We start from the raw sequence: 56508 nt of genomic DNA on the forward strand, positions 1-56508 counted from the left end.
CTCCCCGTCCCCGTCCGCGAGCCCGTCCCCGTCCGCCGCCGCCGCCGAGGCCGTGCTGCGGGCCGCCCCCGCCGCCGGACCCACCCTGCAGGCCCCGCCCAGCGCCCCGCCCGACGTCGCGCTCGGCGTCACCGCCACCGCGCCCGACAACGCCGAATCCCGCCGGGTCGGCGCCCTGTTCTCGGGCCCGGCCGGCCCCGGCAACCACTTCTGCACCGCCAGCGTCATCGACAGCCCCGGCCGCAACCTGATCCTCACCGCCGCGCACTGCCTCTCCGGCGCGAACGGCACCACCTTCGTCCCCGGCTACCGCGACGGCCGCGCCCCGTACGGCAGTTGGCAGGTCACCAAGGTCTACACCGCCGACGGCTGGCGCAACGGCGGCGACCCCGACGAGGACTTCGCGATCCTCGCCGTCGCCCCCAGAGACGGCCGCCAGATCGAGGACGCCGTCGGCGGCAACCCCCTCGGCACCGACGCCGCCTGGACGGTCCGGGTCCGGCTCTACGGCTACCCCGCCAGGGCCGAACTCCCCGTCCTCTGCACCAACACCACCACCCGCCAGGACACCTACCAGCGCCGCATCGACTGCCCCGACTTCCCCGGCGGCACCAGCGGCGGCCCCTTCATCGACGCCGCCACCGGCGAGGTCGTCGGCGTCATCGGCGGCTACCAGCAGGGCGGCGCCACCGACGACACCTCCTACAGCGCGGCCTTCGACCACACCGTCGCCGAACTCCTCGCCGAGGCGAGCTGACCGGTCGGCGGCCCGGGGAACGGCAGGGACGCGCAGGGACGCGCAGGGACGCGCAGGGGCGCCGGAGCCCGCTCAGTCCGCCGCCGGCGCGAACCCCCCGCGCGAGCCGCCGTCGAGCAGGGCCGGCCAGTCCAACTGCCCGGTGAGGTCCGAGGGGTCGGGCAGCGAGACCACCAGCGCGCCGCCGGCCCGTCCGACCTCCTCGCACCAGCGGGCGACGCCGTCGGTGTCGAAGGAGCCGCCCAGGGTGGGGACGAGGCAGCCGGCGTCGCCGGGGCCGTCCAGGACGCACATGGTCAGGCGGGCGAACACCGACCAGCCGTCCAGCGCGGGCACCGCGCCGTCGACGACCCGCAGCACCGGCAGCGCGCCGTGCGCGGGGGCGCCGCCCAGCAGCAGGATCGGGGCGGACGCCCCGGAGACCAGTCGGACCTGTTCGGGAGAGATCATCACCCGGTCACCCTGCCACACCCCGGCGGCCCGCCCCGCGGTCGTTCCGCCCGCCGGAACCCTTGGGCGGCAGGGGAGTTCAGCGCTTCGCGCGCCGCTCGGCGACCCGCCGCCCGACCTCGGCCAGGAACCCGTCAGGGGCTTCGCCGGTGGCGCGCAGGTGCGCGCGCTCCTCGGCGGTGAGCGCCTCGGCGGCGCCGTCCACGGCGAAGGCGTACTCGTGCAGCCGGCCCGACCTCCGGTCGCGCCGCAGGTCGCCGGCCGGCCCGGCGGCCCGCCGCCCGGGCCCGCCGCGCGTGCGCGGCGCGGTCGTCCCCGGGAACGGCGAAGGCCCAGAGCAGTGGACGAACTCCACTGGTCTGAGCCTCTGTTGCACTTCGGTGCGAAGTGCCCCCGGTAGGATTCGAACCTACGCACCCGCCTCCGGAGGGCGGTGCTCTATCCCCTGAGCTACGGGGGCCTGGGGCGCTTTTCGGGGCGACCCGGCCTGACACGGAAAACACTACCAAAGAAAGTGCACGCGTTTGCACAGGGTTCTTCCGGCCCCGCCCGACGGCCTGTCAGCGGGTCGCCGGATGTGGCCGAAGGCCGGACGCGGGGGGCGGGGCGCGGCTACCCTCGGTGAGGTGGCGGCGACGTCGGGGCGGGTCCTCGTGGTGGACGACAGCGAGGTGATCCGCCAACTGATCAGGGTCAACCTGGAGCTGGAGGGCTTCGAGGTGGTGACCGCCGCCGACGGTGCCGAGTGCCTGGAGGTGGTCCGCCGGGTCGCGCCGGACGTGGTCACCCTGGACGTGGTGATGCCCCGGCTGGACGGCCTGCGGACGGCGGCCCGGCTGCGCGCCGCGCGGGACACCGCGCACCTGCCGATCGCGATCGTGAGCGCCTGCACGCCGGCCGACCTGGAGCGCGGCGAGTCGGTGGGGGTGGACGGCTACCTGGCGAAGCCCTTCGACCCGGCGGAGCTGGTCGCACTGGTGCGGCGGCTGCGGGCGGCGGCGGCCGGGCGGCGGTTCGCCTACGACTTCGGGAGCCCGGCGCAGACGGCCGGGTGGTCCCCCCGCGATTCAGCTCAGGGCGAACAGGGGCAGGAACTCGTCCGGCCGGACGAGCCGCGCCCGTGAGATGTGCCGGTCGGCACCGCCGTTCGGCCACACGAAGCACGCCCCGAGCGGCGACGCGCGCCGCGGCGGGCAAACCGAGTGGCGGCCGGGTACCCCGTCTCGCCTAGGCTGGGCACCGTGACACCCGCAGAACTCTCCCAGGCAGTCCAGGCCGCCGTCAGCGCCGCCGTCCAGGCCGGCGAGCTGACCGTCGACGTGCCCGAGCACGTCACGGTCGAGCGGCCCAAGAACAGGGACCACGGCGACTACGCCACCAACGTGGCCCTCCAGCTCGCGAAGCCGGCCGGCCGGCCGCCGCGAGCCGTCGCGGAGGTCCTGGCCGCCCGTCTGCGAGGGATCACCGGCGTCGCGAAGGTCGACATCGCCGGTCCGGGCTTCCTGAACATCACGCTGGACGCCGCCACCCAGGGCGAGCTGGCGCGCACCATCGTCGAGGCGGGCGAGGCGTACGGCCGCAACGAGGCGCTCAAGGGCCTGAAGATCAACCTGGAGTTCGTCTCGGCGAACCCGACCGGCCCGATCCACATCGGCGGCGTCCGCTGGGCGGCCGTCGGCGACTCGCTGGCCCGCGTCCTCAAGGCCACCGGCGCCGAGGTGTCGACCGAGTACTACCTCAACGACGCCGGCGTGCAGATCACCAAGTTCGCCAAGTCGCTCAAGGCCGCCGCCAACGGACAGCCCGTCCCCGAGGACGGCTACGTCGGCGAGTACATCACCGACATCGCCAAGGCCGTCACCGACGGCCTGCCCGGCGTGCTCGACCTGCCCGAGGACGAGCAGCTCCAGGCGTTCCGCACCGAGGGCCTCAAGCTGATGGTCGCCGAGATCCAGCGCTCGATGGCCGAGTTCGGGGTGCACTTCGACACCTGGTTCTCCGAGCGGACGCTGCACGACTCCGGCGCCGTCGAGAAGGCCATCGAGCGGCTGCGCGAGCAGGGCCACGTCTTCGACCGGGACGGCGCGATCTGGCTGCGCACCACCGACTTCGGCGACGACAAGGACCGCGTCCTGATCAAGGCCGACGGCGAGACCACCTACTTCGCCGCCGACGCCGCCTACTACCTGAGCAAGCGGGACCGCGGCGCGGAGGTCTCGGTCTACATGCTCGGCGCGGACCACCACGGCTACGTCAACCGCCTCAAGGCCATCGCGGCCTGCGCGGGCGACGACATGGACCGCAACATCGAGGTGATGATCGGCCAGTTCGTGAAGATGCTGCGCGACGGCAAGGAGGTCCGGCTCTCCAAGCGCGCGGGCAACATCATCACGATCGACGACGTGATCGACTGGATCGGCGTGGACGCCGCCCGCTACATGCTGGTGCGGCAGTCCACCGACTCCACCATCACCATCGACATCGACCTGGTGACCAGCACCTCCCGGGAGAACCCGGTCTACTACGTGCAGTACGCGCACGCCCGGATGTGCTCCGTGCAGCGCAACGCAGTGGAGAAGGGCGTCATCCGCAGCGCGGACTTCAAACCGGAGCTGCTGGACACCGAGTGGGAGAACGACCTGCTCGGCCAGCTCGGCGAGTTCCCGCGGGTGCTGGCCAAGGCCGGCGAACTGCGCGAGCCGCACCACGTGGCCACGTACCTGGAGGAACTGGCCCGCGCCTACCACCGGTTCTACGACAACTGCCAGATCCTGCCGAAGGGCGACGAGGAGGTCACCGACCTCACGCACGCCCGGCTCTGGCTGGCCGACGCCACGCGCACGACGCTGGCCAACGGCCTCGGACTGCTCGGCGTCTCGGCGCCCGAGCGGATGTAAGCACCAAGCCCCCAGCGCGCAGCACGCAGCGAAGGGGCGGCGGACCGGTCCACGGCGGACCGGTCGCCGCCCCTCGCCATAGGTCGAGGAAGTGTTGAAGATGAGCCGATCCGCCCACCCGGCGGGGCCCCGCCACGGCGACGTCCTGCCCGAGGGGCACTACCAGGCCCCGCCGGCCGACCTCAACGCCCTCGACCCCAAGGTCTGGGCGCGCACCGTCGCCCGGAACGCCGAGGGCGCGGTCACCGTCGGCGGCCTCGACGTGCGCACCCTGGCCGCCGAGTTCGGCACCCCCGCGTACGTGCTGGACGAGGCCGACTTCCGGGCCCGGGCCCGGGCCTGGCGGGGGGCCTTCGGCGAGGGCGCCGACGTCTACTACGCGGGCAAGGCGTTCCTGTCCAAGGCGGTGGTGCGCTGGCTGCGCGAGGAGGGCCTGAACGTCGACGTGTGCTCGGCCGGCGAGCTGCGGGTGGCGCTGGCGGCCGGGATGCCGGGCGAGCGGATCGCGCTGCACGGCAACAACAAGTCGGTGCGGGAGCTGGAGCTGGCCGTGAAGGCCGGCGTCGGCCACGTCGTGGTGGACTCCTTCGAGGAGGTCGACCGGCTGGCGGAGATCGCCGGGGCGCAGGGCGTCCGGCAGCCGGTGCTGGTCCGGATCACCGTCGGCGTCGAGGCGCACACCCACGAGTTCATCGCCACCGCGCACGAGGACCAGAAGTTCGGCCTGTCGATCTCCGGGGGGCTCGCCGCCGAGGCGGTCCGCCGGGTGCTGGCCCGGCCGTCCCTGGAACTGCGCGGCCTGCACTCGCACATCGGCTCGCAGATCTTCGACTTCGCCGGCTTCGAGGTGGCCGCCCGCCGGGTGGTCGGCCTGCTCGCCGAGGTCCGCGACGAGCACGGCGTCGAGCTGCCGGAGGTCGACCTGGGCGGCGGGCTCGGCATCGCCTACACCCCCGAGGACGACCCGCGCGAGCCCGCCGAGATCGCCGCCGCGCTCGACGCGATCGTCCGGCGCGAGTGCGCCGCCGCCGGTCTGGCCGTCCCCCGGATCAGCGTCGAGCCCGGCCGGGCGATCGTCGGCCCCACCGCCTTCACGCTGTACGAGGTCGGCACCGTCAAGCCGCTGGAGGGCCTGCGCACCTACGTCAGCGTGGACGGCGGCATGTCCGACAACATCCGCACCGCGCTGTACGACGCCGAGTACTCGGTGGCCCTGGCCTCCCGCACCAGCGAGGCCGCGCCGATGCTGGTCCGGGTGGTCGGCAAGCACTGCGAGTCCGGCGACATCGTGGTCAAGGACGCCTTCCTGCCCGCCGACCTGGCCCCCGGCGACCTGATCGCGGTGCCCGCGACCGGCGCCTACTGCCGCTCGATGGCGAGCAACTACAACCACGCCCCCAGGCCCCCCGTGCTGGCCGTCGCCGACGGCGCGGCCCGGGTGATCGTCCGCCGCGAGACGGAGGAGGATCTCCTGCGTCTCGATATCGGCTGACGAAATTTTCGTCTCAGAACGTGGACCAGCCGTAGATCCGTGCGGAAAGTCCCGGAGACTGGTGGGGACAGACAAGCCCCCGGGGGCGACGGAGCACCCGGCGGGGACCGGAGAATGCAGAGCGGAGTCGGATGATGCGTACGCGCCCGCTGAAGGTGGCGTTGCTGGGCTGTGGTGTGGTGGGCTCCGAGGTGGCGCGCATCATGACGACGACGGCCGACGACCTCGCCGCGCGCATCGGCGCCCCGGTCGAGCTCGCGGGCATCGCGGTCCGCCGGGCCGGGCGCCCCCGCCCCGGCGTCCCCGAGCACCTGCTCACCACCGACGCCGAGGCCCTGGTCGGCCGCGGCGACATCGACGTGGTGATCGAGGTCGTGGGCGGCATCGAACCGTCCAAGTCGCTGACCCTGAAAGCCTTCGCGGCCGGCGCCTCGGTCGTCTCCGCCAACAAGGCGCTGCTCGCCAAGGACGGCGCCGAACTGCACGAGGCGGCCGCCGCGGCCGGCGTCGACCTCTACTACGAGGCCGCCGTCGCCGGGGCGATCCCGCTGCTGCGCCCGCTGCGCGAGTCGATGGCCGGCGACAAGGTGAACCGGGTGCTCGGCATCGTCAACGGCACCACCAACTTCATCCTCGACAAGATGGACTCCACCGGCGCCGGGTACTCCGAGGCGCTGGAGGAGGCCACCGCGCTGGGCTACGCCGAGGCCGACCCGACCGCCGACGTGGAGGGCTTCGACGCCGCCGCCAAGGCCGCCATCCTGGCCGGGATCGCCTTCCACACCAAGGTCACCGCCGCCGACGTCTACCGCGAGGGCATCACCGAGGTCACCGCCGCCGACATCGCCTCCGCCAAGCAGATGGGCTGCGTGGTCAAGCTGCTGGCGATCTGCGAGCGCGCCGCCGACGGCGCCTCGGTCACCGCCCGGGTCCACCCGGCGATGATCCCGCTCAGCCACCCGCTGGCCTCCGTCCGCGAGGCGTACAACGCGGTCTTCGTGGAGTCCGAGGCGGCCGGCCGGCTGATGTTCTACGGCCCCGGCGCGGGCGGCTCGCCCACCGCCTCCGCGGTCCTCGGCGACCTGGTCGCGGTCTGCCGCAACAAGCTGAACGGCTCCACCGGCCCCGGCGACTCGGTGTACGCCGCGCTGCCCGCCAAGCCGATGGACGAGGTGGTCACCCGCTACCACGTCAGCCTGGACGTGGACGACCGCGCGGGCGTGCTCGCCCAGGTCGCCTCGGTCTTCGCCGAGCACGGCGTCTCCATCGACACCGTGCGCCAGCAGGGCCGGGACGGCGACGCCGCGCTCGTCGTGGTCACCCACCGCGCCACCGACGCCGCCCTGTCGGCGACGGTCGACAAGCTCCGCGCACTGGACAGCGTGCGCGACGTGGCCAGCATCATGCGGGTCGAAGGGGAATAGGAAAACCGGGTATGAACGCTATTGCCGAAAGCACCGCCCGAGGCAGCCACACCCACCAGTGGCGCGGCCTCATCGAGGAGTACCGCGACCGCCTCCCGGTCTCCGACTCCACCCCCGTGGTGACCCTGCTGGAGGGCGGCACGCCGCTCGTTCCCGCCCAGGTGCTCTCCGAGCGCACCGGCTGCGACGTCTACCTCAAGGTCGAGGGCGCCAACCCGACCGGCTCCTTCAAGGACCGCGGGATGACCATGGCCATCTCCAAGGCCAAGGAGGACGGCGCCCAGGCCGTCATCTGCGCGTCCACCGGCAACACCTCGGCCTCCGCCGCCGCCTACGCGGTGCGGGCCGGGATGGTCTCCGCCGTGCTCGTCCCGCAGGGCAAGATCGCCCTCGGCAAGATGGGCCAGGCGCTGGTGCACGGCGCCAAGATCCTGCAGGTCGACGGCAACTTCGACGACTGCCTGACGCTGGCCCGCGAGCTCTCCGAGAAGTACCCGGTGGCCCTGGTCAACTCGGTCAACCCGGTGCGCATCGAGGGCCAGAAGACCGCCGCCTTCGAGATCGTCGACATGCTCGGCGACGCCCCGGACCTCCACGTCCTCCCGGTCGGCAACGCGGGCAACATCACCGCCTACTGGAAGGGCTACCGCGAGTACGCGGCGGACGGCCTGGCCACCCGCACCCCCCGGATGTGGGGCTTCCAGGCCTCCGGCTCGGCCCCCATCGTGGACGGCGCCCCGGTGCTCAAGCCGCAGACCATCGCCACCGCGATCCGGATCGGCAACCCGGCCTCCTGGGACTACGCGCTGGCCGCCCGGGACGACTCCGGCGGCCTCATCGACAAGGTGACGGACCGCCAGATCCTCGCCGCCTACCGCCTGTTGGCCTCGCAGGAGGGCGTCTTCGTCGAGCCCGCCTCCGCCGCCTCGGTGGCCGGCCTGCTGGCCAAGGCCGAGGCCGGACTGGTCGACCCCGGCCAGCGGATCGTCTGCACCGTCACCGGCAACGGCCTCAAGGACCCGGACTGGGCGGTGGCCGGCGCCCCGCAGCCGCAGGTCGTCCCGATCGACCCCGAGACGGCCGCCCGCCGCCTCGGCCTGCTCGACTGACGGCGCCGACCGCGCTGACCGCACGTCAATCCGGCGAGCGGCCGGTCCCTTCCGGACCGGCCGCTCGCCGCCGTTTTCCGGTCATCCCACCGGCGCTTTCGCGCTGCTTGCGGCAACACGGAAGATCGGAGCCGAGCGGGGTGTACCGCTCCGGAACCTCTCTTCGATACGCTTGACCCCGGCGGGCCGCGCCACGCTGCGCGCCCCTTTCGAGACCCCGCCGCCAGTACCGCCGCAGGCCCCGTCGCCGGGCCTGGCTCCCCCCACCTTCTCAGGAGTGTGTCCACCGCATGGCCGGTCCCGCGTTCCGCGCCGCCGCCGTCCGGGTCCGCGTCCCCGCGACCAGCGCCAACCTCGGCCCCGGCTTCGACGCCTTCGGCCTCGCCCTGGGCCTCTACGACGACGTGGTGGTCCGGGTCGCCGACTCCGGTCTGGCCGTGGACATCGCCGGCGAGGGCGCCGGGAACCTGGCCCGCGACGAGCGCCACCTGGTGGTCCGTTCGATGCGCGCCGCCTTCGACCGGCTCGGCGGCCAGCCCCGCGGCCTCGAAGTGGTCTGCGCCAACCGGATACCGCACGGTCGCGGCCTGGGCTCCTCGTCCGCCGCGATCTGCGCCGGCATCGTCGCCGCCCGCGCCGTCACCATCGGCGGCGCCTCCACGCTCGACGACGACGCGCTGCTCGCCCTCGCCTCCGAGCTGGAGGGCCACCCCGACAACGTCGCGGCCTGCCTGCGCGGCAACTTCACCGTCGCCTGGACCGAGGACGGCGTTGCCCGCACCATCACGCTGGACCCCTCCGACCGGGTCGTGCCGGTCGTGTTCGTCCCCTCCACCGAGGTGCTCACCGAGACCGCCCGCGGCCTGCTCCCCAAGACCGTGCCGCTGTCCGACGCCGCGCTCAACGCGGGCCGCGCGGCCCTGCTGGTCGAGGCGCTCACCCGCCGCCCGGAGCTGCTGCTCACCGCCACCGAGGACCGCCTGCACCAGGACTACCGGGCCTCCGCGATGCCGGACAGCGCCGCCCTGGTGGCCGCCCTGCGCGCCGAGGGCGTCCCCGCCGTCATCTCGGGTGCCGGACCGACCGTGCTCGCCCTCACCGGCGAGGCGGACGTCGGCAAGGTCGTCAACAGCGCGGGGGCGCAGTTCGCGGCGCACCGGCTGGAGCTGGACCGCACCGGCGCCACCGTCCTGCCGCTCGACATGTGAGACGGACACGATTGACAAGCAAAGGGCTGGGGAATGTGTCAGGGGGTAGGTAGTGTTAACCTCATTGCTGCACCAGATGCCCTCCGGGCGCCGGTGCGACGCATCCCGATCCCGTTCCCCCGTCCGCACGGGGGCCGGAAGCTCGGGAGCACGATTCTCCGGGAGTTCGCCACACCGCGTACGCAGCCTGCCTGCGCGAATGGGGCCCATCCCGAAGCCGTGACGGCACCGGACACCCACCTCCAGCCTCAGCCCTGAGGCCCGGCCGGGCGGGGCCCGCAGCGCCGCCGCGCGACGGGGGCCCGGGCATCGACAGGCGCAGCGAGGTCGGCATCAGAACCGGCCGTCCGCGCCGCTTCGCACCACAGTGCACCGCACTTCGCAGCTCCCCGGAAGGACCAGCCTTCCGCGGGAATCCAGCCCCTGACCAGCGCGAAGAGACGCTGGACAGGACAGCACAACCGGTCGCCGTGCCAGACAGGCCGACGTCCGCTCCAGGGAAGGACCCTTAGTGAGCGACACCACCGATCTGATGGGCGCGCGCCCGGACGCCGAGGCGTCGGACGCGGCCGCCCCGGCGGCTCCGGCGCGACGCCGTCGTACCGCCGCCGCCGGCCTGGACGGCCTGGTGCTGGCCGAGCTCCAGAAGCTCGCCTCGTCCCTCGGGATCAGCGGCACCGGCCGGCTGCGCAAGAGCCAGCTGATCGAGGCCATCAAGGAGAAGAGCGGCGGGGACCCGCTGCTCGCGGGCGCCTCCGGCGCCACCGCTCCGGCCGCGAAGAAGGCCGCCAAGGCCGCCGCGCCCGCCGTCGAGACCGCGGCCGCCCCGGCCGAGGAGCAGGGCGAACCGGCGGCTCCGCCGCGGGCGGCCCGCCGCACCCGCGCCGCCGCCGCCGCCACCGAGCCGCAGGCGCAGATCGAGATCCCGGTGCAGGCCGCCGCGGAGACCGCGGCCGCCACCGCCCGGGCCGAGCGCCCGCGCCGCCGGGCCACCGCCGCGGCCGGCGCCCCGACCGCCGAGCCCGGCGCCGCCACCGCCACCGCCACCGAGCAGGCCCCCGCCGAGGCCAAGGCCGAGGCGCAGCGCCCGGCCGCCGCCGAGGGCGAGGCCCGTGCCGAGCGCCGCGAGCGCCAGGGCCGCCGCGAGCGCGGCGACCGTCCCGAGCGCACCGAGCGCACCGAGCGCGGCGACCGTCCCGAGCGCACCGAGCGTTCCGAGCGTTCCGAGGCCTCCACGGCCGAGAGCGACAACGAGATCCGCGAGTCCCGCCGGGACCGCCGCAACCGCCGCGAGCGCGACCGCGCCGACCGCCAGCAGGGCGGTGGCCAGCAGCAGGACGGCGGCCAGGGCCGCCAGCAGGGCCAGCAGCAGGGCGGCGCCCAGCAGCAGGGCGGCAACGCCCACCAGCAGCAGGGCGGTTACGACGACGACGAGTTCGGCGACGGCCGGCGCGGCCGCCGCGGCCGCTACCGCGACCGCCGGGGCCGTCGCCGCGACGGTTTCGAGGGCACGAGCGGCCCCGAGGTCCCGCTGAGCGACGACGACGTCCTGATCCCGGTCGCGGGCATCCTGGACATCCTCGACAACTACGCCTTCGTCCGGACCTCGGGCTACCTGCCCGGCCAGAACGACGTCTACGTCTCGCTGGCCCAGGTCCGCAAGCACGGCCTGCGCAAGGGCGACGCCATCACCGGCGCCGTCCGCCAGCCGAAGGACGGCGAGCGCCGCGAGAAGTTCAACGCCATGGTGCGCCTGGACTCCGTCAACGGCATGGACCCGGACAGCGGCCGCGGCCGCCCCGAGTTCGGCAAGCTGACCCCGCTGTACCCGCAGGAGCGGCTGCGCCTGGAGACCGACCCGGGCGTGCTGACCACCCGGATCATCGACCTGGTGTCGCCGATCGGCAAGGGCCAGCGCGGTCTGATCGTGGCCCCGCCGAAGACCGGCAAGACCATGATCATGCAGGCGATCGCCAACGCGATCACCCACAACAACCCCGAGTGCCACCTGATGGTCGTCCTGGTGGACGAGCGTCCGGAAGAGGTCACCGACATGCAGCGGTCGGTGAAGGGCGAGGTCATCTCCTCGACCTTCGACCGCCCGGCCGAGGACCACACCACCGTCGCCGAGCTCGCCATCGAGCGCGCCAAGCGCCTGGTGGAGCTGGGCCACGACGTGGTGATCCTGCTGGACTCCATCACCCGCCTGGGCCGCGCCTACAACCTGGCCGCGCCCGCCTCCGGCCGCATCCTGTCCGGCGGTGTCGACTCGACCGCGCTGTACCCGCCGAAGAAGTTCTTCGGCGCCGCGCGCAACATCGAGAACGGCGGCTCGCTGACCATCCTCGCCACCGCGCTGGTCGACACCGGCTCCCGGATGGACGAGGTGATCTTCGAGGAGTTCAAGGGCACCGGCAACATGGAGCTCAAGCTCGACCGGAAGCTCTCGGACAAGCGCATCTTCCCCTCCGTCGACGTGGACGCCTCCGGCACCCGCAAGGAGGAGATCCTGCTCGGCCACGAGGAACTGGCCATCACCTGGAAGCTCCGCCGGGTCCTGCACGCGCTGGACTCGCAGCAGGCGATCGAGCTGCTGCTGGACAAGATGAAGCAGACCAAGTCGAACGCCGAGTTCCTGATGCAGATCGCCAAGAACACCCCGGGTTCGGGCGACTGACCCCGGTAGCACCACCGCGTGGACCCCGCACCGCCGTCGAGGCGGTGCGGGGTCCACCGCGTTTTCCGGGCCGCAGCGGGAAGCAGACCACCGCAGCAGGCTGTCACTTATGCTCGAAAGGTCCCATCGAGGGCGAAAAGAGGCGACATGGCCGAGAACACCAGGAAACGCACCCCGCGCCGCCGCGGGGTGCGGATCGCGCTGTTCGGCCTGGCCGGCCTCGTCCTGGTCGGTGCCGGGCTGGGCGGCGTCGCCTACTGGAAGCTGAACGGGAACATCCACGGCGTCGACATCTCCGGGCAGCTGGGCACCGCCCGGCCGCCCGCCTCCACCGGCGGGGCGTTCAACCTGCTGCTGCTCGGCTCCGACTCGCGCTCCGGCTCCAACGGGGAGCTGGCCGGCGGCGACACCGGCGACAGCGCCCGCTCGGACACCGCGATGGTGGTGCACGTCAACCAGGCCCACACCGCCGCCTCGGTGGTCTCGATACCGCGCGACACCCTCGTCGCCCGCCCGGCCTGCACCGGGAGCGACGGCAAGCAGACCGCCGCGGCCCGCAGCGCGATGTTCAACTCCGCGTACGAGGTCGGCGGCCCGGCCTGCGCGGTGAAGACCGCCGAGCAGCTCACCGGGATGCGGATGGACCACTTCGTCGAGGTGGACTTCGCCGGCTTCGCCGCCATGATCGACGCGATCGGCGGGGTGGACGTCACCACCACGGTGCCGATCGACGACGAGGACAGCGGGCTGCGCCTGGACCCGGGCAGCCACCACCTGGGCGGCCGGCAGGCGCTCGCCTTCGTCCGGACCAGGCACGGCATCGGCGACGGCAGCGACCTGGGCCGGATCGAGCTGCAGAAGGAGATGGTCAGGGCGATGCTCGGGCGGATCGGCTCGCTCGGCCTGGCCTCGAACCCGGTGGCGATGTGGAAGCTCGGCGACAAGCTGACCGGCGCGCTGACCACCGACTCCGACCTGGCCTCGGTGAACGCCCTGGTCGGCCTGGCCCAGACGCTCAAGAAGATCGGCCCCGACCAGCTCACCATGGTCACCCTCCCGGTGGCGTACGCGGTCAGCGACCCCAACCGGGTCGTCCCGAAGACCCCGGACGCCCAGCAGCTGTGGGCGGCGCTGCGCACCGACGGGGCGGTGCCGGAGTCGGTGCTCCAGGACCAGCCGACCAACCCGGTGCAGACCTCCCCGTCCGACGCCGCGACCGGGGACTGGTCCGGCATCCCGACCGGGGCCCCGTCCGCGTCGGCGAGCGCCACCGCGCGGGCGACCGCGGTGGACGGGGGAGCGGAATAACGGGATCCGCCTCCCGGTTTGGGAAGAAGCGGGCAGTGCTGGCACACTGGTCCGTCGGTCCCGGTTCACGAGCGGCTGCCCAGCCCGCCGACCCGGTGCCCTCCCGATCAGCTAGGAGAATCCCTTGAAGTCCAACGTTCACCCGGAGTACGTGCTCACCAAGGTGACCTGCACCTGTGGCAACGAGTTCACCACCCGCTCCACCGAGACCAGCGGCGAGATCCGCGCCGAGGTCTGCTCGAACTGCCACCCGTTCTACACCGGCAAGCAGAAGATCCTCGACACCGGTGGCCGCGTGGCCCGCTTCGAGGCCCGCTTCGGCAAGAAGCTCTCCGGCGGCAAGGCCTAGCGCTTCCACGGCGCCGGTCTCGGACGTCCCCGTGCTCGTCACGGGGGTGTCCGGGCCGGCGCCGTTCGCGTCCCCCGCCCTCCCCTCCAGCACCCCGCGGCACACTCACGGAAGTAGGACAGACCGATGTTCGAGGCAGTCGAAGAGCTCCTCGTCGAGCACGCCGACCTCGAGAAGAGGCTGGCCGACCCGTCGGTGCACGCCGACCAGGCCAACGCCCGCAAACTGGCCAAGCGCTACGCCGAGCTGACCCCGATCACCCGGACGTACCTGGCCTGGAAGCAGGCCGGCGAGGACATCGCCGCCGCGCGCGAATTCGCCGCCGAGGACCCGGACTTCATCGCGGAGGCGAAGGCTTCGGAGGCCCGGCAGGAGGAGCTGACCGAGGAGCTGCGGCTGCTGCTGGTGCCGCGCGACCCCAACGACGACAAGGACGTCATCCTGGAGGTCAAGGCGGGCGAGGGCGGCGAGGAGTCGGCGCTGTTCGCCGGCGACCTGCTGCGGATGTACCTGCGCTACGCGGAGCGGCTGGGCTGGAAGACCGAGATCATCGACGCCAACGAGTCCGACCTCGGCGGCTACAAGGACGTCTCGGTGGCGGTCAAGACCAAGGGCAACCCGGAGCCGGGCCACGGCGTCTGGGCGCAGCTGAAGTACGAGGGCGGCGTGCACCGGGTGCAGCGGGTGCCCGCGACCGAGTCGCAGGGCCGGATCCACACCTCCGCCGCGGGCGTGCTGGTCACCCCGGAGGCCGAGGAGGTCGAGGTGGAGATCCACGCCAACGACCTGCGGATCGACGTCTACCGCTCCTCGGGCCCCGGCGGGCAGTCGGTGAACACCACCGACTCCGCGGTCCGGATCACCCACCTGCCGACCGGTATCGTGGCGTCCTGCCAGAACGAGAAGAGCCAGCTGCAGAACAAGGAGCAGGCGATGCGCATCCTGCGTTCGCGGCTGCTGGCCGCCGCGCAGGAGGAGGCCGAGCGGGAGGCGTCCGACGCCCGCCGCAGCCAGGTGCGCACCGTGGACCGCTCCGAGCGGATCCGGACGTACAACTTCCCGGAGAACCGCATCTCCGACCACCGCACCGGCTTCAAGTCGTACAACCTGGACCAGGTGCTGGACGGCGACCTGAACGCGGTGATCCAGTCCTGTGTGGACGCCGACGCCGCGGCCAAGCTGGCCGCCGCGCAGGAGAACTGATCATAAAAGGGGCCGAGGGATGAACCTGCTGCTCGCCGAGGTGGCCCAGGCCACCCAGCGCCTGGCCGCGGCCGGCGTGCCCTCGCCGCGCTTCGACGCGGAGGAGCTGGCGGCGCACATCCACGGCGTGAAGCGCAGCCAGCTGCACACCGTGCCGGACGGCGACTTCGACGCCCGGTACTGGGAGGCGGTCTCCCGCCGCGAGCAGCGCGAGCCGCTCCAGCACATCACCGGGCGGGCGTTCTTCCGCTACCTCGAACTGGAGGTCGGCCCCGGGGTGTTCGTCCCCCGGCCGGAGACCGAGACGGTCGTCGAGTGGGCGATAGACGCGGTCCGCGCGATGGACGTGGCCGAGCCGCTGGTGGTCGACCTGTGCACCGGCTCCGGGGCGATCGCGCTGGCCCTGGCCCAGGAACTGCCCCGCTCGACCGTGCACGCCTTCGAACTCGACGAGGGCGCCCTCGCCTACACCCGGCGCAACGTCGAGGCCAGCCCCGACCGGGCCCGGGTCCACCTGCACCAGGGCGACGCCACCCTGGCCTTCGCGGACGACCGCGGCTGGGACGGCCGGTTCGACCTGGTGATCAGCAATCCGCCGTACATCCCGCTCACCGAGTGGGAGTACGTCGCCCCCGAGGCCCGCGACCACGACCCGCAGATGTCGCTGTTCTCCGGAGAGGACGGGCTTGACACCATCCGCGGCATCGAGCGGGTCGCCGCCCGACTGCTGCGGCCCGGCGGCGCGGTGGTGATCGAGCACGCGGACACCCAGGGCGGGCAGGTCCCGTGGATCTTCCGCGAGGAGGGCGGCTGGACGGACGCGGCCGACCACCGGGACCTCAACAACCGGCCGCGCTTCACGACGGCCCGAAGGGTCTCGTTGTGAACACCGGGCGCAGTACGACGGCCCGTAGGGTCTCGTTGTGAACACCGGGCGCAGTACGACGGCCCGCCGTGTTTCGCTTCGAGCACTGCTTCGCGTTAAGTACCACTGACACCACCGGAAGGGGATTGCTCCGATGAGCCGCCGATACGACTGCTCCGACGCCCAGGACCGCGCGAGCGGGCTGCGTGAGGCCGCCACGGCGATCCGCCGCGGGGAACTGGTGGTGGTGCCGACCGACACCGTCTACGGGATCGCCGCGGACGCCTTCTCCCCGGAGGCGGTCGGCGCGCTGCTGGCCGCCAAGGGCCGGGGCCGGAACATGCCCTCGCCGGTGCTGGTCGGCTCGCCGACCACGCTGCACGGGCTGGTCACCGACTTCTCCGAGCAGGCCTGGGAGCTGGTGGACGCGTTCTGGCCGGGCGGCCTGACCCTGGTGGCCCGCCACCAGCCGTCGCTGCGCTGGGACCTGGGCGAGACCCGGGGCACCGTCGCGGTCCGGATGCCGCTGCACCCGGTCGTCCTGGAGCTGCTGAACGCCACCGGCCCGCTCGCGGTCTCCTCCGGCAACAAGACCGGCGGCCCGTCCCCGTCCACCTGTGACGAGGCCCAGTCGCAGCTCGGCGACGCGGTGTCGATCTACCTGGACGGCGGGACGGCCGACTACGGCACGCCCTCCACCATCGTCGACGTCACCGGCAAGGTGCCGGTGGTGCTGCGGGCGGGCGCGATCGGCGTCGAGCAGCTGAGGGAGGTCGTTCCGGACGTGGAGGCCGGCAGTTGACCGCCGCCGCCACGTCGTACGGAGCGGGGAGCGCCCTGGACTCCTTCACGGAGCCGGGGCCGCTCCCGCTGGACACCTTCCGCATCCTGTTCGTCTGCACCGGCAACGTCTGCCGCTCCCCGATCGCCGAGCGCCTGGCCCGGCTGGAGCTGGACGCCCGGCTGGGCGTGCGGACCGGCCGCCGGATCGTGGTGGAGAGCGCCGGCACCTGGGGCCACGAGGGCGCCCCGATGGAGGCGCACGCGGCGACGGTGCTCGGCGAGTACGGCGCGGACAGCGCCGGTTTCGCGGGCCGGGAGCTGCTGGACGAGCACGTGATCGACGCGGACCTGGTGCTGACCGCGACCCTGGACCACCGGGCGCAGGTCATCTCGATGGGGCACTCGGCGGGTCTGCGCACCTTCACCATCAAGGAGTTCACCCGTCTGGTGCAAAGGGTCGACCCGGGCACCCTGCCGGACCCCAGGAACGGCGCGCGGCTGACCGAACGCGCCCGCGCGCTGGTCCGTTCGGCCGCCGCCCTGCGGGGCTGGCTGCTGGCCTCCGCGCCCGAGTTCGACGAGCTGAGGGACCCTTACGGGGCCCCGATCGGGATGTTCCGCAACTGCGGCGAGGAGATATTCGACGCGCTCGACCCGGTGGTGACCGCACTGACGGGCGTGGCCCGCTGAGTTGAGCGCCCTCCACTAAAGTTTCCGTGGGGGATTTGTGAAGACTGCGTGCTCGGGGCGTGACGGCAACCGGAAAGGCGCAAGCCCGCGTGTGCGGGCGGGCCGGGCGGCGGGGGCCGACCTACGCTGGAAAAACCTGCCCGCACCGCAGCCTGGAGCCGCACCATGACGGTCGCCGACGCCCCATCCGTCCCCCGGGAGGCCGCCGAGGCCCTGCGCGCGGCCGACCCGCTGATCGCCGACCTGCTCACCGCCGAGGCCGAGCGCCGGGCGGTGAGCCTGCAACTGCTCGCCGGGGAGAGCCTGGCCACCCCCGCCGTGCTGGCCGCGCTGGCCGGCCCGCTGGCCGACAAGTACGCCGACGGGTACCCGGGCCACCGGTACCACACCGGCTGCGCGCCCGCCGACACCGTCGAACTGCTGGCGATCGACCGGGCCCGCGAACTGTTCGCCGCCCCGCACGCCAACGTCCAACCCAGGTCCGGGACTTCGGCGATGCTGGCGGCCTACGCGGCCCTGCTGCGGCCGGACGACGCGGTGCTCGCGATGTCGCTGGAGCACGGCGGCCACCTGAGCGCCGGCTCGCGCGCCAACTTCTCCGGCCGCTGGTTCCGCTTCCACGGCTACGGGGTGCGCGCCGACGACGGCCGGATCGACCTCGACCAAGTCCGCGAACTGGCCCGCGCGCACCGCCCGAAGGCGATCGTGGCGGGCGGCATCTCCTACCCGCGGCACGTCGACTGGGCCGCCTTCCGGGAGATCGCCGACGAGGTGGACGCCTACCTGATCGCCGCCGCCGGGCAGACCGCGGGCCTGGTCGCGGCCGGCGCCGCGCCCTCCCCGGTGCCGTACGCGGACGTCACCGTGGCCACCACCCACAAGCTGCTGCGCGGCCCGCGCGGCGGCCTGCTGCTGTGCACCGCGGAACTGGCCGACCGGATCGACCGGGCGGTGTTCCCGTTCAGCCAGGGCGGCGCGGCGATGAACGAGGTGGCCGCCAAGGCGGTGGCCCTCGCCCAGGCCGCCACCCCCGCCTACACCGGCTACGTCCGCCGGGCGGTCTCCGGGGCGCGGGCGCTGGCCGAGGCGCTGGCCGGGGCCGGGGCAGCGCCGCTCACCGGCGGCACCGACACCCACCTGGTGACCGCCTCGGTCGCGGAGCTCGGGCTGAGCGGCGCGGAGGCCGAACGCCGGTGCGCCGCCGCCGGGCTGGTGCTCGGCCGGTGCGCCCTCCCGTACGACCCGGCGCCGCCGGCCGAGACCTCCGGGATCCGGCTGGGCACCGGGACGTGCGCGGCCCAGGGGATGGGGGAGGCGGAGCTCGGCGAGGTCGGCGCGCTGCTGGGCCGGGTGCTCGGCGGGGCGGCGCTCGACCCGGTCCGGGCGCGGGTGCGGGAGCTGGCCCGGGCCTTCGCCGGGCGCCCCTGAGCGGCCGCCCGGCCGTCCGCCCGGGTGCCCGTCCGACCGCCTGGGTGCCCGCTCGGGAGAACCGCGATGCGGGGGCTCGGCGTCGGAGTCAATAAGGTGTGCTCCGTGGCGACGCACCTCGAACCCCGAAGCAGCACGGGAGTACCCTGCGTACTCGTCCGTCCGAGCGTGACCATGGAGGCCGGTGGTGCGTGAGTATCTGCTGGTCATGTTCGTCTCGGCGGCGGTGACCTACCTGCTGGTCAGTCCGGTGCGGAAGTTCGCGATCGCGGCCGGGGCGATGCCCGCCGTCCGGGCGCGCGACGTGCACCGCGAGCCGACCCCGCGGCTCGGCGGCATCGCGATGTTCGGCGGCCTGCTGGCCGGCCTGCTGGCGGCCTCCCAACTCTCCGGCCTGGGGCGGATGTTCGTGCAGAGCGCGGACATCAAGGCGCTGCTCTGCGGGGCCGGGATCATGTTCGTGCTGGGCGTCCTGGACGACAAGTGGGGCGTGGACGCGCTGGTGAAGCTCGGCGGGCAGATGATCGCCGCCGGCGTGATGGTCTGGCAGGGCATCACGGTGATCGCCATCCCGGTGCCCGGCTACGGCTCCGTCCCGGTCACCCCGACCCAGGGCATGCTGATCTCGGTCGCGCTGGTCGTCGTCATGGTCAACGCGGTCAACTTCATCGACGGCCTGGACGGCCTGGCGGCCGGCATGGTCTGCATCGCCGCGATGGCCTTCTTCCTGTACTCGTACCGGCTCTGGCTCGGCTACGGGATCAACGACGCCGCGCCCGCCGCGCTGTTCACCGCCGTGCTGATCGGCATGTGCCTGGGCTTCCTGCCGCACAACCTGCACCCGGCGCGGATCTTCATGGGCGACTCCGGCTCGATGATGCTCGGCCTGATGCTGGCCGTCGCGGCGATCTCCATCACCGGCCGGGTCGACCCCGACCTGATCACCGAGCAGGTCGGCTCGCAGACCACCGCCGTGCACGCCCTGGTGCCGATCTACATCCCGCTGATCCTGCCGCTGACGGTGATCGCGCTGCCGCTGGCCGACCTGCTGCTGGCCGTGGTGCGCCGCACCTGGGCGGGCAAGTCGCCGTTCGCCGCGGACAAGCAGCACCTGCACCACCGGCTGCTGGAGGTCGGGCACTCGCACAGCCGGGCCGTGCTGATCATGTACTTCTGGGCCGCGCTGATCGCCTTCGGCACCGTCGCGGTGTCGGTCACCAACACCGGCCGCGCGGTGATCCTGGCGATGGCCGGGCTGTGCCTGGTCGGCCTCGCGGTGCTGCTGATGCCGCGCTTCAAGCCGCGCGCGCCCAAGGCCGTCCAGTCCTTCGTGCCGCCCCGCTACCGGGACGGCGGGCCGGACGCCGGGAGCGCGCCGGCGGCGGACTCGGCGACGGCGGCGGCCGACGAGGGGACCGGCGGAGCGGTCGGCGAGACGGCGCGCGAGACGGCGGGTGCGGCGGACGGCGGGCTGCCGGAGGCGGACGGCGAGGTGCCCGCGATGGCCGAGCTGTCGGCCGAGGACAAGGCGCTGCTGGGGCGGATGGGCACCGGCGCGTCGGCGGCCGGGCCGCGCGGCGAGCAGCGTTCCTGACGGGTGGTCACCTCCGGTTGGGCCGTTCGGCCGCACCCGTTCGGCGGCACTCTTCGGCCCACCGTGTGACAGGTACCACACGTTCATGGTAAAGCTCTCATCAAATAGTTTGTGATACCGTTCACGAGTACCGAGAACGCGCCGAAAGACCTGACAGGTGGAGGACTTCCGTCCCCGGTCGGTCTCCCTCGACGGGCTCGCCGTCCAACGGCTGTCCGCGGCGAGGTCCTCGCACCCCCGTGTGTCACTGCCCCCCGTTTCCGACATGCCGCCGGAGTTGCCGACATGCCGTCCCACGACGCCCGGATCCTCCGTGGCGCCGCAATCCCCACTGCGGTCGCCGGAGTCGTCGCCATGGCGATCTCCTTCGCCACCGCCGGAGGGAAGGGTCTGCTCGGCGCCTTGCTCGCGACCGTCGTCGTGATCGCCTTCTTCGGTGCCGGCCAGCTCGCGCTCGCGCGGTTCGGCCGGAACAACCCGCAGATGCTCATGGCGAGCGCGATGCTGGTCTACACCACTCAGATCCTGGTGATCGGCGTCCTGCTCGCGGTGGCCAAGCACCTCACCTTCTTCGACCACAAGGTCTTCGGCATCTCGCTGCTCGCCCTCGTGGTGATCTGGATGGGCTTCCAGGTCCGGGGCTGGCTGAAGGCCAAGACCTTCTACGTGGAACCCGACGGCAAGCCGAAATCAGGGCGTCAACCGTGAGCGGGGCATACCGTCCCCCTCGCGAGGGGGGCGGTGTTTATGCCCTCCTGACGGACTGCTATCGTCCGTCCCAACGGCGGAGTACGGGAAGCGGCCAGGTCCCTCCGATGATCGGACGGATCGCCCCCCGACTCCACGAAGCTTTCGAAGATCCCGCGGTGGGGATATGCGCCGCGCCGGGTCAGCGAGAAATCCGACAAGTTCCAGTGCCGCACCGTGGCTCCCGGCCACGCCGACACACCGAGGTTGCCGTAACCATGCGTCAGAACGAAGGAGTCTGTGGTGGGTGCTGACGTCCAGCTCGCCTCCGAGGCCAGTTGCCACCTTTTCTCCGGCTGCGGCTTCCCGGCCCCCGGTCTCGGTGAGTTCGAGTTCAAGCCGATCTTCTCGGTCGGCGGGGTCGACTTCACCAAGCCGATGCTGCTGTCGATCATCTGCGCGCTGCTGGTGGTCGGCTTCTTCTGGGCCGCCTTCGCCAAGCCGAAGCTGCTCCCGGGCAAGCTCCAGCTGGTCGGCGAGATCGGGTACGACTTCGTCAAGCGGAGCATCGTGCTGGAGACCATCGGCAAAAAGGGCGAGAAGTACGTCCCGATGCTGGTCTCGATGTTCTTCTTCGTGTGGATCATGAACATCATGTCCATCATCCCGTTCGCCCAGTTCCCGGTGATGTCGCGCATCGCGTTCCCGGTCGGGCTGGCGGCGATCGTGTGGGTCACCTACATGGGGCTGACCTTCAAGAAGCACGGCTTCGTCGGCGGCATGAAGAACCTCTGCTGGCCGTCGGGCATCCCGGGCTGGGTCATGGTCATCCTGGTGCCCATCGAGTTCTTCTCGAACATCTTCGTGCGCCCCTTCACCCTCGCGGTCCGAGCCTTCGCGAACATGTTCGCCGGTCACCTGCTGATCGTCGTCTTCTCGGTGGCCTCGTGGTACCTGCTCAGCCCCAGCATCGGCGCCCTGTACGGCTCGGTGTCCTTCGTGGTGGCCGTCGGTCTGACCGCCTTCGAGCTGCTGGTGCAGTTCCTGCAGGCGTACATCTTCGTGATGCTCGCCAGCAGCTACATCGCCGGTGCCCTGGAAGAGGCGCACTGAGCCCCGCGGCTCCGGCCGCGCCCTGAACTCCCGGTGGCCAACACCCACCGGTATCCCATCCCCGCAAAGGATTAGCTGAGATGTCCGCTCTCGCTGAAGGTGTGTCCGGTTCCGTCGCTTCCATCGGCTACGGCCTCGCCGCGATCGGCCCCGGCATCGGTGTCGGTCTGATCTTCGGTAACGGCGTGCAGGCGATGGCCCGTCAGCCCGAGGCTGCCGGCCTGATCCGCTCGAACATGTTCATCGGCTTCGCGCTGACCGAGGCCCTCGCCCTGATCGGCATCGTCATGCCGTTCGTCTACGGCCAGTGAGCCAGGCGCACCGGTAGTCACTTCCGACGAAAGGTTCTGATATGGCCCCCGAGGTTCTCCTCGCGGCAGAAGAGAAGATGAACCCTCTTCTCCCCGCGTGGCCCGAGGTCATCATCGGCCTGCTCTGCTTCTTCATCGTCTTCGGCATCCTCGGCAAGAAGCTCCTCCCCAGCATCGAGAAGGTGCTGGGGGAGCGCCGTGACGCCATCGAAGGCGGCATGAAGCGCGCGGAGACCGCTCAGGCCGAGGCCCAGGCCCTGCTGGAGCAGTACCGCGCCGAGCTCGCCGAGGCGCGCCACGAGGCCGCTCGGATCACCGAGCACGCCCGTGAGCAGGGCGCTGTCCTGATCAACGAGATGCGCGAGGAGGGCCAGCGCCAGCGCGAGGCCATCGTCGCGGCCGGCCACGCCCAGATCGAGGCCGACAAGAAGCAGGCGACCGCGGTCCTGCGCCAGGACGTCGGCTCGCTGGCCTCCCAGCTGGCCTCCCGCATCGTCGGCGAGTCGCTGGAGGACCACGCCCGTCAGAGCGGTGTCATCGACCGCTTCCTGGACGAGCTGGAGTCCAAGGCCACCGCTGCCCAGGGTGCGTCCAAGTGATCGGCGCGAGCCGTGAGGCACTCGCCGCCGGCCGCGAGAACCTCGAGAGCCTGACCGACAACACCTCGGTGGACGCGGCCAAGCTCGCCGAGGAACTCGCTGCCGTCACCGCGCTGCTGGACCGCGAGGTCTCGCTGCGCCGCGTCCTGACCGACCCCGCGCGGTCCGGCCAGGACAAGGCCCAGCTGGCCGCCTCGCTGCTGAACGGCCAGGTCTCCGGCGAGAGCGTCGACCTGGTCTCCGGCCTGGTCCGCTCGCGCTGGTCGGGCTCGCGCGACCTGGTCGACGCGGTCGAGCAGCTGGCCGCGTACGCCGAGGTCATCGCGGCGGACCGGACCGGCTCGCTGGACGACATCGAGGACGAGCTGTTCCGCTTCGGCCGGGTGGTGGCGGGCTCGCACGAGCTGCGCGCCGCGCTGACCGAGCCGAAGGCCGACGCCGCCGCCAAGGCCGCGCTGGTCCGCAAGCTCCTCGGCGGCCGTGCCGAGACCGGCACCGTCCGCCTGGTCACCAGCCTGGTCACCAACCCGCGTGGTCGTAGCCTGGAGGGTGGCCTGGAGTCCTACTCCAAGCTCGCCGCCTCCCGGCGGGGCCGCGTGGTGGCGCAGGTCACCAGCGCGATTCCGCTGTCGGACGTCCAGAAGCAGCGCCTCGCCGCCGCCCTGGCCGGCCTGCGCGGCCGCCCGGTGCACCTGAACATCGACGTGGACCCCTCGGTCCAGGGCGGTGTCCGGGTTCAGATCGGCGACGAGATCATCGACGGCACCGTCGCGAGCCGCCTCGAAGGCGCTCGTCAGGGCCTCGAAGGCTGAGCACCAGCACTATCCGACCCTCGGTCGGGCGTCGGTCCACACCAGGTGGGCCGGCAAAACGTACGGCCGGTTCACCCGACCCGGCCGAGAGTCGAGCACTTGCGGCCCTCAATGGCGGGCCGAGGATCGCAAACTAGGAGAGCAGGGAAGCCTGATGGCGGAGCTTACGATCCGTCCGGAGGAGATCCGGGACGCGCTGGCCGACTTTGTCCAGTCGTACCAGCCGGACGCCGCTTCTGTGGAAGAGGTCGGCACGGTCACTGACGCGGCGGACGGCATCGCCCATGTCGAGGGCCTGCCCTCGGTCATGGCGAACGAGCTGCTGAAGTTCGAGGACGGCACGCTCGGCCTCGCGCTGAACCTCGACACCCGCGAGATCGGTGTCGTCATCCTCGGTGAGTTCGGCGGCATCGAAGAGGGCCAGACCGTGCGCCGCACCGGCGAGGTCCTCTCGGTCCCGGTCGGCGACGGCTACCTCGGCCGCGTCGTGGACCCGCTGGGCAACCCGATCGACGGCCTGGGCGAGATCGCCGCCACCGGTCGCCGCGCCCTGGAACTGCAGGCCCCCGGCGTCATGGCCCGCAAGTCGGTCAAGCAGCCGCTGCAGACCGGCATCAAGGCGATCGACGCGATGACCCCGATCGGCCGCGGCCAGCGCCAGCTGATCATCGGTGACCGCCAGACCGGCAAGACCGCCGTCGCCGTCGACACGATCATCAACCAGCGCGACAACTGGCGCTCGGGCGACCCGGAGAAGCAGGTCCGCTGCATCTACGTCGCCGTGGGCCAGAAGGGCTCCACCATCGCGTCCGTCCGCGGCGCCCTGGAGGAGGCCGGCGCGCTGGAGTACACCACCATCGTGGCCGCTCCCGCCTCCGACCCGGCCGGCTTCAAGTACCTCGCCCCGTACACCGGTTCGGCCATCGGCCAGGAGTGGATGTACGACGGCAAGCACGTCCTCATCGTCTTCGACGACCTGTCGAAGCAGGCCGAGGCGTACCGTTCCGTCTCCCTGCTGCTGCGCCGCCCGCCGGGCCGCGAGGCGTACCCGGGTGACGTCTTCTACCTGCACTCCCGCCTGCTGGAGCGCTGCGCCAAGCTGAACGACGCCCTCGGCGGCGGCTCGATGACCGGTCTGCCGATCATCGAGACCAAGGCCAACGACGTCTCGGCGTACATCCCGACCAACGTCATCTCGATCACCGACGGCCAGTGCTTCCTGGAGTCCGACCTGTTCAACGCCGGCATCCGCCCGGCCGTGAACGTCGGCATCTCGGTCTCCCGCGTCGGTGGCTCCGCCCAGATCAAGGCCATGCGCTCGGTCGCCGGCCGTCTGCGCCTCGACCTCGCCCAGTACCGCGAGCTGGAGGCGTTCGCCGCCTTCGGTTCCGACCTGGACGCGGCCTCCAAGGCCCAGCTGGAGCGCGGTGCGCGCATGGTCGAGCTGCTGAAGCAGGGCCAGTACCAGCCGTTCCCGGTCGAGGAGCAGGTCGTCTCCATCTGGGCCGGCACCACCGGTCAGCTGGACGACGTCCCGGTGGCGGACATCCGCCGCTTCGAGCGGGAGTTCCTGGACAACGTCCGCCTGGAGCACAAGGGCATCCTGGCCGGCATCGTCGAGACCGGCCTGCTGGAGCAGGGCACCGTCGACGCGCTGACCGCCGCGATCACGTCCTTCAAGCAGGGCTTCACCACGGCTGACGGCAAGCTGCTCTCCGAGCAGGCCTGAGTCCGGTAGCGAGGGAAAGGACGTAACGACCCATGGGAGCACAGCTTCGGGTCTACAAGCGCCGCATCCGCTCCGTCACCGCGACGAAGAAGATCACCAAGGCGATGGAGATGATCTCCGCGTCGCGCATCGTCAAGGCGCAGCGCGCGGTGGCCGCCTCCACTCCGTACGCCGACGAGCTCACCCGCGCGGTGACCGCGGTGGCCACCCGGTCCACCGCCAAGCACCCGCTGACCACCGAGAACCCGAACGCCAAGCGCGCCGCCGTCCTGCTGATCACGGCGGACCGCGGCCTGGCGGGCGGCTACTCGACCAACGCCATCAAGCAGTCGCTGGCGCTCGCCGCCCGCCTCCGCTCCGAGGGCAAGGAAGTGGTCACGTACATCGTCGGCCGCAAGGGCGTGGGCTACTACGGCTTCCGCAACCTGGCGGTGGCGAACTCCTGGACCGGCTTCTCCGACAAGCCGACCTACGGGGACGCCAAGACGGTCGCGGCGGACCTGATCGAGGCCTTCACCGCGGAGACCGGCGGCGTGGACGAGCTGCACCTGGTGTCGACCGAATTCGTGTCGATGCTGACGCAGAACGCCATCGACAAGCGTCTGCTGCCGCTGCGGATCGACGAGGTCGAGCTGAGCGACGCGACGCCGGCCAAGAACCAGATCTTCCCGCTGTACGACTTCGAGCCGTCGGCGGAGGGCGTCCTCGACGCACTGCTGCCGCGGTACGTCGAGAGCCGGATCTACAACGCGCTGCTGCAGTCGGCCGCTTCCGAGCACGCCGCCCGCCGCCGCGCCATGAAGAGCGCGACGGACAACGCCGGCGAGCTCATCAAGTCGCTCACGCGGCTTGCCAACTCGGCCCGTCAGGCCGAGATCACCCAGGAAATCAGCGAGATCGTGGGCGGCGCGAACGCGCTGGCCGACGCTAGCGCGGGGAGCGAATGAGTATGACCACCACTGTTGAGCCGACCACGGCGACGGGCCGCGTCGCGCGGGTCATCGGCCCGGTCGTCGACGTGGAGTTCCCCGTCGACGCCATCCCGAACATGTTCAACGCCCTGCACGTCGAGGTGGACAACCCCGACGGCTCGGGCCGCAAGACCCTGACCCTCGAGGTCGCCCAGCACCTCGGCGACGGCCTGGTCCGCGGCATCTCGATGCAGCCGACCGACGGCCTGGTCCGCGGTTCGCAGGTCGTCGACACCGGTTCGGCGATCTCCGTCCCGGTCGGCCAGATCACCAAGGGCAAGGTGTTCAACGCCCTCGGTGAGGTGCTGAACGTCGACAAGGCCGAGTTCGAGTCCCAGGTGGAGGTCCGCTGGCCGATCCACCGCAAGGCCCCGAACTTCTCCGACCTCGAGTCGAAGACCGAGATGTTCGAGACCGGCATCAAGGTCATCGACCTGCTCACCCCGTACGTCACCGGTGGCAAGATCGGTCTGTTCGGTGGCGCCGGTGTCGGCAAGACCGTTCTGATCCAGGAGATGATCTACCGCGTCGCCGAGAACTTCGGTGGTGTGTCGGTGTTCGCCGGTGTCGGCGAGCGCACCCGTGAGGGCAACGACCTCATCGACGAGATGGTCGACTCGGGCGTCCTGGACAAGACCGCGCTGGTCTTCGGCCAGATGGACGAGCCGCCGGGCACCCGCCTGCGGGTCGCGCTCTCCGCGCTGACCATGGCGGAGTACTTCCGCGACGTCGAGAAGCAGGACGTGCTCCTCTTCATCGACAACATCTTCCGGTTCACCCAGGCCGGTTCCGAGGTGTCGACCCTGCTCGGCCGCATGCCCTCCGCGGTGGGCTACCAGCCGAACCTGGCCGACGAGATGGGCCTCCTGCAGGAGCGCATCACCTCGACCCGCGGTCACTCGATCACCTCGATGCAGGCGATCTACGTCCCCGCGGACGACCTGACCGACCCGGCGCCGGCCACCACCTTCGCCCACCTGGACGCGACCACCGTTCTGTCGCGCCCGATCTCGGAGAAGGGCATCTACCCGGCCGTCGACCCGCTGGACTCCACGTCCCGCATCCTCGACCCGCGGTACATCACGCAGCTCCACTACGACACGGCCATCCGTATCAAGGGGATCCTGCAGAAGTACAAGGACCTCCAGGACATCATCGCGATCCTCGGCATCGACGAGCTGTCCGAGGAGGACAAGGTCACGGTGCAGCGGGCCCGCCGCATCGAGCGCTTCCTCTCGCAGAACACCTACGTGGCGAAGCAGTTCACCGGTGTCGACGGCTCGACCGTTCCGCTGTCGGAGACCATCGAGGCCTTCAACGCGATCGCGGACGGCAAGTACGACCACGTCCCGGAGCAGGCCTTCTTCATGTGCGGTGGCATCGACGACCTCGAGCGCAACGCCGCCGAGCTGCTGAAGAAGTAACCGCAAGCCGGTTGCACGGCAGACCGAACCGTTGAGGGGTGGTCCCCGGCTCTCTCAGTCGGGGGCCACCCCTCACCGCTGGATCTGTTGTGATCCCGGTCATTTACGGGGCCTTGGTTTCGTTCCGGGGCCGCGCGACCGTTATTCTTACCGAAACTGCCGAGATCGCCGCCCGTTCGCCCGGGTGCCCGAGGACCGGCAAGAGCCAAGGAGCCCACGTTGGCTGAGCTGCACGTCGAGCTGGTCGCAGCCGACCGCAAGGTGTGGTCCGGTGCGGCCACCATCGTTGTCGCCCGCACGGCCTCCGGTGACACCGGCATCATGCCGGGCCACACCCCGGTGCTGAGCGTGCTGGAGACCGGTCCGGTCACCATCCGCACCACCGACCAGGGGACGATCGTCGCCGCCGTGCACGGTGGCTTCATCTCGTTCGCCGACAACAAGCTGTCGATCCTCGCCGAGATCGCCGAGCTGGCCGACGAGATCGACGTCGCCCGGGCCGAGCGGGCGCTGGAGAACGCCAGGACCGACGCCGACTCGCACGCCGAGCGCCGCGCCGAGGTCCGCCTGCTCGCCGCCGGCGGGCTCAAGGCGCAGCACTGAGCCTCATCTCAGCGACGGTCCCGGGGACGCCTGGAGCGTGACCCCGGGACTGTCGCATCAGTTGGTAGGAATGGGCGGTCGTGCATCGACCGCCACGGGGACGAAGGCAGCGAGGAGGTAGGTGAGCATGGTCCTCGCCCTTGTGGTGTGCGCGTCGGTCGTGGTCCTCGCCATTGCCGGGCTGGTCGGCTTCGCGGTACGCCGCCGCCTCATTCAGCGGGTGGGCGGCACCTTCGACTGCTCCTACCGCCTGAAAATGCCGGCCGACGCCTCCACGCAGCCGGATCTCGACGAGAACGGCCAACCCACCTCCGCCCCGGTCCCGCAGACCGACGGCAAGGGGTGGGTTTTTGGTATCGGCCGCTACAGCGGCGACTCGATCGAGTGGTTCCGGGTCTTCTCCTACGCGCCCCGGCCGCGCCGGGTGCTGCCGCGCACCGAGATCGAGGTGCTGGGCCGGCGCTACCCGCAGGGGCAGGAGGAACTCGCCCTGCTGTCGGGCTCGGTGGTGCTGCGCTGCCTGCACAAGGGCGCCCCGCTGGAGCTCGCGATGAGCGACGACGCGCTGACCGGCTTCCTGGCCTGGCTGGAGGCGGCACCGCCCGGACAGCGGGTCAACGTCGCGTAGCGACGGGACCCGCTGGTGGGGGTCCCCCCGGCCGGAGGCTGGGGGATGGGTCAACGTCGCGTGACGTTCGGCTCAGTGAGCCGCCGTTAACACGGCTCGGCGTGCCCGCTAGGCTGCGGACATGGTGAACCTGACGCGCATCTACACCCGGACCGGGGACGACGGCACGACCGCGCTCGGCGACATGAGCCGGACGACGAAGACCGACCCCCGGCTGATCGCGTACGCGGACGCCAACGAGGCCAACGCGGCGCTCGGCGTGGCGCTGGCCGCCGGGCAGCTGGACGGCGAGCTGGTCGAGGTGCTGACCCGGATCCAGAACGACCTGTTCGACGTCGGCGCGGACCTGGCCACCCCGATCGTCGAGGACCCGAAGTACCCGCCGCTGCGGGTCGAGCAGTCGTACATCGACCGGCTGGAGGGCGACTGCGACCGGTTCCTGGAGGAGCTGGAGAAGCTGCGCAGCTTCATCCTGCCCGGCGGGACGCCCGGCGCGGCGTACCTGCACCTGGCGTGCACGGTGGTGCGGCGGGCCGAGCGGGCGACCTGGGCGGCGATCGCGGAGCACGGGGAGAGCGTCAACCCGCTGACCGCGAAGTACCTGAACCGGCTCTCGGACCTGCTGTTCATCCTGGCGCGGATCGCGAACAAGGAGCGCGGCGACGTGCTGTGGGTGCCCGGCGGGGACCGCTGACGGGAGGTCAGCGCGGGCCGCGCGGCTCGCGCTTGGGGAAGAGCGTGTAGCTGGCGGCGATCAGCAGGTTGATGCCGACCACCAGGCCCATCCGCGGGTACCAGGAGTCCAGTGCCGCGGTGCGGGCGCCGTCGCCGACCAGCCACTGCACGGCCGCGACCAGTGCCACCGTGATCACCGAGGCGAGCAGCGTCAGCGCGAACACGCCCCACTCGTAACGGGCGCGCGGGGCACCGTACTTGGGCATGCCGACGGGTTTCGGGCCGTCGGCCAGCCGGTGCGCGGCGTGGCCGTCGGCCCAGCGGACCAGGCGGTGGCCGAAGGCGAGCGAGAAGCCCACGTAGGCCGCCGCCAGGCCGTGCGTCCAGTCCGCGGTGGCGCCGCCGCGCAGGTCGGCGACGGTCGCGCCGAGGATCACCAGGTCGACCACCGGGAGCAGCGCCAGCACCGCCGCGCCGGTGCGGCGCAGGCGCAGCCCGTACCGGGCCAGCAGCCCGGCGGCCAGCACCACCCAGAAACCGACCTCACCCGCCACGATCAGGGAAACCATGCTTCGATCCTGGCCCCGCGCGGGCTCCGGCACATCGTCCGGCCAGTCGACGGGGGCGTGCGACTTTCGTCGGACGGCGGGTCGTCCGACCGGTCGTTCCCGCAGGTCGGAAGGAGTGCTGGGATGGGCCCCGTGAGGCTCACCGACCGCCAGGAGGACCTGGCCATCGCCGCCGCCGGGCTGCTCGGCGGCCTGCTGCTGCTCGCCTTCGGCGCCTACGACGCCCGGTCCGGGCTGCCGGTGTGGGCGGTGGCGCTGCCGCTGGCCGCGATGGCGGCGCTGGAACCGGCCCGCCGCCGGTGGACGGTGTGGACGGTCTGCCTGGGCGGCGTGCTGTTCGGCGCCGCCGTGTACCTCGGCTCGCTGATGGCGACCCTGCTGATGTACACCGACCTGCTGTACGCGGCCACCCTGTACGGCCCGGTCCGGATGAGCAAGGTGCTGCAGCTGACCGGCGCCGCCGCCACCCTGGTGCTCTCCGGGCTGGCCTGGCGGTACGGGTCGGTGCCCGGGGCGCTGCTGGTCGCGGTGTTCTGCGGGCTGGTCTTCCTCGCCCCGGTCTGGACGGCCGACCTGCTGCGCCGGCACCGCGACCGCGCCGAGACCGAGCGGCTGCGGGCCGAACAGACCGCGCTGCTGGCCGAGTTGGACCGGCGCGGGGCGGTGGTCGCGGAGCGCGCCCGGATGGCCCGCGAACTGCACGACGTGATCGCCAACCACCTGTCGGCGATCGCCATCCACGCCACCGGCGCCCAGGCGGTGGCCCGCCGCCAGCGGCGCGAGCGGGACGAGCCGCTGGTGGAGGCGCTGGCGGTGATCCGGGAGAACAGCGTGCAGGGCCTGGCCGAGATGCGCCGGATGATCGGCCTGCTGCGCGAGACGGTGCCCGAAGAGCCCTGCGTCGCACCGCGGCTGGCCGCCGTGGACGTGCTGCTGGAGCAGGCCGGAGCGGCCGGGCGGGCGGCCGGGCTGCGGTTCGAGGCCGAGGAGGTGGGCGAGCGCGGCGAACTGTCCGCACCGCTGGAACTGGCCGCGTACCGGATCGTCCAGGAGTCGCTGACCAACGCCGTCAAGCACGCCGCGCCCGGCCCGGTGCGGCTGGAGGTCCGGTACGGGGAGCGGGAGTTGGAGATCTCGGTGAGCTCCGCGTACCGGCCCGGCGAGGGGCGGCCGGTGCCCGGGGCGGGGGCCGGGCTGGTCGGCATGGGCGAGCGGGCGCAGCTGCTCGGCGGGGAGTTCGCCGCCGGGCCGGACGGGGGGACGTGGACGGTGCGGGCGGTGCTGCCGCGGACGGCGGACGGGGAGCGGGCGTGATCCGGGTGCTGGTGGCCGAGGACCAGGCGGCGGTGCGGGCCGCGCTGGTGATGATCCTGCGCGCGGAGGACGACCTGGAGGTGGTCGGCGAGGCCGCCGACGGCGAGCAGGCCGTCCGGCTGGCGCTGGAACTGCGCCCCGACGTGGTGCTGATGGACGTCCAGATGCCCCGGAAGGACGGCGTCGCGGCGACCCGCGAGGTGGTCGCCGCCGGGGCCGGCCAGGTGCTGGTGCTCACCACCTTCGACCTCGACGAGTACGTGTGGGGCGCGCTGCGGGCCGGTGCCGCCGGGTTCCTGCTCAAGGACCTGGAGGCCGAGGCGCTGGTCGACGGCATCCGGACGGTCGCCCGCGGCGACGGCATGCTCGCGCCGTCCGTCACCCGACGGCTGATCGCCTCCTTCGCCCGCACCGGCGCGCCCGAGCCGGCGGCCGGGCCCGGCGCGCTCGACGGGCTGACGCCCAAGGAACGGGAGGTGCTGGGCTGCCTCGGCGCGGGCCTGTCCAACGCGGAGATCGCCGCCCGGCTGCGCACCGCCGAGGCCACCACCAAGACGCACGTCAGCCGGATCCTGGCCAAGCTCGGGCTGCGCAGCCGGGTGCAGGCCGCGATCCTGGCCCAGGAACTGGGGTTGCCCGTCCCCGGCGCGGAGCGCTGAGGAGGCGGGGAGGGGTGCAGATCACACCTCCTCCGGCGCAGATCACACTGCCGGAACGCACCACGGCGGGCGCGCTCCCACTAGAGTCCGGCGAGAGCGGTGCCGCTCCCGCAGGTGGTCCGCGCTGCCCGGGTGCGGGGCGCTCCGGGCGGCCGGGTGAGTTTGCTCACGGTCCGCCCCGCAGACGGGTGATTTGGGCGGCAATCGAGCGTAGGTGTGAGGTGATCCTGCGTATATTCCCTCGGACGGGTGAAGTTGAGGGGCAGTCCGGCGGGTGACAGCAACCTGCGGAACTGGTTGACCGTCAGATTCAGGAAGGGGCCGGTGCGCGGACACGGCCCCGCAGGGCACGGACGTTCCCCGGGACGCGGGCGCGCGGGCGCACGCAGGAGCGGACGGACGTACGGCGGACGGCCGAGGAGGAGGACAGCGTGCGCATCACCGGCGACCACACCGGACTGGCCATCGAAGGGCGGCTCGACGTGCGCAGCGCCGCCGACGCCCGGGCGCTGCTGCACGCCGCCGTCGACGGCGGCGAGGGCGACCTCGTCCTCGACCTCGGACGCCTGGAGTTCTGGGACGCCACCGGCCTCGGCGTCATCATGGGCACCCACCGCCGGGCCGGCCGGGCCGGGCGGCGGCTGGTGCTGCGGGACGTGCCCGTGCAGTTGCAGCGGCTGCTGGTCGCGACCAGGCTGCACCGGATCCTCGCGGTCGAGGGCGCGGTGCAGGATTCCTGCGGGACGACGCTGCCCGCGCTGGGCTAGCGCCCGCCGGTGCCGGGGCGGGCAGGCCGCCGCCCGGGGCGCGGGTGCCTCCCGGCGGGCGGGGTTCGTGTGCGGAGCGGCTAGGCGTCGGAACCACCCCTGTGTGGTGACCCGCCGCGTCCGTGTGGGAAAGTCTCCGGTCAGGTGTCCGAGTGGCGGGGAGCAGCGACGTGGGTCAGCCGAGCGGAGAGTTCCGGGGGGACGGGGTCCGCCCGCGGAGTGGGGAACTGGTCAGCGGTGAGCGGCTGGTGGTGGTCGGCGGGCCGGAGGGCTCGGAGGCCAGGCACTGCCCGGACGAGTGGATGCCGCAGCCCCGCCGGATCCGCGGACTGGTGCAGGCCAGGCCCGAGTTGGGCCCCAGCCCGGCGGTCGGACCGCTCGCGCTGGGCGCCGGACCGGGCGACCTGCGGCTGCTGGACCGCGACGGCGACATCGAAGCCCTGCTGGAGCAGCTCCGGGCGGGCCGCTCGGTCCAACTGGTCGGACAGCCCGGCTCGGGCCGCTCCGCGCTGCTCGCCGCCGTCGCCGAGGCGGCCGCGGAACTGGCGCCGGACGGCGTGGTGCGGCTCAGCGGCTACCGGCGGACCGTCGCGGACCTGCTGCAGGAGCTGTTCGCCGCCACCCACCAGGCCCCCGACTTCCGGCCGGACCGGGAACAGCTCGCCGAACTGCTGGCCGGCGTCGCCGCGGTGGTCGTGATCGACGACGTGGAACCGGGCGGCGAGGAACTGGAGGAACTGCTCGCGTTCGCCCCCGAGTGCGCGTTCCTGATCGCCGCCGCCCCCGGCGGCCCCCCGCCGGCGCCCGGCTCGCGGCTGCGCACCCACCTGGTGGCCGGCCTGTCCCGCCCGGCCTGCCTGACCCTCGCCGCCCGGCTGGCCGGCCGCCCGCTCGACGAGGTCGAACGGGCCTGGGCGGTGGACCTGTGGTTCGAGTCCGAGGGCCTGCCGCTGCGCTTCGTCCGGGCCGCCGCGCTGCTGCGCCAGCGCGACGTCGCGGTGGACGCCCTGATCGCCGCGCAGGAGGACCGGCGCAACCTGTTCGGCTCCGTCCAGGAGTACCGACTCCCCAGCGACCCGGCCGAATTGGAGCAGGAGCTGCGCCGACAGGTGCCGCTGCCCTCGGTGGGGGAGAGCGCCGCCCCGGCCCGCCGCCTGGCGCAGGGGCTGAGCGAGCAGGCCCGGCTGGTGCTGCGCCTCGCGCTCGCCCTCGGCGGCGAGTGCCCGACCGCGCCGCACCTGCCCGCGCTGGTCGACGTCGGACTCGGTGAGAGCGCCCTGCAGGAACTCGTCGAAGCCGGGCTGGCCGTCTCGGTCGGCGGCCACCACCGCCTCACCGAAGGCGTCCTGGACGCGCTGCTGCCCGAGGTCGAGGACGACAGCAACGGCCTGCCCGCGCCGTTCGCCCCCGGCGGGATCGCGCACGGCGCCGCCGAGCACCTGTCCTGGTGGGTCGGGCACGCCTCGGTGTCGACCCGCCAGGTCGCCGCCGAGGCCGAGGTGATCCTCGCCGTGCTGCTCGCCGAACGGGACGCCGACCGCCCCGAGGAGGTGCTCCGGCTGGCCCGGGCCGCCGCCCCCGCGCTCGCCCTGTCGCTGCGCTGGGGCGCCTGGGAGCGCGCCCTGCAACTCGGCCTGGAAGCCGCCAGGATGCTCGGCGCCAACGCCGAACAGGGCTGGTTCCACCACGAGTTGGGCGTGTACGCGCTCTGCTCGGGCAGCCCGCAGCGGGCCGTCGCCGAACTGGAGGCGGCCATCGCGCTGCGCGCCGCCGCGGGCGAACAGCGCGGCGCCGCGGGCGCCCGCCGGATGCTCGACCTGGTCCGGATCGAGGAGACCGCCGCGCTCACCGCCGGCACCGACAGCGAACCCGCCCGCCGTCGCCGCACCATCCGGGCCATCGCCCAGGTGGTGCCGGGCCGGCTGCGCAAGCGGGCCCCGCGCGGCGCCCGCAAGACGGTGCTGCTGGCCGGTGCGGCGGTGATGGCGCTCGGCGTCATCGGCACCGCGATCGGCGTCGCCGCCACCGGGGACGAACGCCCCGGCGGCGACCGCACCGGCAACTCGGCCGACGACCTCCCGCCGCTCGACCCCACCACCTCCCCGCGCAGCACCTCGCCCACCCCGAGCCCGTCCACCGGCGGCAGCCCCTCCCCGACGGACAGCCCCAGCGGCAGCGACAGCCCGACCCCCTCCGCGAGCACCTCGGCGACGAGCACCTCCTCCGCCACCCGCAAGCCGAGCAGCACTCCGTCGGCGACCACCACGACCGCCACGACGAAGCCGGGTAAGACCACGCCACCCGCCGCCACGCCGACCAAGTCGCCGTCGACGCCGACCGACCCCGCGACCTCCCCGTCCACGCCGACCGACCCCGCGACCTCCCCGTCCACGCCGACCGACCCCGGGACGACGAGCCCCACGTCGACGCCCACTTCCACGCCCTAGCAGGCGGCGTGACGGTCCGTCAGCGCAGCAGCTGTTCCAGGCCGACGTTTCCCCGGGCGAGAACGCGTGCGTACGGGGCCCGGGCCGGGCGGGCCGGCAGGGTGGCCAGCGGGTCGGGGGCGTCCGGGCCGAGGGTGCGCCGCAGGAGGCGGTGGGCGGTGCCCAGGGAGGCGCTCCGGGCGAGCAGCCAGGTCTCGGCGGCGTCCAGGCCCCCGGCGGCGTGGACCGCCCGCAGCGGGGCCGGCCAGCCCTCGGCCCACCAGTCGGCGCGTTCGGCGTCCGGGACTTCGGCGAAGGTCGGGGCGAGGGCGGCGGCCAGGCGGCGGCTCAGCTCCTCCCCGGAGGCGGTCGGCTCCGGGTGCTCGGCGCGGAAGTGCGCCCGGTCGGCGGTGCCGGTGTCGGGATCGGCGCCGGGCACGTCGTCCGGCCCGGGCGGGGCCTCGGCCAGCCAGGTCTCGCCGGCCGTGCACACCTCGCGCAGCACCCCGTACCGCAGCCCGGTCGACTCGGCGAGCAGCACCGCGTCGTACAGGTCCTTGGGCTGCGGGTAGCGGTCGGTGGCCGGCCACAGCAGCTTCCAGGCGAGCGAGAGCTCCCGCCCGGCGACGCGCAGCACCGCGCCCGGGGCGGCCTCCAGCGGCTCGGGTTCCAGCGGCAGGTGCTCGGTGAAGACGAAGTCCAGCTGGACGCCGCCGCCGGGCAGCCCGTCGGCCGTCCAGGGCAGCAGCAGGCGGCGGCCCGGGACGCGCTCGTACGTCCGGATCTCCCCGCTGACGGCCTCCTGCGGCAGGAAGCGGACGGGCCCGGTGTTCGGGACGGCGGCGGCCGGGTCGCGGAGCAGTTCGGCGGTGCGCGGGTCGTCGGGCGCCCAGTCGGCGGGGGTGAGGACGAAGTCCAGGTCGCCGGGTTCGCGGGCGGCGGCGCCGAACCAGGCGCGCAGCACGACGGAGCCGCGCAGCACCAGGTTCCCGGCCCAGCGGGAGGCGGCGACGGCGGACAGCACGGCGTCCATCGCGGTGCGGCGGGCGGCCCGCCAGGCGGTGGTCGGCGCGGGACCGGCGAAGCGCGGGTCGGTGGTCCGGTACGCGCGGTCGTCCTGCTTGAGCGACGGGTCGAAGACCGCGAGCTGCCGCGCCCGCCCGTCCCCGACCGGACGGAACGTCAGCGGCAGGTCCCCGGGGAAGCGGCGGGCCAGGTCGTCGGCGTCCGGGGCCTCCTTCACGGCAGGTCCTCCCCGGGGGCGTCGCCGAGCCGGCCCTCGTCCAGGGCGAGCGCCGAGTCGTGCACCACGTACTCGCGTTCGGCCTTCAGCGGCGGGAAGCCGGCGGCGGTGAGCGCGGCGGTGAGGAGCTCCAGCCGGGCGCCGGCGGTGGCCGGGCCGGCGCGGTGGCAGCGCTGGGTGACGAAGTACTGGCGGTGGCCGTCCGGTTCGGTGCGGCGGGCGTTCCAGGAGACGTGCGCGCCGTGGCCGGCGGCGGCGCGGGCCAGCTCCTCGCGCGGGGTGCCGGGGGCCGGCCGGACCTTCACGTGGTGCTCGAAGTAGCGCGTCGGGTCGGCCCGTTCGGCCTCGGCGTCACTGCGCGGGACGCCCGGCGCCCAGGGCGCCGCCTCGATCCTGACCCGGACGGGCGTGAACCCGGCACCGCGCAGCCGCTCCGCCTCGGCGGCGGCCCGGCGGTGCTGCGCGGCCGACGTGCCCCGGCGCGCCAGGACGGCATCGGCTGCGAGGGGTGCCGGCCGCGGGCCGGCAGGATGTGCGTGAACTCCAGCCCGTGCGCGGCCGCCCAGCCGGCCAGCGCCCCGGCCGGGGCCGACGTCAGGTGCGTCTCGTACGGGTCGGCACCGCGAGCGGGGAGGGACCTAGAAGAGCTTGAGCTTGTCGTCGTCGATGCCGCGCAGCTCGTCGTAGTCGAGCACGACGCAGCCGATGCCCCGGTCGGTGGCCAGCACGCGGGCCTGGGGCTTGATCTCCTGGGCGGCGAAGACGCCCTTCACGGGGGCGAGCAGCGGGTCCCGGTTGAGGAGTTCGAGGTAGCGGGTGAGCTGCTCGACGCCGTCGATCTCGCCGCGGCGCTTGATCTCCACCGCGATGGTGGTGCCGTCGGAGTCGCGGCAGAGGATGTCCACCGGGCCGATCGGGGTCGGGTACTCGCGGCGGATCAGCTGCCAGCCGGAGCCGAGCACCTCCATCCGGTCGGCGAGGAGCTCCTGCAGGTGGGCCTCCACGCCGTCCTTGATCAGGCCGGGGTCGACGCCGAGTTCGTGCGAGGAGTCGTGGTGGACGTCCTCCAGGGTGATGATCAGCTTCTCGCCGGCCTTGTTGGTGACCGTCCACACGCCGTCGGCCTCCTTGAGGGAGCACGGCGGCGACATCCAGTTCAGCGGCTTGTAGGCCCGGTCGTCGGCGTGGATGCTGACGCTCCCGTCGGCCTTCACGATCACCAGGCGCACGGCGGAGGGCAGATGTGCAGCGAGGCGGCCCGCGTAGTCCACGGTGCACTTGGCGATGACAAGACGCATGGGGACAAGACTAAGGCCCGCCGGGAGTGCCCCGGTCCGTGTTCGATTCCGCACGGCTCGGGTGACGGCCGGGGGTCCGGTGGGGCCGAGCTGACGAAATCTTGAGACAGCCGGTCCGGGCGGGCCCGGACCGGGAGCCGTTTGAAGCGAGTGCGCGCACGACGGGTGTCGGCCGGGCGGGAGCGGCGAAGCATGGTGACCGCACGAGCACGTGCGGTGAGGCACGCCAGCTCGGCACGGTGGGTTGGGACACGTCGGATTCCGGCCAATCTCGTCCAGGGAGGGGCGTTCGGGCGGCAATCCACCGATTCACCGACCCGGTTGAGGGGGATGCCTGCCACGCTGGTCTGACCCCCCGGACCCGGCCGCCGCCCACGGCGTCCACCGATCCGTCGCACCGGCACCACTCGAACAACGCGAGTGGTTCACCGCACATTCGTCCCAGCACTCCCAGCACACCCGACAGCACCACCCTCACCGCACGACCCGCACGACCGCACGACCCAGCACACCCGCACCACCGCCCCGGCGATCCCGCCGGAGCGGACCGCGAGAGGAGAACCCATGTCGCTCGACGTCTCACCGGCCATGTTGGAGAAGGCCGAACGAGGCGAGGTCGACGAGCGGGAGTTCGTCGACTGTGTCCGCACCTCGCTGCCCTACGCCTGGGACATGATCAGCTCGCTGGTCGCCCAACTCAAGGTCGACGGAACCGACTTCGCCGACAACGAAGTCCCCCCGCCGAGCGAGCAGGAGCGCGGCCAGCTGCTCCGCGCACTGGCCAGCGACGCGATCCGGGGCGCCCTGCAGCGGCACTTCGGCGTCCGGCTGGCCTTCCAGAACTGCCACCGGGTCGCGGTCTTCGCCCCCGGCCCCGACACCGAGGCGCGGCTCGCCCGCTTCACCTCCGTCCGGGCCCAGCTGCTCAACCAGTCGCCGGAGCTGCGCGACTGCTGACCCGGCGTCAGCGCACCCCGCCGCACCACCGCCGACACCGCTTCGGCGCCCGTGCGGCCACCGGACGCGGGCCGACCCGGATTTCCCGGCACTCCGGGTCGGCCCGCGGCCGTGCGACGGCCCCGCGGGCCCTCAGGACAGCTGCGGCAGCACCTCCGCGCCCAGCCGGGCCAGGTTGTGCAGCGTCGCCGCGGTGTCGCCCGAGCCCTCCGCGAGCAGCGCGAAGCGCCGGATGCCGGTGCTCTCCGCCGTCGCCAGCAGCCGGTCCGCGCACTGCCGGGGCGTGCCCACCGGGTGCAGGTCGCACAGCAGCTCGGTGTACGCCCGCGGGTCGCGCATCGAGCGCTCCCGGCCGTCCACCGTGCGGTGCGCGCCCAGACCGTGCGCGAAGAAGTCCGGCATCGTCCGCAGCAGGCCGGCCCGGGCCGCCCCGGCCCGGTCGTCGACCTGCGCCACGCCCGCCGCCACGTGCTCCCGCTCCACCCGGGCCAACTGCTCCTCGCCGCGCCCCGCCGCCCGCCAGGCCGCCCGGTACGCCGCCAGCATCTCCCGCTTGTCCTCGTCGCCCGAGTGCATGCCCAGCAGCATCGGCAGGCCCCGCTCGGCGGCCGTCCGCACCCCGCCCGGCGAGGTGCAGGCCACCACCACCGGCGGGCCCGAGCGGGCCGGCGCCGCCTCGTCCTGGCGCTGGCGCGGGATCACCCGGCCCTCCAGGCCCAGCCACCCCGCCAGGTCCGTCCGCCGGGCCGGTTCCGCGGCCCGCGGCACCACCGCCACCTCCGGGAACGCGAACTGCGGCCCCGCCGCCCCCACCCGGGCCCCGCGCAGCCAGCGCAGCAGCAGGTCCAGCCGCTCCGGGAAGCCCCGCTCGTACGCCTCCAGGCCGCCGCCGAACACCGCCAGGTCGATCCACGGCCCGCCGCGCCCCACGCCCAGGGTGAACCGGCCGCCCGAGGTCAGGTGCAGCAGCGCCGCCTGCTCGCCCAGCGCCACCGGGTGCCGGGTGCTCAGCACGCTCACCGCCGTCCCCACCCCGATCCGCCGGGTGCGCCCCAGCAGCAGCGCGGCCAGCGTCGCCGCGTCCGGGCAGACCCCGTACGGGACGAAGTGGTGCTCGGCCAGCCAGACCGCGTCCAGGCCCGCCCGCTCGGCGGCCAGCGCGGCCGAGACGGTCCGCTCCAGCGCCTCGCCGTGGCCCTGGCCGGGGAACTGCGCGGACAGCAGGAAGGCGCCGACCCGGATCGCGTCCGTGCCGGCGCCCGGCGGCTGCTCGGCGGCGGCGGGCCGCTCCGCCGGCACCGCCCCGCTGCCGGCCGTCCGCGGGGCGGCGGGGCGGGCTTCGGGCCGGGCGGTGGTCTTCGTCATCGGGTGCCTCCATCGGTGCCGCGCAGGGTCGCGGGCCCCGCCGTGTCACCACGTGAGTAACCCATGTCATGTGCCAATGGCACGCCGAACCCCCGATTTCCCCCGGGGAAGGGTGGATTACCGCCAAAACCCCGGCAGCCCACCGGCCCGCCGTGCTATTGGGGCCCGCGGGGGCGGTGGGGCGGGCGGGGGCCCCCGGGGTACAACGCGCCGGGGAGCGGTCCGGTCACCGGCTGGGAACGGCGGCCCGCCGGCCCGTACCCTGGAGGGACAACGCGCCGGAAAAGGGGAGTCACGTGTCACCGCGTCGCAACCGGATCGAGAAGTCCGAGGAACGGGGCGGCGGTGGACCGATGGGGAGTTCGCTGCGCCGGGTGGAGGAGTACCGGGGCGAGGACTGGGTGGTGCAGACCGTCGCCGGCACCGCCGCGCGGTTCTACCGGTGCCCCGGCTGCGACCAGGAGATCCCGCCCGGCGTCGGCCACGTGGTGGCCTGGCCCGACCACGGCGGCGGCGTGGACGACCGGCGGCACTGGCACCGGGCCTGCTGGGGGGCGCGGGAGCGCCGCGGCTCCAACCTCCTGCGGGGCCGCGGCGCTCCGAAGTACTGACGGCGGGTCAGGCGTCGCGCCTGCGCAGGACCAGGTAGCCGCCGACCAGGGCGGCGGCCGTCCAGGCCGCGCAGATCAGCAGGCCGGTCCACGGGCCGTACGGCAGGTCGTCGGTCGGGAAGACCTGGGTGATGGCGCCGCCCGTCTGGTCCGGGAAGTACTTGATCCAGTTCTTCACCACGGGGACGAGGGACAGGAGCGGTGAGACCAGCAGGATGAACGGGACCAGGATCGCCAGCGCCAGGATCTGGTGCCGCACCATCACCGTGACGCCGGCCGACAGCAGGCACAGCAGGGTCAGGTAGAGCGCGGTGCCGAACACCGCCCGCAGCACGTTCTCCGCGCCCAGCGAGGTGGAGAGGCCGCCGCCGAGCGCGGCCTGGCCGACGAAGAAGGTGACGAACACCGTCACCAGCGAGGCGGCCAGGGCCAGGGCGCCCAGCACGGCGACCTTCGCGGCCAGCAGGGTGCCGCGCTGCGGGACGGCGGCCAGCGAGACCCGGATCATGCCGCTGCTGTACTCGTTGCCGACGGCCAGCACGCCGAACACCACGATGGCGAGCCGGCCGAAGCCGACGCCGATGAGGGAGATGGCGGTGGCGTCGAACGGCCCGCCGTCCTCGGTGAAGTCCGAGGAGTTGTTCCGGGCGACCAGGCCGATCGCCAGGCCCAGCGCGACGGTGATCAGGAAGACCGAGGCCAGCGACCAGACGGTGGAGCGGACACTGCGGATCTTGGTCCACTCGGACTGCGCGACGGCGGGGAACGCGGCCATCTCAGCTCTCCTTCCCGGGCTCGCGGTCGTTCCAGCCGGCCCCCCAGACGGGCGGCGGCTCGGGGGCGCCCGCCCCCATGTGGTACTCCACCGACTCGGCGGTCATCTGCATGAACGCCTCCTCCAGCGAGGCCTGCTGCGGGCTCAGCTCGTGCAGGGTGACGCCGTGCGCGGCGGCCAGGTCGCCGAGGAGGGCCGGGTCGCCGTCGACCACCTCCCAGGAGCCGTCCGGCCCGGCCTCGGCGGTCAGGCCCGCGCCGTGCAGGGCGTCCAGCAGCTGTTCCTGGTGCGGGGTGCGCAGCCGCACCGAGGAGCGGGAGTTGCGCTTGATGAACTCGGCCATCGACAGGTCGGCGAGCAGCCGGCCGCGGCCGATCACCACCAGGTGGTCGGCGGTCAGCGCCATCTCGCTCATCAGGTGGGAGGAGACGAAGACGGTGCGGCCCTCGGCGGCCAGGCGCTTCATCAGGTTGCGGATCCACAGGATGCCCTCGGGGTCGAGGCCGTTGACCGGCTCGTCGAACATCAGGGTCTGCGGATCGGCCAGCAGTGCGGAGGCGATGCCCAGGCGCTGGCCCATGCCGAGCGAGAAGCCGCGGGCGCGTTTCCGGGCCACCGCGGTCAGGCCGACCATGTCCAGCACCTCGTCCACCCGGGCGCGCGGCACCCGGTTGGACTGGGCCAGCCACAGCAGGTGGTCGTAGGCGGTGCGGCCGGGGTGCACCGCCTTGGCCTCCAGCAGGGCGCCGATCCGGCGCAGCGGGTCCCGGATCCCGGCGTAGTGCTTGCCGCCGATGGTGACCTCGCCGCTGGTCGGGTGGTCCAGGTCGAGGATCATCCGCATGGTGGTGGACTTGCCGGCGCCGTTCGGGCCGAGGAAACCGGTCACCACGCCTTCCGGGATCCGGAAGCTCAGATCGTCGACGGCCAACTTGTCGCCATAACGTTTCGTCAGGTGGTGCAACTCGATCATGTGCCGCTCCTAGGTCTCCGGCCAGGTTATGCCAGAAAGCGGACAAATCGGACAACCTGTATCCGAGGGGCGCCCGTCGGGCCCTACGGTGGAACCATGACCTCGCCCAGCGCGCCGACCGTCCGCCAGAACGGCACCGGCACCCCGCTCGTCCTGCTGCACGCCTTCCCGCTCCCCGCGCGGATGTGGGAGGTCCAACTGGAGCGAGTACCCGGCCCGGCCGGGGACGACGCCCGGGTGATCGCACCGGACCAGCGCGGCTTCGGCACCGCCCCGCTCGGCGACCTCCCGCCGTCCCTGGACACCGCCGCCGACGACCTCGCCGACCTGCTGGACGGCCTCGGCGTCGAACGCGCCGTCCTCGGCGGCCTGTCGATGGGCGGCTACGTCGCGATGGCCTTCGCCCGCCGGCACCCCCGGCGGGTGGCCGGACTCGTCCTCGCCGACACCAAGGCCACCGCCGACACCGACGCCGCCCGGGCCAACCGGGAACGCGTCGCCGCCGCCGTCCTGGAGCGCGGCAGCGTCGACCTGCTCATCGAGGAGCGGATGGCGGAGAACCTGCTCGCCCCCGGCACCGACCCCGAACTCACCGCCGCCGTACGGCAGATGATCGCCGAGGCGGATCCGGCCGCGGTCGCCTGGGCGCAGCGCGCGATGGCCGCCCGGCCCGACTCGCTGGACGAACTGGCCGCCCTGGAGGTGCCCGCCGCGGTCATCGTCGGCGAACTCGACACCGTCACCCCGCTCAGCGAGGCCCGGATGATGGCCGAGGCGCTCTCCGACGCCGAACTGACCGTCATCCCGGCCGTCGGGCACCTCTCCTCGCTGGAGGCCCCCGAGACCTTCAACGCCGCCGTCCGGGCCCTGCTCAAGCGCGTCAAGTAGCCGCCCGGCCCGGGAACGCGCCGAGGGGGCCCGGAGAACGAACTCCGGGCCCCCTCGGGCTACTTCAGGACTTCAGCGGTGTCCCGACAAGGTTGACGGCGGGTCAGCGCGACTGCTGCGCCGGCACGCCCAGCGAGTCGTCGTTGGGCAGCGTGGCCGCCGCGACCGCCGCACCGGTCAGCGTCGCGAGCATCTCGCGGACGTTGGTCAGCTGCGCGTTGATCGAGTCGCGGCGGTTGGTGAGCGCCGCCAGCTCGCGCTCCGACTCGCTGCGGACCCGGTCGGCCTTGGCGTTGGCGTCGGCCACGATGTCCTCGGCCTGGCGCTGCGCCGTCTCGATGGTCTGGCGGGAGCGGCGCTCCGCGTCGGTGCGCAGCTTCTCGGCCTCCAGGCGGAGCTGCTCGGCCCGGTGCTCGATCTCGGCCAGGCGCTTCTCGGCCTTGGCCTGACGGGCCGCCAGGTCGCGCTCGGACTGCTCCCGGCGCTTGGCCAGGTTGGTCTCGAACTCCAGGGCGGCCTGCGCGGCCTTGGTGCGGGTCTCCTCGAAGAGGGCGTCCGCCTCCTCGCGCTTGTTCTGCGCGTCCTTGTTGGCCTCGGCGCGCAGCTGCGCCGCGTCCGACTTGGCCTTGTCGACGATCCGCAGGCCCTCGTCCTCCGCCTTGGCCTTACGGTCCTTGGCGTAGTTCTCGGCCTCGGTGCGGACCTGCTGCGCGGCGGCCTCGGCGAGCTCGCGGTGCTGCTCGGCGGCGCGGTGCGCCTCGTCGCGCAGGTCCTTGGCCTCCTCCTCGGCGAGGCGGAGGATCTTCTCGACGCGGGCACCGAGACCGGCGTACGAGGGCTCCGCCTCGGTGACCGCGGCCTGGGCCGTCTGGGTCTCCAGGTGGAGTTCCTCGATGCGCTTCTCCAGCGCGCTGATCCGGGAGAGCGCGCTGTCTCGGTCGGCCACCAGCTTGGCGATCCGCTCGTCGACCTGGGCTCGCTCGTACCCACGGCGTACCAGGTCGAAGCCGTGCGGGGAGTGACTGTCGCTCATGGGATTTCTGGGCTTCCTGTCGTCAAACCGCTGAGATGGTTGAGGGAATCCTGACACGGTACCGGAGTGTCAACGGAGAAACACCGTTGGTTCGCGGACAATGTCCGCTCAATCGGGTGGCGCGCCCCCGGACCGATTGCCTCCCGATCGAGGAGAGCCCACTCCGGCACCCGCCTTGGGCCCTCCGTCCTTCTTGCCGCCCCCGTTGTTGTGGGCCGACGGCACCACGGGCGCCTCGAACGCCTCCAGTGCCGACAGCACGTCCTGGACCCGAGAGATCTCGGTGTTGATGTCCTTGCGCCGGCGGACCAGTTCGTCCAACTCCCGCTGGCCCTCGTCGGTCACGCGCTTGGCCTCCGCCCGCGCCTCGGCGAGCAGCCGCTCCGCCTCCTCGGCGGCCAGCCGCAGCTGCTCCTCGGCGTCCGAACCGGCCCGGCGGACCCGCTTCTCGGCCTCGCCGTCGGCGCGCTTGAGACGCGACGCGGCCTCGTCGGCCGCCGCCTCCAGCTGCTCCTCCGCCTCCATCTCGGCGGCCTTGAGCTTCGCCTCCGCCTTGATGATCAGCGCCTCCGCGCGGGTGGTGGAGTCTGCGAGCTTGTTCTCGGCCTCCTTGAGCAGCGTCTCCGCCTTGCGCACCGCGGAGATCCGGACCCGGCCCGCCTCCGCCGACGCCTCCGACGTCAGCTCGGACGCCCGCGCCTCGGCCGCCGCGATCAGCTCCGCCGCCCGCTCCTCGGCCTCCGCGACCTGCGCCTGCGCCTGCTCCTCGGCCTCGGTCAGCTGCTCCTGGGCCGCCGTCACCAACGCGTCCACCCGCTCGCCGGCCGACTTCATCGCCTGCGCGTTCTCCTTGCGGGCCCGCTCGTGCAGCGCCTCGATCTCGGCGTCGGTGCGCTCGCGCAGCTCCTCGGCCCGCTCGCGGATCGCGGTGGAGTCCCGACGGGCCTCCGACAGCAGCGCGTCCGCGTCCGCCCGGGCCCTCTCCACCTCGGCCTTGCCCTGCGCCTCGGCCTCCGCGCGCAGCCGCTCCGCCTCCTGGCGGGCCGCCGACACCATCGCGTCGGACTGCTCCTCGGCGGCCGCGGCCACCGCCAGCGCCTCCGACTGCGCCTGCTCGCCGAGCTGCTCGGCGTCCGCGAACGCCCGCTCCAGCACCGACTTCGCCTGCTCGCGGGTGGCCTTGTCGTACGACTCGGCGGCCTGGCGGGTCTCCCGGTCGAAGGCCTCGGCGCGGGCACGGATGTCCGCGTCGAAATCCTCCGCCAGCGTCCGGGTCGCCAGCGCGTACTCCTCGGCCTCCGAGCGCAGCGCGGCCGCCCGCTCCTCGGCGTCCGCCAGCGCGGCCGCCGCCAGCTCCTCCGCCTCGGCCAGCGTCCGCTGCGCGGCGGCCTCCGCCTCGGCGCGCTGCTGCTGCGCGAACTCGGCCACGGCGGCCCGCAGTTCGGCGGTCTCGCGGTCGGCGGCGGCGCGCAGCTCGCGGTCGTACGCCTCGGCCTGCTCGCGCAGCTCGGCGCGCTCGCGCTCGGCGGCGGCCCGCAGCTCGGCGATCTGGCCGGTGGCCTTCTCGTGCATGCCCGCCACCGACTGGCGGACCTCGGCGGCCTCCTGCTCGGCGGCCGAGACCAGCTCGGCGGCCCGCGCCTCGCCGTTCGCCCGCAGCTGCTCGGCGGCGTGCTCGGCCCGCTCGCGCAGTTCGGTGGTCTCCCGCTCGGCGGCGGCGCGCAGCTCGCGGTCGTACGCCTCGGCCTGCTCGCGCAGCTCGGTGGTCTCCCGCTCGGCGGCGGCGCGCAGTTCGGTGGTCTCCCGCTCGGTGCGCTCGCGCAGTTCGGCGCTCTCGCGGTCGGCGGCGGCGCGCAGCTCGCGGTCGTACGCCTCGGCCTGCTCGCGCAGCCGGGACGCCTCGGCCCGGTCGGCGGCGGCCTCGGCGCCCAGCGCCCCGGCCTCCGTGCGGGCGGCGGCGAGGGCCTGCTCGGCCTCGGTGCGCAGCAGGTGCGCGCTCTGCTCGGCCTCGGCGCGGGCCCGGGCGGCGTCCGCCTCGGCGCTCTCGCGCAGCCGCGCGGCCTCGGCGGCCGCGGCCTCCCGGACCCGCTCGGCCTCGCTGTCGGCGGCCTCCCGGATCGCGGCGGCCTCGGCCAGCTTCTCGGCGGTCAGCGCCTGGTCGCGCTCCAGGTCGGCGCGGGCGGCCTCGCGGGCGGCGGCGGCCTCCTCGCGCAGCGCCCGCGCGGCGGCCTCGGCCTGCTCGGCGACCGCCCGGGCGGCCTGCTCGGCCTCGGCGCGGTGCTGCTCGGCCCACTGGGCGGTGTCGGCCCGCAGCGCCTCGGCGGCGGCGTCGGCCTCGGCGCGGACGGTGGCGGCCGCGGCGGCGGCCTGCTCGCGCAGCTCGGCGCCGTGCCGTTCGGCGGCGGCCCTGGTCTCCTCGGCGGCGGCCTCGGCCGCCGTCAGCGTCTCGGTGCGGGCCAGCTCGGCGGCGGCGGTGATCTTCTCGCCCTCGGCGCGGGCCCGGGCGAGCGTCTGCTCGGCCCGGCCCTGGACGGCGGCGGCCTGCTCGCGGGCCTCGGCGCGCAGCCGCTCGACCTCCTCGCCGGCGCCCGCGCGCAGCGCGTCCGCGTCGGCCTTGGCGGTGGTCAGCAGTTCCTCGGCCTGCTTCGCGGACTCCTCGACCTGCACCGCGGCCTGCCGGCGGGCCTCGGCCCGGACCCGCTCGGCCTCCGCCTCGGCGGCGGCGCGCTGCTCCTCGGCCTGCTCGCGGGCCTGGGCGGCCTCGGCCTGCATCCGCTCCAGCTGCTCGCGGATCGAGGCGGCGTCCTCCATGGCGGCGTTCTGCGCCTGCTCGACGGCCTCGCGGGCCTGCTCCAGCAGGGTGCCGGCCTCGGACTTGGCGTGCTCGACCAGCCGGTCGGCCTCGGCGGCGGCCTCGCCGCGGGTGGCCTCGGCGTCGGTGTTCGCCCGGGAGAGCACCTCCTCGGCCTGCTTGGCGGCGCGGGCCAGCCGCAGCGCCGCGTCCTTGGCGCCCTCGGCGCGGCCGGCCTCCTCGGCCTCGGTGCGGATCCGCTCGGCCTCGGCGGCGGCGGCCTCGCGCAGCGCGGCGGCCTCGGCCTCGGCGGCGGCCCGGCGCTCGGCGATCTCCGCCTCGGCCTCGGCGCGCAGCTCGGTGGCGACGGACTCGGCGGCGCCGCGCAGGCGCTCGCTCTCCTCGCGGGCGGCGGCCTTGGCGGCGTCCGCCTCGGCCTGCACGGTGGCGGCGGCGGAGCGGATCAGCTCGGCCTCGCGGGTGGCGGCGGCCACCATCTTGGCGATCTCGGCGCGCGCGGTGGCGGAACGCTGCTCGCTGGCGGCGGCGCCGTCGGCGACCTTGCGCTCGGCCTCGCTGGTGGCCTCGGCCTGCAGGCGCTGGGCGGCGGCGGTGGCCTCCTCGCGCATCCGGGCGGCCTCGGCGCGGGCCCGCTCGGTCTCGGCCAGGGCCTCGGCGCGCAGCCGCTCTATCTCGGCCTGGGCGCCGGACAGGGCGGCCTCGGCGCGCTCCTGGTCGGCGAGGGCCTGCTGCTTGAGGGCGGTGATCTCGGCCTCGGCGGCGGCGAGCTTCTGCTGGGCGGCGGCGTGCGCGTCGGCGAGCTGCTGCTGGGCGGCGGTGAGGGCGGCGACGCGCTGCTCCTCGGCCTGGGCGCCGGTCTGCTGGGCGTGCTCGGAGGCGGCGCGCAGCAGCCGTTCGGCGTCGGTCTGGGCGCGCAGCAGGGCGGCCTCGGCCTGGGCCTGGGCCTCGCCGCGGGCGGCGTCGACGTCGGCGGCGGTCTGGGCGCGGGCCTGGTCGGCGAGGGCGGCGGCCTCGGCGCGGACGGCGGCCATCATCCGGTCGGCCTCGGCGCGGGCCTCCTGGAGCAGGCGCTGGGCCTCCTGCTCGGTGCCGGCGCGGGTCTGCTCCGCCCAGTTGACGTTCTCGTTGACGTGGCGCTCGGCGGCGGCCCGGAACTCGGCGAGCTCCTCCTCCAGCCGGCGGCGCCGGGCGTTGAACTCGGCCTCCAGCTGGGCGGTGCGCTCGGCGGCCTCGGCCATCATCCGCTGGGTGGTGGCCTGGGACTCGCGCAGCTGGCGCTCGGCGTCCGCGCGCAGTGCCTCGGCCTGCATCTCGGCGTTGCGCAGGAGCTGTTCGGCCTGGCCGGAGACGGAGTCGAAGGCGCGCGGCTGAGCGAGCTGCCGACGGGCCTCGTGCAGCTTGGCCCGGAGCACCTCCACCTGGTAGGCGAGGTCGTCGGCGTGCTCGATGGTCTTGTCCCGCTCCTTGCGGGCCTTCTCCAGCTCGGCCTCGAACTTGGAGAGGTGATCCTCAACCTCGTAGCGGTCGTAGCCCCGCACTCCGCGGTCCCATCCATCTCCTGGTCGCGTCCTCGACCGGGCCGCTCCGCCGCGTGGTCCACGGGCGGATCGGTTGGTCCTTGCAATCGCTCCACCGTCCGGGTGGACTCCTGAGCGAAATGTTGCCTCTGGAGAATGGTGACAGATCCGAACGGCGACCGTCCGGCCGTGCCCGCGTCGTGGACTCCCCTGCGGTGCGCGGACCGTCGGTACCAGCGCACCTGGGCATTGTAGTGGGAGCCGACTCAGGGGGAATGGGGGTGAGGTGCTTTTCGGAAGTTACCGACCGGTTCGTTACCGGTCGGACCGCTGCCGTGCGGGCTCCGTACCGCGATCGGTCAGTGTTCGGACGGATCCGCGCTGGTGACCAGTTCGGTCAGCACGCCGCCGCAGTCCTTGGGGTGCAGGAAGGTGATCCGGGAGCCCATCGAACCGCGCCGCGGCTCGTCGTACAGCACCCGCACGCCCTTGCCCGCGACGGCGGCCGCGTCGGAGTCGACGTCGGGGGTGCCGAAGGCGATGTGGTGCACGCCCTCGCCGTTCTTGGCCAGCCACTTGGCGACGGTCGAGTCCTCCCGGACCGGCTCCAGCAGCTGCAGGTAGGAGGCGCCGCCGTCCCCGGTGTCGTTGATCTTCAGCATGGCCTCGCGGACGCCCTGCTCCTCGTTGACCTCGGTGTGGAACACCTCGAAGCCGTACGTGGAGCGGTAGAACTCGACGGTCCGGTCCAGGTCGAAGCAGGCGATGCCGATGTGGTCGATGCGGGTCAGCACGGGTGTCCTCCGAAGAGCGCGGGCCTGAGGGATGGCACCCAGTGCAGCGCATCCCGGCGACCGGGCGCCAGCGGGCCGCGCTGCGAGCCTGCTCACACGTTCCGGCCCGGCTCCGGCACGGTGTTCACTGGAGGGTGCCAGTAGCGCTGATCACACCGACGCGGCGGTGACGCAGAGGTGACCGGTCAGTACATTGACGGCATCCCCGTACCCTCTGGTCCGACGCGCGAAGGGGCTCGTCCATGACTACTTCTGTGATCGTCGCAGGTGCCCGAACCCCGATGGGGCGGCTGCTCGGCTCGCTCAAGGGCTTCTCCGGCGCCGAGCTGGGCGGCTTCGCCATCAAGGCGGCGCTGGAGCGGGCCGGCGTCACCGGCGAACAGGTCCAGTACGTGATCATGGGCCAGGTGCTGCAGGCCGGCGCGGGCCAGATCCCGGCCCGGCAGGCGGCGGTCAAGGCCGGCATCCCGATGAACGTCCCGGCGCTGACCGTCAACAAGGTCTGCCTCTCCGGGCTGGACGCGATCGCGCTGGCCGACCAGCTGATCCGGGCCGGCGAGTTCGACGTCGTGGTGGCCGGCGGCCAGGAGTCCATGACCAACGCCCCGCACCTGCTGCCGAAGTCCCGCGAGGGCTTCAAGTACGGCGCGATCGAGATGCTCGACTCGATGGCCCACGACGGCCTGACCGACGCCTACGAGAACATCCCGATGGGCGAGTCCACCGAGAAGCACAACACCCGCCTCGGCATCGGCCGCGAGGTGCAGGACGCCATCGCCGCCGCCTCCCACCAGCGCGCCGCCAAGGCCCAGGCCGACGGCGTGTTCGAGGCCGAGATCGTCCCCGTCGCCGTTCCGCAGCGCAAGGGCGAGCCGGTGCTGTTCTCGCAGGACGAGGGCATCCGCGCCGACACCACCGTCGAGGGCCTGGCCAAGCTGCGCCCGGCCTTCAGCAAGGACGGCACCATCACGGCCGGCACCTCCTCGCAGATCTCCGACGGCGCCGCCGCGGTCGTGGTGATGAGCAAGGCCAAGGCCGAGGAGCTGGGCTTGAGCTGGATCGCCGAGATCGGCGCGCACGGCAACGTCGCGGGCCCGGACAACTCGCTGCAGTCGCAGCCGTCCAACGCGATCAAGCACGCCCTCGCCAAGGAGGGCCTGGAGGTCGGCGACCTCGACCTGATCGAGATCAACGAGGCGTTCGCCGCCGTCGCCCACCAGTCGATGAAGGACCTGGGCGTCAGCGACGAGATCGTCAACGTCAACGGCGGCGCCATCGCGCTCGGCCACCCGATCGGCATGTCCGGCGCCCGCGTGGTGCTGCACCTGGCGCTGGAGCTGCAGCGCCGCGGCGGCGGGGTCGGCGCGGCCGCGCTGTGCGGCGGCGGCGGCCAGGGCGACGCGCTGATCGTCAAGGTCCCCGCGCAGGGCTGAGCCGACCCCCCAGGGACCCCCAGGACCCCCGCCGGGCCGCGTCACGCGGTCCGGCGGGGCGTCCGCCTTTTCTGCTGCGAGGAGCGATTTCGATGGCCGATGTGGCGACGCTGGTCGAACAGGCCCGGCAGGGCCGTCCCCGGGCGGTGGCCCGGCTGATCACGCTGGTGGAGAACGCCGCGCCCGAACTGCGCGAGGTGATGGCCGCGCTCGCCCCGCACAGCGGGCGGGCCTACACGGTGGGCCTGACCGGCTCGCCCGGGGTGGGCAAGTCCACCTCCACCTCGGCGCTGGTGAGCGCCTACCGCCGGCTCGGCAAGCGGGTCGGGGTGCTGGCCGTCGACCCGTCCTCGCCGTTCTCCGGCGGCGCGCTGCTCGGCGACCGGGTGCGGATGCAGGAGCACGCCACCGACCCGGAGGTGTTCATCCGCTCGATGGCCACCCGCGGCCACCTCGGCGGCCTGGCCTGGGCCGCCCCGCAGGCGCTGCGGGTGCTGGACGGGGCCGGCTGCGACGTGATCCTGGTGGAGACCGTCGGCGTCGGGCAGTCCGAGGTGGAGGTCGCCGCGCAGGCCGACACCTCGGTGGTGCTGCTGGCCCCCGGCATGGGCGACGGCATCCAGGCCGCGAAGGCGGGCATCCTGGAGATCGGCGACGTGTTCGTGGTCAACAAGGCCGACCGGGACGGCGCGGACGCCACCGCCCGCGAGCTCAACCACATGCTCGGGCTGGGGGAGTCCCGGCAGGCCGGAGACTGGCGGCCGCCGATCGTCAAGACCGTGGCGGCCCGCGGCGAGGGCGTGGACGAGCTCGTCGAGGCGCTGGAGAAGCACCGCGGCTGGCTGGCCGAGACCGGCGAGCTCGACGCCCGCCGCCGGCGCCGGGCCGCCCAGGAGGTCGAGGCGATCGCGCTGGCCGCGCTGCGCGCCCGGATCGGCGACCTGCGCGGCGACCGGCACCTGGACGCGCTGGCCGGGCAGGTCGCGGCGGGCGAGCTCGACCCGTACGCGGCGGCCGACCGGCTGGTGGCCGGGCTGACCTCCTGAGGCCGTCCGGTCAGCCCCGGCCGCGGAGCCCGCGCAGGTGCTCGGCGATCGGGGCCAGGGCCGCGTACACCGCGTCCAGCTGCTCGTCGGTGAGCCGGTCGATGAAGTGCTCGCGGACGCTGCGGACGTGGTCCGGGGCGACCTTCCGCAGCGTCTCCCAGCCGTGCTCGGTGAGGTGCGCGTACAGGCCGCGGCGGTCGCCCGGGCACTCCTGGCGCAGCACCAGCCCGGCGGTCTCCATCCGGGTGATCTGGTGCGAGAGCCGGCTCTTGGACTGCAGGGTGGCGGTGGCCAGGTCGGTCATCCGCATCCGGCGCTCGGGGGACTCGGAGAGCACGACCAGGATCTCGTAGTCGTTGATGGCCAGGTTGTGGGCCTGCAGCTCCCGGCTCAGCTGGTGGTCGAGGAGCTTGCCGACCTCCAGGTGGGCGCGCCAGAAGCGCTGCTCGCGGGCGTCCAGCCACGGGGTCTCGGCCTCGCCCCCCCGGGCGGGGGGAGCCTCGGACGGTGCGGTCACGGGGTTGTCCATGGAGCCGAGTATAGCCGAGATTGTTCAATGTTGTACGAATTCACAACTCCGGTCCCGGATCCGCCCCGGCTCCCGGTGGAATCCTCCGTCCCCGCACAACCGCCTTCCCGCCCGGGCGAGTTGAAACGCACATGAGCAAACTGTGGGCCGGAGTCAAACGGTGACACAGAGTTGGGCATAATCGCGCCCATGACGACGCGGAGCGCGCACTTCCATTCGATAGCCGACGGTGTATACGCGTGGCAGCCTCAGCAACGCGGTTGGGGCCTGGCCAACTGCGGCCTGGTCACCGACGGCGGCAGCGCGCTGTGGATCGACACCCCCTACGACCGGACCCTGGCCGGCGAGTTCCTGGCCCGCACCCGCGCCGTCCTCGCCCCCGGTGCCGAGGTCGGGCGGATCGTGGTCACCCACGCCAACGGCGACCACATGTGGGGCGCCGGCGTCCTGCCCGACGCCGAGGTGATCACCACCCACGAGGCGCTGCACCACATCGCCTACGAGCCCACCCCCGAACAGCAGCACGCCCTGCTGCAGACCCTCGACAAGGGCGACGACACCGGCGCGTACCTGCACGAGCACTTCGGCCGCTTCGACTGGGCCGACACCCCGCCGGTCGTTCCCGACACCGTCTTCACCGGCGAACTCGAACTGCGCGTCGGCGACATCCCGGTGCGGGTCAGCAGCCTCCCGCCGGCCCACACCAGCGGCGACCTGATCGTCCACCTGCCCACCCGCTCCACCGTCTTCACCGGCGACGTCGTCTTCGGCTCCACCCCCGAGCGCCCCGGCGACCACCCCGTGCACTGGGCCGGCCCGCTCGGCAACGTCATCGACGCCGTCGAGCGGCTGCTCGACACCGGCGCCGAGACCGTCGTCCCCGGCCACGGCCCGCTGCTCACCCGCGCCGACCTGCGCGCCCACGTCGGCTACCTGCGCTACGTCCGCGACCGCGCGCACGCCCTGCACGCCGCCGGCGTCCCGGCCGCCGAGGCCGCCCGCACCGTCATCGACGAGGACCGCTACCCCGAACTCGGCCTCCCCGAGCGGCTGCTGGTCACCATCGGCACCGAGTACCGGCACCTCGACGGCACCGAGCCGCCCGCCATGCTGGAGGTCGTCGGCCGGATGGCCCACCTGGCCAGGCAGCGCACCGCCTGACCCGGCCCGACCAGCGCCCCCGTCCCCGCCGCGACGACTCCCCCCGAGGACCCCATGGTCGAGATCGTGCTCGCCCTGCTGGCCGGCGCCGCACTGACCGCAGGACCCCTGCTGTGGTCCGTCCGACGCGCCGTCCGCACCGCCCGGGCCGCCACCCGGCGCGCCGCCGAGAGCGAGAACCGCGCGCAGGGCGCCGAAGTCCGCGCCCGGGCCGCCGAGAACCGCGCCCGCACCGGCGAGGAGCGCGCCCGCGGCGCCGAGGCCCGGGCGCACGCCGCCGAGGCCCGGCACACCCTCGCCGAGGCCCGGCTCGCCGCCGCCGCGCGCGAGTTCGCCCACCTCGCGCACGAGCGGCTGCCCGCCGCCGCCACCGCGCTCACCCACCCCCGCACGCCCGTCCCCGGACCGCTCGACACCGCCGGCGGCGACGAGGAACTGCACCGGGCCCTGGACGCCGTCCTGGCCGCCGCCGTCCGCGCCGCGCTCGCCGAACGCGAACGCACCGACGCCGCCGCCCGGGCCGCCCTGCGCGGCGCCGCCTCCAAGATCCAGGCCCTGCTGATCCAGGTCCGCTCGCTGCTGGAGGAGATCCAGCTCTCCGTCGACGACCCCCGGCTGCTCGCCCTCGACTTCCGCAACGAGCTCACCCTGCGCCGGGTGCAGTCCCTCGCGGTGCTCTCCGGCGCCTGGCCCGGCATGACCCGGGAGGACTCCCCGCTCGCCGAACTCTGCGTCGGCGCGCAGTCCCGGGTCGCCGGCTACGCCCGCATCGAGATCACCAACCACCTGCGCGAGCCCCGGCTCGCGGTGGCCGCCCGGGCCGCCGAACCCGTCGCCATCGCGCTCGCCGAGATCCTCGGCAACGCCACCGCCTACTCCCACCCCGAGACCCGGGTCGTGGTCGCCGTCGAACAGGGCAGCTCCGGCGCCCTGGTGGTGGTCGACGACATGGGCGTCGGCATGGAACCCGACCAGCTCGAACGGGCCGGCGAACTGCTCGACGGCCAGGCCGAGGTGCTGCTCACCGAACTCGGCGACCCGCCGCAGGCCGGCTTCGCGGTGATCGGCCTGCTCTGCCGCCAGTTCGGCTTCGGCTGCCGGGTCGAACCCTCCCCGTACGGGGGCGTGCGGGCCATCCTGCGGCTGCCCGCCGAACTGCTCACCCTGACCGACCCGGCCGCCCCGCTCTCCGCCCTCGCCCCCCGCCCGATCACCCAGAGCGCCCCGGTGTTCGACGCCGGCGACGCCCTGCCCACCCGCAAGCGGCGCGCCCCCCGCGCCCCGCAGCAGGACCAGACCGCCACCCTCCCCGCCCCGGTGGGCACCACTCCCGACCGGGCCCGCAGCGCGTGGTCGGCGCTCCAGTCCGGCACCGCCGCCGGACGCGGCGCCGCCGCACGCCCCGCGAGCCCCCAGGGACCCGCCGCACCCGAAGGAGTCGACACCCCGTGACCGCACCGCTCCGCCGCCACACCGAGGACCTCTCCTGGGTCCTCACCCCGCTGCTCGACCTGCCCGGCGTGCAGAACGCCGTCATCGCCACCGGCGACGGCCTGGTCACCGGCCACTCCGCCGACCTCGGCCGGGACGGCGCCGACCGGGTCGCCGCGATGACCGCCTCGCTGCACGCCGCCGCCCGCGCCTTCACCACCGCCTTCACCGGCGCCGAGAAGGTCGCGCTCAGCCAGACCGTGGTCGAGTCCGAGCACGGCTACGCCGTGGTCACCCCCGCCGGCGAGAACTCCTCGCTGGCCGTCTTCGCCGTCCCCGGCGCCGACCTCGGCACCATCGCCTACCAGATGCAGGTCCAGGTCGCCGCGCTCGCCCGGGCGCTGGCCAGCCCCGCCCGGGAAGCGAGCCGCACATGAGCACACCTCCGCGCCGCAGGCTGGTGCCCGCCTACCTCGCCACCCACGGCCGCACCGCCGCCGCCGGCACCCACGGCCTGGACCGGCTCAGCGTGCTGCACGCCGCCGCCGACCTCCCGGCCGGACTCGGCGGCGAGCACCGCCAGTTATGGGAACTGGTCCGCCCCGGCGCCCTGACCCTCGCCGAGGCCGCCGCCCACCTCCGGCTGCCCGTCAGCGCCACCGTCTTCATCGCCGCCGACCTGGCCGAGCGCGGCGCGCTCTCCGTCCGCGCGCCCATCCCCTCCGCCCAGCCGGTCAACCGGGACCTCGCCGAAAGGCTCCTCAGTGGACTTCGCGCCCTCAAGTAGCACCGCCGCCCTGGTCGGCGACGTCCGGTCAGGAGCCCCGGCCTACCTGCCCCCCACCGACCCGGTCCTGATGAAGCTCATGGTCACCGGGCCGTTCGGGGTCGGCAAGACCACCTTCGTGCGCACCCTGTCGGAGATCCCGACCCTGCACACCGAAGAGACCATGACCGCCGCCGGCGCCCCCGTCGACGACATCAGCCGCACCCCCGGCAAGACCGCCACCACCGTCGCCGTCGACTTCGGCCGGCTCACCCTCACCGGCGGCGAGTTCGTCCTCTACCTGTTCGGCACCCCCGGACAGCGCCGCTTCCTCCCGCTCTGGGAGGACCTCGCC

54 protein-coding genes and 1 tRNA gene (1 of these 55 only partly in view) are annotated in these 56508 nt (G+C 73.5%); 41 read left to right on the top strand and 14 right to left on the bottom strand.

Annotated elements, in window-relative coordinates; translation table 11 throughout:
- Nucleotides 1–757, top strand: a 757-nt coding sequence (locus OO48_RS10855; protein WP_051731997.1) for a trypsin-like serine peptidase, incomplete at its 5' end; no start/stop codon positions are given.
- A 72-nt stretch (nt 758–829) separates the two neighbouring features.
- Here OO48_RS10855 and OO48_RS10860 read toward each other — a convergent pair.
- The 3 genes from OO48_RS10860 to OO48_RS10870 form a co-directional block, all read right to left on the bottom strand.
- The gene (locus OO48_RS10860; RefSeq protein ID WP_245194589.1) at nt 830–1207 is read right to left on the bottom strand and encodes a hypothetical protein; all 378 of its coding nucleotides are present in this window, start codon (nt 1205–1207) and stop codon (nt 830–832) included.
- Between the two features lie 79 nt (nt 1208–1286).
- A complete protein-coding gene (locus OO48_RS10865; RefSeq protein WP_051731999.1) occupies nt 1287–1562 on the bottom strand; it encodes a hypothetical protein in 276 nt (91 codons plus the stop codon).
- 33 nt (nt 1563–1595) lie between these two features.
- Nucleotides 1596–1667, bottom strand: a tRNA-Arg gene (locus OO48_RS10870).
- Nucleotides 1668–1833: 166 nt separating this feature from the next.
- Between OO48_RS10870 and OO48_RS10875 the strand changes: the two genes are divergently transcribed.
- The 26 genes from OO48_RS10875 (at nt 1834) to OO48_RS11000 (ending at nt 29805) form a co-directional block, all read left to right on the top strand.
- Nucleotides 1834–2331 (top strand): response regulator, encoded by a 498-nt coding sequence (locus tag OO48_RS10875; protein ID WP_245194590.1) that lies wholly within the window; start codon nt 1834–1836, stop codon nt 2329–2331.
- 117 nt (nt 2332–2448) lie between these two features.
- Entirely contained in the window at nt 2449–4104 is a 1656-nt protein-coding gene (argS, locus tag OO48_RS10880) for an arginine--tRNA ligase (RefSeq protein ID WP_033214679.1), read from the top strand.
- 100 nt (nt 4105–4204) lie between these two features.
- Nucleotides 4205–5596: a diaminopimelate decarboxylase gene (gene lysA / locus OO48_RS10885; RefSeq protein WP_033214680.1), complete on the top strand. Its 1392-nt coding sequence runs from the start codon at nt 4205–4207 to the stop codon at nt 5594–5596.
- A gap of 131 nt (nt 5597–5727) precedes the next feature.
- Nucleotides 5728–7020: a homoserine dehydrogenase gene (locus OO48_RS10890; RefSeq protein ID WP_033214682.1), complete on the top strand. Its 1293-nt coding sequence runs from the start codon at nt 5728–5730 to the stop codon at nt 7018–7020.
- Nucleotides 7021–7031: 11 nt separating this feature from the next.
- Nucleotides 7032–8129 (top strand): threonine synthase, encoded by a 1098-nt coding sequence (thrC, locus tag OO48_RS10895; protein WP_051732000.1) that lies wholly within the window; start codon nt 7032–7034, stop codon nt 8127–8129.
- A gap of 290 nt (nt 8130–8419) precedes the next feature.
- On the top strand, nt 8420–9337 hold the full coding sequence (gene thrB / locus OO48_RS10900) for a homoserine kinase (RefSeq protein ID WP_033214684.1): 918 nt from the start codon (nt 8420–8422) through the stop codon (nt 9335–9337).
- Between the two features lie 511 nt (nt 9338–9848).
- Nucleotides 9849–12014: a transcription termination factor Rho gene (rho, locus tag OO48_RS10905; RefSeq protein WP_033214686.1), complete on the top strand. Its 2166-nt coding sequence runs from the start codon at nt 9849–9851 to the stop codon at nt 12012–12014.
- 147 nt (nt 12015–12161) lie between these two features.
- The gene (locus OO48_RS10910) at nt 12162–13322 is read left to right on the top strand and encodes an LCP family glycopolymer transferase (RefSeq protein WP_081952042.1); all 1161 of its coding nucleotides are present in this window, start codon (nt 12162–12164) and stop codon (nt 13320–13322) included.
- Between the two features lie 124 nt (nt 13323–13446).
- Nucleotides 13447–13671, top strand: coding sequence for a 50S ribosomal protein L31 (gene rpmE / locus OO48_RS10915; protein ID WP_033214688.1), 225 nt, complete (start codon nt 13447–13449; stop codon nt 13669–13671).
- Nucleotides 13672–13797: 126 nt separating this feature from the next.
- Nucleotides 13798–14874 (top strand): peptide chain release factor 1, encoded by a 1077-nt coding sequence (prfA, locus tag OO48_RS10920; protein WP_033214690.1) that lies wholly within the window; start codon nt 13798–13800, stop codon nt 14872–14874.
- A gap of 19 nt (nt 14875–14893) precedes the next feature.
- On the top strand, nt 14894–15760 hold the full coding sequence (prmC, locus tag OO48_RS10925; protein WP_033214692.1) for a peptide chain release factor N(5)-glutamine methyltransferase: 867 nt from the start codon (nt 14894–14896) through the stop codon (nt 15758–15760).
- A gap of 133 nt (nt 15761–15893) precedes the next feature.
- Nucleotides 15894–16541 carry an L-threonylcarbamoyladenylate synthase gene (locus OO48_RS10930; RefSeq protein ID WP_033214693.1) on the top strand — a complete coding sequence of 216 codons (648 nt, stop codon included), beginning with the start codon at nt 15894–15896 and terminating at the stop codon, nt 16539–16541.
- Nucleotides 16538–17212 carry an arsenate reductase/protein-tyrosine-phosphatase family protein gene (locus tag OO48_RS10935; protein WP_033214695.1) on the top strand — a complete coding sequence of 225 codons (675 nt, stop codon included), beginning with the start codon at nt 16538–16540 and terminating at the stop codon, nt 17210–17212. The genes OO48_RS10930 and OO48_RS10935 overlap by 4 nt, the downstream gene beginning before the upstream one ends.
- A gap of 165 nt (nt 17213–17377) precedes the next feature.
- Nucleotides 17378–18640 carry a serine hydroxymethyltransferase gene (locus tag OO48_RS10940; RefSeq protein ID WP_033214697.1) on the top strand — a complete coding sequence of 421 codons (1263 nt, stop codon included), beginning with the start codon at nt 17378–17380 and terminating at the stop codon, nt 18638–18640.
- 187 nt (nt 18641–18827) lie between these two features.
- Nucleotides 18828–20234 (top strand): MraY family glycosyltransferase, encoded by a 1407-nt coding sequence (locus OO48_RS10945; RefSeq protein ID WP_033214698.1) that lies wholly within the window; start codon nt 18828–18830, stop codon nt 20232–20234.
- 285 nt (nt 20235–20519) lie between these two features.
- Entirely contained in the window at nt 20520–20942 is a 423-nt protein-coding gene (locus OO48_RS10950) for a Cg1360 family ATP-synthase-associated protein (RefSeq protein ID WP_033214699.1), read from the top strand.
- 279 nt (nt 20943–21221) lie between these two features.
- Entirely contained in the window at nt 21222–22034 is an 813-nt protein-coding gene (atpB, locus tag OO48_RS10955) for a F0F1 ATP synthase subunit A (RefSeq protein WP_483413974.1), read from the top strand.
- 80 nt (nt 22035–22114) lie between these two features.
- Entirely contained in the window at nt 22115–22345 is a 231-nt protein-coding gene (gene atpE, locus OO48_RS10960) for an ATP synthase F0 subunit C (protein ID WP_033214701.1), read from the top strand.
- Nucleotides 22346–22386: 41 nt separating this feature from the next.
- Nucleotides 22387–22944 carry a F0F1 ATP synthase subunit B gene (locus tag OO48_RS10965; RefSeq protein WP_033214702.1) on the top strand — a complete coding sequence of 186 codons (558 nt, stop codon included), beginning with the start codon at nt 22387–22389 and terminating at the stop codon, nt 22942–22944.
- On the top strand, nt 22941–23756 hold the full coding sequence (locus tag OO48_RS10970; protein ID WP_033214704.1) for a F0F1 ATP synthase subunit delta: 816 nt from the start codon (nt 22941–22943) through the stop codon (nt 23754–23756). The genes OO48_RS10965 and OO48_RS10970 overlap by 4 nt, the downstream gene beginning before the upstream one ends.
- 154 nt (nt 23757–23910) lie before the next feature.
- Nucleotides 23911–25485, top strand: a complete 1575-nt coding sequence (atpA, locus tag OO48_RS10975) for a F0F1 ATP synthase subunit alpha (protein WP_033214706.1) — start codon at nt 23911–23913, stop codon at nt 25483–25485.
- A 32-nt stretch (nt 25486–25517) separates the two neighbouring features.
- The gene (locus OO48_RS10980; protein ID WP_033214710.1) at nt 25518–26432 is read left to right on the top strand and encodes a F0F1 ATP synthase subunit gamma; all 915 of its coding nucleotides are present in this window, start codon (nt 25518–25520) and stop codon (nt 26430–26432) included.
- A 2-nt stretch (nt 26433–26434) separates the two neighbouring features.
- Nucleotides 26435–27880, top strand: coding sequence for a F0F1 ATP synthase subunit beta (atpD, locus tag OO48_RS10985; RefSeq protein WP_033214712.1), 1446 nt, complete (start codon nt 26435–26437; stop codon nt 27878–27880).
- A 219-nt stretch (nt 27881–28099) separates the two neighbouring features.
- The gene (locus tag OO48_RS10990) at nt 28100–28483 is read left to right on the top strand and encodes a F0F1 ATP synthase subunit epsilon (protein ID WP_033214714.1); all 384 of its coding nucleotides are present in this window, start codon (nt 28100–28102) and stop codon (nt 28481–28483) included.
- A 127-nt stretch (nt 28484–28610) separates the two neighbouring features.
- Complete coding sequence (locus tag OO48_RS10995) at nt 28611–29111, top strand: DUF2550 domain-containing protein (protein WP_033214715.1); 501 nt, start codon at nt 28611–28613, stop codon at nt 29109–29111.
- Between the two features lie 121 nt (nt 29112–29232).
- Nucleotides 29233–29805, top strand: a complete 573-nt coding sequence (locus OO48_RS11000) for a cob(I)yrinic acid a,c-diamide adenosyltransferase (RefSeq protein ID WP_033214717.1) — start codon at nt 29233–29235, stop codon at nt 29803–29805.
- A gap of 7 nt (nt 29806–29812) precedes the next feature.
- On the opposite strand, the gene OO48_RS11005 is transcribed toward OO48_RS11000, so the two are convergent.
- Complete coding sequence (locus OO48_RS11005) at nt 29813–30355, bottom strand: hypothetical protein (protein WP_033214718.1); 543 nt, start codon at nt 30353–30355, stop codon at nt 29813–29815.
- A 123-nt stretch (nt 30356–30478) separates the two neighbouring features.
- Here OO48_RS11005 and OO48_RS11010 point away from each other — a divergent pair, with 123 nt between their 5' ends.
- The 4 genes from OO48_RS11010 to OO48_RS11025 all read left to right on the top strand — a co-directional run bounded on the left by OO48_RS11010 (nt 30479) and on the right by OO48_RS11025 (nt 35542).
- Nucleotides 30479–31669 (top strand): sensor histidine kinase, encoded by a 1191-nt coding sequence (locus OO48_RS11010; protein ID WP_033214721.1) that lies wholly within the window; start codon nt 30479–30481, stop codon nt 31667–31669.
- Nucleotides 31666–32328, top strand: a complete 663-nt coding sequence (locus tag OO48_RS11015) for a response regulator (protein ID WP_033214722.1) — start codon at nt 31666–31668, stop codon at nt 32326–32328. Before OO48_RS11010 ends, OO48_RS11015 begins: the two co-directional genes overlap by 4 nt.
- 431 nt (nt 32329–32759) lie before the next feature.
- Nucleotides 32760–33095, top strand: a complete 336-nt coding sequence (locus OO48_RS11020) for an STAS domain-containing protein (RefSeq protein WP_033214723.1) — start codon at nt 32760–32762, stop codon at nt 33093–33095.
- A 170-nt stretch (nt 33096–33265) separates the two neighbouring features.
- Nucleotides 33266–35542, top strand: a complete 2277-nt coding sequence (locus tag OO48_RS11025; protein WP_157845426.1) for an ATP-binding protein — start codon at nt 33266–33268, stop codon at nt 35540–35542.
- A gap of 19 nt (nt 35543–35561) precedes the next feature.
- On the opposite strand, the gene OO48_RS38185 is transcribed toward OO48_RS11025, so the two are convergent.
- The 3 genes from OO48_RS38185 to nucS form a co-directional block, all read right to left on the bottom strand.
- On the bottom strand, nt 35562–36764 hold the full coding sequence (locus OO48_RS38185; protein ID WP_051732002.1) for a nucleotidyl transferase AbiEii/AbiGii toxin family protein: 1203 nt from the start codon (nt 36762–36764) through the stop codon (nt 35562–35564).
- A complete protein-coding gene (locus OO48_RS39205) occupies nt 36761–37069 on the bottom strand; it encodes a hypothetical protein (RefSeq protein WP_051732003.1) in 309 nt (102 codons plus the stop codon). Before OO48_RS39205 ends, OO48_RS38185 begins: the two co-directional genes overlap by 4 nt.
- 333 nt (nt 37070–37402) lie before the next feature.
- Entirely contained in the window at nt 37403–38062 is a 660-nt protein-coding gene (gene nucS / locus OO48_RS11040; RefSeq protein WP_033214724.1) for an endonuclease NucS, read from the bottom strand.
- 564 nt (nt 38063–38626) lie between these two features.
- On the opposite strand from nucS, the gene OO48_RS11045 reads away from it, so the two are divergent.
- Complete coding sequence (locus tag OO48_RS11045) at nt 38627–39019, top strand: SCO5389 family protein (RefSeq protein WP_033214725.1); 393 nt, start codon at nt 38627–38629, stop codon at nt 39017–39019.
- A gap of 132 nt (nt 39020–39151) precedes the next feature.
- On the opposite strand, the gene OO48_RS11050 is transcribed toward OO48_RS11045, so the two are convergent.
- Complete coding sequence (locus OO48_RS11050; protein WP_033214879.1) at nt 39152–40261, bottom strand: LLM class flavin-dependent oxidoreductase; 1110 nt, start codon at nt 40259–40261, stop codon at nt 39152–39154.
- A gap of 419 nt (nt 40262–40680) precedes the next feature.
- On the opposite strand from OO48_RS11050, the gene OO48_RS11055 reads away from it, so the two are divergent.
- Nucleotides 40681–40995 carry a hypothetical protein gene (locus tag OO48_RS11055; RefSeq protein WP_033214727.1) on the top strand — a complete coding sequence of 105 codons (315 nt, stop codon included), beginning with the start codon at nt 40681–40683 and terminating at the stop codon, nt 40993–40995.
- A 7-nt stretch (nt 40996–41002) separates the two neighbouring features.
- On the opposite strand, the gene OO48_RS11060 is transcribed toward OO48_RS11055, so the two are convergent.
- Both OO48_RS11060 and OO48_RS11065 read right to left on the bottom strand, forming a co-directional pair.
- Nucleotides 41003–41770: an ABC transporter permease gene (locus OO48_RS11060; RefSeq protein ID WP_033214729.1), complete on the bottom strand. Its 768-nt coding sequence runs from the start codon at nt 41768–41770 to the stop codon at nt 41003–41005.
- Between the two features lies 1 nt (nt 41771).
- Nucleotides 41772–42743, bottom strand: a complete 972-nt coding sequence (locus OO48_RS11065) for an ABC transporter ATP-binding protein (protein ID WP_033214731.1) — start codon at nt 42741–42743, stop codon at nt 41772–41774.
- 96 nt (nt 42744–42839) lie between these two features.
- On the opposite strand from OO48_RS11065, the gene OO48_RS11070 reads away from it, so the two are divergent.
- Complete coding sequence (locus OO48_RS11070) at nt 42840–43631, top strand: alpha/beta fold hydrolase (RefSeq protein ID WP_033214733.1); 792 nt, start codon at nt 42840–42842, stop codon at nt 43629–43631.
- A 103-nt stretch (nt 43632–43734) separates the two neighbouring features.
- Here the strand turns inward: OO48_RS11070 and OO48_RS11075 are convergent, their stop codons facing one another.
- From OO48_RS11075 to mce, 3 genes are all read right to left on the bottom strand, one after another.
- Nucleotides 43735–44664, bottom strand: coding sequence for a coiled-coil domain-containing protein (locus OO48_RS11075; RefSeq protein ID WP_033214735.1), 930 nt, complete (start codon nt 44662–44664; stop codon nt 43735–43737).
- 108 nt (nt 44665–44772) lie between these two features.
- Nucleotides 44773–49014 (bottom strand): hypothetical protein, encoded by a 4242-nt coding sequence (locus OO48_RS11080; protein ID WP_033214736.1) that lies wholly within the window; start codon nt 49012–49014, stop codon nt 44773–44775.
- A 338-nt stretch (nt 49015–49352) separates the two neighbouring features.
- On the bottom strand, nt 49353–49787 hold the full coding sequence (mce, locus tag OO48_RS11085) for a methylmalonyl-CoA epimerase (RefSeq protein ID WP_033214738.1): 435 nt from the start codon (nt 49785–49787) through the stop codon (nt 49353–49355).
- 242 nt (nt 49788–50029) lie between these two features.
- On the opposite strand from mce, the gene OO48_RS11090 reads away from it, so the two are divergent.
- Together OO48_RS11090 and meaB are read left to right on the top strand one after the other, a co-directional pair.
- The gene (locus OO48_RS11090; RefSeq protein WP_051732004.1) at nt 50030–51220 is read left to right on the top strand and encodes an acetyl-CoA C-acetyltransferase; all 1191 of its coding nucleotides are present in this window, start codon (nt 50030–50032) and stop codon (nt 51218–51220) included.
- Between the two features lie 92 nt (nt 51221–51312).
- Nucleotides 51313–52266 carry a methylmalonyl Co-A mutase-associated GTPase MeaB gene (meaB, locus tag OO48_RS11095; protein ID WP_033214741.1) on the top strand — a complete coding sequence of 318 codons (954 nt, stop codon included), beginning with the start codon at nt 51313–51315 and terminating at the stop codon, nt 52264–52266.
- Between the two features lie 10 nt (nt 52267–52276).
- Here meaB and OO48_RS11100 read toward each other — a convergent pair whose 3' ends face one another.
- A complete protein-coding gene (locus tag OO48_RS11100; protein ID WP_051732005.1) occupies nt 52277–52795 on the bottom strand; it encodes a MarR family winged helix-turn-helix transcriptional regulator in 519 nt (172 codons plus the stop codon).
- Between the two features lie 189 nt (nt 52796–52984).
- On the opposite strand from OO48_RS11100, the gene OO48_RS11105 reads away from it, so the two are divergent.
- The 5 genes in view from OO48_RS11105 to OO48_RS11125 are tightly spaced (at most 54 nt apart) and all read left to right on the top strand, a layout consistent with a single transcriptional unit that may run on beyond the window.
- Complete coding sequence (locus OO48_RS11105; RefSeq protein WP_051732006.1) at nt 52985–53956, top strand: MBL fold metallo-hydrolase; 972 nt, start codon at nt 52985–52987, stop codon at nt 53954–53956.
- A gap of 54 nt (nt 53957–54010) precedes the next feature.
- Nucleotides 54011–55408 carry an ATP-binding protein gene (locus OO48_RS11110; protein WP_106970294.1) on the top strand — a complete coding sequence of 466 codons (1398 nt, stop codon included), beginning with the start codon at nt 54011–54013 and terminating at the stop codon, nt 55406–55408.
- Nucleotides 55405–55824 carry a roadblock/LC7 domain-containing protein gene (locus tag OO48_RS11115; RefSeq protein ID WP_033214744.1) on the top strand — a complete coding sequence of 140 codons (420 nt, stop codon included), beginning with the start codon at nt 55405–55407 and terminating at the stop codon, nt 55822–55824. Before OO48_RS11110 ends, OO48_RS11115 begins: the two co-directional genes overlap by 4 nt.
- Nucleotides 55821–56174, top strand: a complete 354-nt coding sequence (locus OO48_RS11120) for a DUF742 domain-containing protein (RefSeq protein WP_033214746.1) — start codon at nt 55821–55823, stop codon at nt 56172–56174. Before OO48_RS11115 ends, OO48_RS11120 begins: the two co-directional genes overlap by 4 nt.
- Nucleotides 56152–56508, top strand: partial view of a GTP-binding protein gene (locus tag OO48_RS11125; RefSeq protein WP_425338532.1) — the 5' portion only. The gene runs 285 nt beyond the window's last position; the window shows 357 of its 642 coding nt (coding positions 1–357); it begins with the start codon at nt 56152–56154; its stop codon lies beyond the right edge, outside the window. Before OO48_RS11120 ends, OO48_RS11125 begins: the two co-directional genes overlap by 23 nt.

It is taken from the genome of Kitasatospora phosalacinea (assembly GCF_000716545.1).
Taxonomy (GTDB): domain Bacteria; phylum Actinomycetota; class Actinomycetes; order Streptomycetales; family Streptomycetaceae; genus Kitasatospora; species Kitasatospora phosalacinea.

Coding starts and splice junctions, on each gene's coding strand:
- atpD (WP_033214712.1), top strand. CDS start 26,435: ATGACCACCACTGTTGAGCCGACCACGGCGACGGGCCGCGTCGCGCGG.
- atpE (WP_033214701.1), top strand. CDS start 22,115: ATGTCCGCTCTCGCTGAAGGTGTGTCCGGTTCCGTCGCTTCCATCGGC.
- atpA (WP_033214706.1), top strand. CDS start 23,911: ATGGCGGAGCTTACGATCCGTCCGGAGGAGATCCGGGACGCGCTGGCC.
- OO48_RS10950 (WP_033214699.1), top strand. CDS start 20,520: ATGCCGTCCCACGACGCCCGGATCCTCCGTGGCGCCGCAATCCCCACT.
- OO48_RS11120 (WP_033214746.1), top strand. CDS start 55,821: ATGAGCACACCTCCGCGCCGCAGGCTGGTGCCCGCCTACCTCGCCACC.
- OO48_RS11010 (WP_033214721.1), top strand. CDS start 30,479: ATGGGCCCCGTGAGGCTCACCGACCGCCAGGAGGACCTGGCCATCGCC.
- OO48_RS10980 (WP_033214710.1), top strand. CDS start 25,518: ATGGGAGCACAGCTTCGGGTCTACAAGCGCCGCATCCGCTCCGTCACC.
- OO48_RS10930 (WP_033214693.1), top strand. CDS start 15,894: ATGAGCCGCCGATACGACTGCTCCGACGCCCAGGACCGCGCGAGCGGG.
- OO48_RS10995 (WP_033214715.1), top strand. CDS start 28,611: ATGGTCCTCGCCCTTGTGGTGTGCGCGTCGGTCGTGGTCCTCGCCATT.
- OO48_RS11110 (WP_106970294.1), top strand. CDS start 54,011: ATGGTCGAGATCGTGCTCGCCCTGCTGGCCGGCGCCGCACTGACCGCA.
- OO48_RS11090 (WP_051732004.1), top strand. CDS start 50,030: ATGACTACTTCTGTGATCGTCGCAGGTGCCCGAACCCCGATGGGGCGG.
- OO48_RS10965 (WP_033214702.1), top strand. CDS start 22,387: ATGGCCCCCGAGGTTCTCCTCGCGGCAGAAGAGAAGATGAACCCTCTT.
- OO48_RS11045 (WP_033214725.1), top strand. CDS start 38,627: ATGTCGCTCGACGTCTCACCGGCCATGTTGGAGAAGGCCGAACGAGGC.
- prmC (WP_033214692.1), top strand. CDS start 14,894: ATGAACCTGCTGCTCGCCGAGGTGGCCCAGGCCACCCAGCGCCTGGCC.
- lysA (WP_033214680.1), top strand. CDS start 4,205: ATGAGCCGATCCGCCCACCCGGCGGGGCCCCGCCACGGCGACGTCCTG.
- OO48_RS11065 (WP_033214731.1), bottom strand. CDS start 42,743: ATGATCGAGTTGCACCACCTGACGAAACGTTATGGCGACAAGTTGGCC.
- nucS (WP_033214724.1), bottom strand. CDS start 38,062: ATGCGTCTTGTCATCGCCAAGTGCACCGTGGACTACGCGGGCCGCCTC.
- prfA (WP_033214690.1), top strand. CDS start 13,798: ATGTTCGAGGCAGTCGAAGAGCTCCTCGTCGAGCACGCCGACCTCGAG.
- OO48_RS10910 (WP_081952042.1), top strand. CDS start 12,162: ATGGCCGAGAACACCAGGAAACGCACCCCGCGCCGCCGCGGGGTGCGG.
- thrB (WP_033214684.1), top strand. CDS start 8,420: ATGGCCGGTCCCGCGTTCCGCGCCGCCGCCGTCCGGGTCCGCGTCCCC.
- OO48_RS11100 (WP_051732005.1), bottom strand. CDS start 52,795: ATGGACAACCCCGTGACCGCACCGTCCGAGGCTCCCCCCGCCCGGGGG.
- OO48_RS11075 (WP_033214735.1), bottom strand. CDS start 44,664: ATGAGCGACAGTCACTCCCCGCACGGCTTCGACCTGGTACGCCGTGGG.
- OO48_RS10890 (WP_033214682.1), top strand. CDS start 5,728: ATGATGCGTACGCGCCCGCTGAAGGTGGCGTTGCTGGGCTGTGGTGTG.
- OO48_RS11105 (WP_051732006.1), top strand. CDS start 52,985: ATGACGACGCGGAGCGCGCACTTCCATTCGATAGCCGACGGTGTATAC.
- meaB (WP_033214741.1), top strand. CDS start 51,313: ATGGCCGATGTGGCGACGCTGGTCGAACAGGCCCGGCAGGGCCGTCCC.
- OO48_RS10940 (WP_033214697.1), top strand. CDS start 17,378: ATGACGGTCGCCGACGCCCCATCCGTCCCCCGGGAGGCCGCCGAGGCC.
- thrC (WP_051732000.1), top strand. CDS start 7,032: ATGAACGCTATTGCCGAAAGCACCGCCCGAGGCAGCCACACCCACCAG.
- OO48_RS11000 (WP_033214717.1), top strand. CDS start 29,233: ATGGTGAACCTGACGCGCATCTACACCCGGACCGGGGACGACGGCACG.
- OO48_RS11005 (WP_033214718.1), bottom strand. CDS start 30,355: ATGGTTTCCCTGATCGTGGCGGGTGAGGTCGGTTTCTGGGTGGTGCTG.
- OO48_RS11060 (WP_033214729.1), bottom strand. CDS start 41,770: ATGGCCGCGTTCCCCGCCGTCGCGCAGTCCGAGTGGACCAAGATCCGC.
- OO48_RS11070 (WP_033214733.1), top strand. CDS start 42,840: ATGACCTCGCCCAGCGCGCCGACCGTCCGCCAGAACGGCACCGGCACC.
- OO48_RS10860 (WP_245194589.1), bottom strand. CDS start 1,207: ATGATCTCTCCCGAACAGGTCCGACTGGTCTCCGGGGCGTCCGCCCCG.